The 57671-nt window shown below is 72.7% G+C and carries 44 protein-coding genes and 2 tRNA genes (2 of these 46 only partly in view); 14 read left to right on the forward strand and 32 right to left on the reverse strand.

Annotation, left to right across the window (positions count from 1 at the left end):
- Positions 1 to 574: the 3' portion of an MFS transporter gene (locus tag ACGFR9_RS12150; protein WP_393206096.1), read on the forward strand. The gene continues 755 nt to the left of window position 1, outside the view; the window shows 574 of its 1329 coding nt (coding positions 756-1329); its start codon lies beyond the left edge, outside the window; it ends in the stop codon at positions 572 to 574.
- Between the two features lie 458 nt (positions 575 to 1032).
- Here ACGFR9_RS12150 and ACGFR9_RS12155 read toward each other — a convergent pair whose 3' ends face one another.
- From ACGFR9_RS12155 to hrcA, 9 genes are all read right to left on the reverse strand, one after another.
- Positions 1033 to 2025, reverse strand: a complete 993-nt coding sequence (locus ACGFR9_RS12155) for an adenosine deaminase (RefSeq protein ID WP_393206099.1) — start codon at positions 2023 to 2025, stop codon at positions 1033 to 1035.
- Between the two features lie 20 nt (positions 2026 to 2045).
- Positions 2046 to 2951, reverse strand: coding sequence for a ribonuclease Z (locus ACGFR9_RS12160; RefSeq protein WP_393206102.1), 906 nt, complete (start codon positions 2949 to 2951; stop codon positions 2046 to 2048).
- Positions 2952 to 2957: 6 nt separating this feature from the next.
- Positions 2958 to 3311, reverse strand: a complete 354-nt coding sequence (locus ACGFR9_RS12165; RefSeq protein WP_393206105.1) for a histidine triad nucleotide-binding protein — start codon at positions 3309 to 3311, stop codon at positions 2958 to 2960.
- 241 nt (positions 3312 to 3552) lie between these two features.
- Positions 3553 to 6768, reverse strand: a complete 3216-nt coding sequence (locus ACGFR9_RS12170) for a S41 family peptidase (RefSeq protein ID WP_393206108.1) — start codon at positions 6766 to 6768, stop codon at positions 3553 to 3555.
- Positions 6769 to 6814: 46 nt separating this feature from the next.
- The gene (locus tag ACGFR9_RS12175; RefSeq protein ID WP_393206111.1) at positions 6815 to 7327 is read right to left on the reverse strand and encodes a hypothetical protein; all 513 of its coding nucleotides are present in this window, start codon (positions 7325 to 7327) and stop codon (positions 6815 to 6817) included.
- 134 nt (positions 7328 to 7461) lie between these two features.
- Positions 7462 to 8202, reverse strand: coding sequence for a 16S rRNA (uracil(1498)-N(3))-methyltransferase (locus ACGFR9_RS12180; RefSeq protein WP_393206114.1), 741 nt, complete (start codon positions 8200 to 8202; stop codon positions 7462 to 7464).
- On the reverse strand, positions 8199 to 9245 hold the full coding sequence (locus ACGFR9_RS12185) for a nitronate monooxygenase (protein WP_393206117.1): 1047 nt from the start codon (positions 9243 to 9245) through the stop codon (positions 8199 to 8201). Before ACGFR9_RS12185 ends, ACGFR9_RS12180 begins: the two co-directional genes overlap by 4 nt.
- Positions 9246 to 9609: 364 nt before the next feature.
- Complete coding sequence (gene dnaJ, locus ACGFR9_RS12190) at positions 9610 to 10749, reverse strand: molecular chaperone DnaJ (protein ID WP_030217895.1); 1140 nt, start codon at positions 10747 to 10749, stop codon at positions 9610 to 9612.
- Positions 10749 to 11765 carry a heat-inducible transcriptional repressor HrcA gene (hrcA, locus tag ACGFR9_RS12195; protein ID WP_393206120.1) on the reverse strand — a complete coding sequence of 339 codons (1017 nt, stop codon included), beginning with the start codon at positions 11763 to 11765 and terminating at the stop codon, positions 10749 to 10751. The genes dnaJ and hrcA overlap by 1 nt, the downstream gene beginning before the upstream one ends.
- 171 nt (positions 11766 to 11936) lie before the next feature.
- Between hrcA and ACGFR9_RS12200 the strand changes: the two genes are divergently transcribed.
- Positions 11937 to 12671, forward strand: coding sequence for an MBL fold metallo-hydrolase (locus ACGFR9_RS12200; protein WP_393206123.1), 735 nt, complete (start codon positions 11937 to 11939; stop codon positions 12669 to 12671).
- 34 nt (positions 12672 to 12705) lie between these two features.
- On the forward strand, positions 12706 to 13521 hold the full coding sequence (locus tag ACGFR9_RS12205; protein ID WP_393206126.1) for a DUF3097 domain-containing protein: 816 nt from the start codon (positions 12706 to 12708) through the stop codon (positions 13519 to 13521).
- On the opposite strand, the gene ACGFR9_RS12210 is transcribed toward ACGFR9_RS12205, so the two are convergent.
- From ACGFR9_RS12210 to rpsT, 4 genes are all read right to left on the reverse strand, one after another.
- Complete coding sequence (locus ACGFR9_RS12210; RefSeq protein WP_393206129.1) at positions 13499 to 14077, reverse strand: Uma2 family endonuclease; 579 nt, start codon at positions 14075 to 14077, stop codon at positions 13499 to 13501. The genes ACGFR9_RS12205 and ACGFR9_RS12210 overlap by 23 nt on opposite strands.
- A 100-nt stretch (positions 14078 to 14177) precedes the next feature.
- Entirely contained in the window at positions 14178 to 15410 is a 1233-nt protein-coding gene (gene hemW / locus ACGFR9_RS12215) for a radical SAM family heme chaperone HemW (protein WP_393206132.1), read from the reverse strand.
- Positions 15411 to 15437: 27 nt separating this feature from the next.
- Positions 15438 to 17474: a SpoIIE family protein phosphatase gene (locus ACGFR9_RS12220; RefSeq protein ID WP_393206135.1), complete on the reverse strand. Its 2037-nt coding sequence runs from the start codon at positions 17472 to 17474 to the stop codon at positions 15438 to 15440.
- A 710-nt stretch (positions 17475 to 18184) separates the two neighbouring features.
- Positions 18185 to 18451, reverse strand: a complete 267-nt coding sequence (gene rpsT / locus ACGFR9_RS12225; RefSeq protein ID WP_030217867.1) for a 30S ribosomal protein S20 — start codon at positions 18449 to 18451, stop codon at positions 18185 to 18187.
- Between the two features lie 243 nt (positions 18452 to 18694).
- Between rpsT and lepA the strand changes: the two genes are divergently transcribed.
- From lepA to ACGFR9_RS12240, 3 genes are all read left to right on the forward strand, one after another.
- Entirely contained in the window at positions 18695 to 20563 is a 1869-nt protein-coding gene (gene lepA, locus ACGFR9_RS12230; protein WP_393206139.1) for a translation elongation factor 4, read from the forward strand.
- A gap of 247 nt (positions 20564 to 20810) precedes the next feature.
- The gene (locus tag ACGFR9_RS12235; protein ID WP_393206142.1) at positions 20811 to 22685 is read left to right on the forward strand and encodes an AMP-dependent synthetase/ligase; all 1875 of its coding nucleotides are present in this window, start codon (positions 20811 to 20813) and stop codon (positions 22683 to 22685) included.
- Positions 22686 to 23000: 315 nt separating this feature from the next.
- Positions 23001 to 23396 carry a hypothetical protein gene (locus tag ACGFR9_RS12240; protein ID WP_393206145.1) on the forward strand — a complete coding sequence of 132 codons (396 nt, stop codon included), beginning with the start codon at positions 23001 to 23003 and terminating at the stop codon, positions 23394 to 23396.
- A gap of 93 nt (positions 23397 to 23489) precedes the next feature.
- Here ACGFR9_RS12240 and holA read toward each other — a convergent pair whose 3' ends face one another.
- From holA to ACGFR9_RS12255, 3 genes are read right to left on the reverse strand one after another with little or no spacing between them, the layout of a single operon-like run.
- Entirely contained in the window at positions 23490 to 24467 is a 978-nt protein-coding gene (gene holA / locus ACGFR9_RS12245; RefSeq protein WP_393206148.1) for a DNA polymerase III subunit delta, read from the reverse strand.
- A gap of 52 nt (positions 24468 to 24519) precedes the next feature.
- Positions 24520 to 24765, reverse strand: a complete 246-nt coding sequence (locus tag ACGFR9_RS12250; protein WP_393206151.1) for a hypothetical protein — start codon at positions 24763 to 24765, stop codon at positions 24520 to 24522.
- 23 nt (positions 24766 to 24788) lie between these two features.
- The gene (locus ACGFR9_RS12255; RefSeq protein WP_393206154.1) at positions 24789 to 25628 is read right to left on the reverse strand and encodes an arylamine N-acetyltransferase; all 840 of its coding nucleotides are present in this window, start codon (positions 25626 to 25628) and stop codon (positions 24789 to 24791) included.
- 323 nt (positions 25629 to 25951) lie between these two features.
- On the opposite strand from ACGFR9_RS12255, the gene ACGFR9_RS12260 reads away from it, so the two are divergent.
- The 5 genes from ACGFR9_RS12260 to ACGFR9_RS12280 are packed head-to-tail and all read left to right on the forward strand — an operon-like array spanning position 25952 to position 33354.
- Entirely contained in the window at positions 25952 to 27901 is a 1950-nt protein-coding gene (locus ACGFR9_RS12260; RefSeq protein WP_393206157.1) for a PQQ-binding-like beta-propeller repeat protein, read from the forward strand.
- Positions 27902 to 27959: 58 nt separating this feature from the next.
- Positions 27960 to 30233 carry a PQQ-binding-like beta-propeller repeat protein gene (locus ACGFR9_RS12265; protein ID WP_393206160.1) on the forward strand — a complete coding sequence of 758 codons (2274 nt, stop codon included), beginning with the start codon at positions 27960 to 27962 and terminating at the stop codon, positions 30231 to 30233.
- 48 nt (positions 30234 to 30281) lie between these two features.
- On the forward strand, positions 30282 to 31100 hold the full coding sequence (locus tag ACGFR9_RS12270) for a VWA domain-containing protein (protein WP_393206163.1): 819 nt from the start codon (positions 30282 to 30284) through the stop codon (positions 31098 to 31100).
- Positions 31097 to 31885, forward strand: a complete 789-nt coding sequence (locus ACGFR9_RS12275; RefSeq protein ID WP_393206165.1) for a hypothetical protein — start codon at positions 31097 to 31099, stop codon at positions 31883 to 31885. The genes ACGFR9_RS12270 and ACGFR9_RS12275 overlap by 4 nt, the downstream gene beginning before the upstream one ends.
- Complete coding sequence (locus ACGFR9_RS12280) at positions 31879 to 33354, forward strand: hypothetical protein (RefSeq protein ID WP_393206167.1); 1476 nt, start codon at positions 31879 to 31881, stop codon at positions 33352 to 33354. The genes ACGFR9_RS12275 and ACGFR9_RS12280 overlap by 7 nt, the downstream gene beginning before the upstream one ends.
- Before the next feature lie 13 nt (positions 33355 to 33367).
- On the opposite strand, the gene ACGFR9_RS12285 is transcribed toward ACGFR9_RS12280, so the two are convergent.
- From ACGFR9_RS12285 to ACGFR9_RS12310, 6 genes are all read right to left on the reverse strand, one after another.
- The gene (locus ACGFR9_RS12285; protein ID WP_393206170.1) at positions 33368 to 37639 is read right to left on the reverse strand and encodes a hypothetical protein; all 4272 of its coding nucleotides are present in this window, start codon (positions 37637 to 37639) and stop codon (positions 33368 to 33370) included.
- Complete coding sequence (locus ACGFR9_RS12290) at positions 37632 to 38741, reverse strand: effector-associated domain EAD1-containing protein (protein WP_393206173.1); 1110 nt, start codon at positions 38739 to 38741, stop codon at positions 37632 to 37634. The genes ACGFR9_RS12285 and ACGFR9_RS12290 overlap by 8 nt, the downstream gene beginning before the upstream one ends.
- Positions 38742 to 38745: 4 nt before the next feature.
- Positions 38746 to 39783 (reverse strand): trypsin-like peptidase domain-containing protein, encoded by a 1038-nt coding sequence (locus ACGFR9_RS12295; RefSeq protein ID WP_393206176.1) that lies wholly within the window; start codon positions 39781 to 39783, stop codon positions 38746 to 38748.
- Positions 39784 to 39832: 49 nt separating this feature from the next.
- Complete coding sequence (locus ACGFR9_RS12300; protein ID WP_393206179.1) at positions 39833 to 41146, reverse strand: alpha/beta hydrolase; 1314 nt, start codon at positions 41144 to 41146, stop codon at positions 39833 to 39835.
- Positions 41147 to 41296: 150 nt separating this feature from the next.
- Complete coding sequence (locus tag ACGFR9_RS12305) at positions 41297 to 43906, reverse strand: ComEC/Rec2 family competence protein (protein WP_393206182.1); 2610 nt, start codon at positions 43904 to 43906, stop codon at positions 41297 to 41299.
- Entirely contained in the window at positions 43903 to 44742 is an 840-nt protein-coding gene (locus ACGFR9_RS12310) for a helix-hairpin-helix domain-containing protein (protein WP_393206185.1), read from the reverse strand. Before ACGFR9_RS12310 ends, ACGFR9_RS12305 begins: the two co-directional genes overlap by 4 nt.
- A gap of 615 nt (positions 44743 to 45357) precedes the next feature.
- On the opposite strand from ACGFR9_RS12310, the gene ACGFR9_RS12315 reads away from it, so the two are divergent.
- Positions 45358 to 45516 (forward strand): hypothetical protein, encoded by a 159-nt coding sequence (locus ACGFR9_RS12315; RefSeq protein ID WP_393206188.1) that lies wholly within the window; start codon positions 45358 to 45360, stop codon positions 45514 to 45516.
- A 125-nt stretch (positions 45517 to 45641) separates the two neighbouring features.
- Here the strand turns inward: ACGFR9_RS12315 and ACGFR9_RS12320 are convergent, their stop codons facing one another.
- The 3 genes from ACGFR9_RS12320 to leuS all read right to left on the reverse strand — a co-directional run bounded on the left by ACGFR9_RS12320 (position 45642) and on the right by leuS (position 50451).
- Entirely contained in the window at positions 45642 to 46487 is an 846-nt protein-coding gene (locus ACGFR9_RS12320) for a DegV family protein (protein WP_393206191.1), read from the reverse strand.
- Positions 46488 to 46570: 83 nt separating this feature from the next.
- A complete protein-coding gene (locus ACGFR9_RS12325) occupies positions 46571 to 47305 on the reverse strand; it encodes a hypothetical protein (RefSeq protein ID WP_393206194.1) in 735 nt (244 codons plus the stop codon).
- 272 nt (positions 47306 to 47577) lie between these two features.
- Positions 47578 to 50451, reverse strand: coding sequence for a leucine--tRNA ligase (gene leuS / locus ACGFR9_RS12330; protein ID WP_393206197.1), 2874 nt, complete (start codon positions 50449 to 50451; stop codon positions 47578 to 47580).
- Positions 50452 to 50935: 484 nt separating this feature from the next.
- Between leuS and ACGFR9_RS12335 the strand changes: the two genes are divergently transcribed.
- Complete coding sequence (locus tag ACGFR9_RS12335) at positions 50936 to 52180, forward strand: cytochrome b/b6 domain-containing protein (protein ID WP_393206200.1); 1245 nt, start codon at positions 50936 to 50938, stop codon at positions 52178 to 52180.
- Complete coding sequence (locus ACGFR9_RS12340; protein WP_030217823.1) at positions 52177 to 53787, forward strand: NADH-quinone oxidoreductase subunit NuoF family protein; 1611 nt, start codon at positions 52177 to 52179, stop codon at positions 53785 to 53787. The genes ACGFR9_RS12335 and ACGFR9_RS12340 overlap by 4 nt, the downstream gene beginning before the upstream one ends.
- A 107-nt stretch (positions 53788 to 53894) precedes the next feature.
- Here ACGFR9_RS12340 and ACGFR9_RS12345 read toward each other — a convergent pair.
- The 7 genes from ACGFR9_RS12345 to ACGFR9_RS12375 form a co-directional block, all read right to left on the reverse strand.
- Positions 53895 to 53967, reverse strand: a tRNA-Ala gene (locus ACGFR9_RS12345).
- Between the two features lie 133 nt (positions 53968 to 54100).
- Positions 54101 to 54334 (reverse strand): hypothetical protein, encoded by a 234-nt coding sequence (locus ACGFR9_RS12350; protein ID WP_006136074.1) that lies wholly within the window; start codon positions 54332 to 54334, stop codon positions 54101 to 54103.
- Between the two features lie 3 nt (positions 54335 to 54337).
- A complete protein-coding gene (locus tag ACGFR9_RS12355) occupies positions 54338 to 54511 on the reverse strand; it encodes a hypothetical protein (protein ID WP_106982038.1) in 174 nt (57 codons plus the stop codon).
- 202 nt (positions 54512 to 54713) lie between these two features.
- A tRNA-Ala gene (locus ACGFR9_RS12360) sits at positions 54714 to 54786 on the reverse strand.
- A 131-nt stretch (positions 54787 to 54917) separates the two neighbouring features.
- Complete coding sequence (locus tag ACGFR9_RS12365; RefSeq protein ID WP_393206205.1) at positions 54918 to 55586, reverse strand: histidine phosphatase family protein; 669 nt, start codon at positions 55584 to 55586, stop codon at positions 54918 to 54920.
- Positions 55583 to 56026, reverse strand: a complete 444-nt coding sequence (gene rsfS, locus ACGFR9_RS12370) for a ribosome silencing factor (RefSeq protein ID WP_311648102.1) — start codon at positions 56024 to 56026, stop codon at positions 55583 to 55585. Before rsfS ends, ACGFR9_RS12365 begins: the two co-directional genes overlap by 4 nt.
- A 95-nt stretch (positions 56027 to 56121) precedes the next feature.
- Positions 56122 to 57671 carry the 3' portion of a LytR C-terminal domain-containing protein gene (locus ACGFR9_RS12375; RefSeq protein ID WP_393206209.1) on the reverse strand. Its footprint extends 181 nt past the window's final position, so only the last 1550 of its 1731 coding nucleotides appear in the window; its start codon lies off the right edge, out of view — the gene reads right to left on this strand; the stop codon is at positions 56122 to 56124.

The raw sequence follows: 57671 nt of genomic DNA on the forward strand, positions 1-57671 counted from the left end.
GGGGGCGCTGGGGGCGCGGATGGGGAGGGCGCTGCCGATCGGCGGCGGTACGGTCCTCATCGCGGGCTGTATCGCGCTGAGCGCGTCCGCTACCGGCCTCGGGAGTTTCGCCGCCGGTGAGATCGCCTGGAACACCTTCTATCCGGTGGTGCTGTCGTATCTGATCGGGCTGGCCGCCTCGCTGGATCCGCGCGGGCGGTGGGCGGTGCTGGTGGGGTCGGCGTCGTCGCTGGGGACGGCGGCGGGGCCGCTGACCGGGAGTGCGCTGTCGGCGCAGGCGGGGTTTCCGGTGATGGGGGCGGTGCTGGGGGCCGGGCTGCTGCTGGTCGCTCTGCCGATGACGGCGGTGGCGCTGCACACGGGCGGGCGGCCGCTGCTGCCGGGTGCCGTCCGGCGCCGTGGTGGCCACCCCGCGGCCGTCGTCGCGGCGGCGACCGCGACTCCCGCGGGGCTCGTCCCCGAGGTCGGTGCCCCGGAACAACCGGTGATCGAGATCCCCCTCGACGGCACGCCGTCCGCTGCGCGAGGCGCCTACGACACAGCAGCGGCAACCCGAGCGCCCGGCTCGCCCTGACGCTACCCGCTACGGCGGGCCCACTCCGCCGAAGCCGCGGGCGGCTGAGCCGCGTAGCTGCGGCTGGCCCTGCCGCGTAGCTGTGGGCAGTCGTGCCGCGTAGCTGCGGGCAGTCGTGCCGCTGGGGCGATGGGGGTCCCCCCGCTCGAGCGAAGCCGAGAGTGGGGGAGGGTGGGCGCAGCGGCACCCCCTCCAGCGGGGCCAGCGCTCACCCACCCCCGCCCAGCAACCACCCGGGGTGACGGCTGAGCAGGGGGGCGTCGCGCGGCCCGGCGCAGGCGGGGTGCCGTCGCGCCCACCCGTGCCGCCCTGCGGCACGCCTGCCCGCGGATCGGCGGCAGGCGCGCGGGAACGCGAGGGCGCGCCTGGCCGCGGAGGGACGCGCAGTGCGGCAGGCGCGGCGCAGTGCTGCACGCGGCGCGGGGCAGGCGCGCAAGGACGGCAAGTCGCGGGGGGGGTCAGGCGGGGGTGTGGGCGTCTACCTCCGCGAGGTAGCGCGCGCGGCGGGGTTCGTCGTCTGAGAGGAACGCGGCCAGGAAGGAGTTGCGGGCCAGGGTGCGCAGGTGGGCCGGGGTGAGGCCGAGGGACTCGCGTACCGCGTCGAAGTTGTCGCCCGCGTAGCCCCCGAAGTACGCCGGGTCGTCGGAGTTGACCGTGCACATCAGCCCCGCGTCCAGCATCGCCGGCAGCGGATGGTCCGCCAGCACGTCCACCGTCCGCAACCGCACATTCGACAACGGGCACAACGTCAGGGGCACACGCTCCCGCACCAGCCGCTCCACCAGTCCCGGATCCTCCACGCACCGCAGCCCGTGGTCGATCCGCTCGACACCGAGCACGTCCAGCGCCTCTCGGATGTACTCCGGCGGCCCCTCCTCCCCCGCGTGCGCCACCCGCCGCAGTCCCAGCGCGGCAGCGGCCTCGTACACCTCCCGGAACTTGACCGGCGGATGCCCGACCTCGGCCGAGTCCAGCCCGACCCCGGTGATCCGGTCCAGATACGGCTTCGCCGCGTCCAGCGTCGCCAGGGCCGACTCCGCGGACTCGTCCCGCAGGAAGCACATGATCAGCCGGGTGGAGACACCGTGCGTCTCCTCGCTGCGGCCCAGCGCCCGCCACAGTCCCTCGACGACCGTGCCCATGCCGACCCCGCGCGCCATGTGCGCCTGCGGGTCGAAGAAGATCTCCGCGTGCCGCACCCCCTGTACGGCGGCACGGGCGAGGTAGGCGTCGGCGAGATCCTCGAAGTCCCGCTCGGTCCGCAGCACGGCCATGAGTTCGTAGTACAGGTTCAGGAAGGACTGCAGATCCTCGAAGCGGTATGCCTCACGCAGCGCGCCGGTGTCGGCGTACGGCAGCTCGACACCGTTGCGCGCGGCGAGGGCGAAGGCCAGCTCGGGCTCCAGGGTGCCTTCGATATGAAGGTGCAGTTCGGCTTTCGGTATGGGCATCAGACCATCGTACGACCGTCTCACCGACGCTTCGGAAGTCCCACCCGTTGCAGATCACGGGCCACGGTCAGCTCGCCCTCGTACCCCGCAGCCCGCGCCTGCCGCTCGAACTCCCCCGGGTCGGCGTAGCGCTGGCTGAAGTGGGTGAGGACGAGATGCCGTACGCCCCCGTCGCGTGCCACCCGGGCGGCCTGCCCGGCCGTCAGATGGCCGAAGTCGACGGCGAGTCGCTCGTCCTCGTCGAGGAACGTGGACTCGATGACGAGCATGTCGCAGCCCTCGGCGAGCGCGTACACCCCGTCGCACAGCCGGGTGTCCATGACGAACGCGAACCGCTGCCCGCGCCGCGTCTCGCTGACCTCCTCCAGCGTGACCCCGTCCAGTACGCCCTCGCGCTGGATACGGCCGACGTCCGGGCCCTTGACGCCGTGCGCGGCCAGCCGCTCGGGCAGCATGCGCCGGCCGTCGGGTTCGACCAGCCGGTAGCCGTACGCCTCGACGGGATGGGAGAGCCTGCGCGCCTCCAGGGTGTAGCCGGGGGTGCGGTCCAGGGGGCCGTCGGCGTCGACGGGGGCCTCGGTGAGGGCGACGGTCTCGCGGTAGGCGGTGGCGTAGCGCAGCCGGTCGAAGAATCGCTGACCGGAGCGCGGGTAGTGGGCGGTGATCTCGTGCGGCACCTTGTCGAGGTTGACGCGCTGGATCACCCCGGCGAGGCCGAGGGAGTGGTCGCCGTGGAAGTGGGTGACGCAGATCCGGTTCAGGTCATGGGCGGCGACCCCGGCGCGCAGCATCTGCCGCTGGGTGCCCTCCCCGGGGTCGAACAGGATGCCCTCGCCGTCCCAGCGCAGCAGATAGCCGTTGTGGTTGCGGTGCCGGGTGGGGACCTGGCTGGCGGTGCCGAGCACCACCAGTTCTCGTACGGACAAGGCGGGCTATCCGGGGGGCCATTCGAGACCGCGGCCGCCCAGCACATGGGCGTGCGCGTGCCAGACGGTCTGGCCGGCGCCGCCGCCGGTGTTGAAGACGGTGCGGTAGCTCTCCAGCTGCTCCTCGTCGGCGACGGCCCGCGTCTCGCGCAGCACGTCCGCGGCGAGCTCGGGGGCTTCGGCGGCGAGGGCGGCGGCGTTCCTGTAATGCGCCTTCGGAATCACCAGCACATGGGTGGGCGCCTGCGGATTGATGTCCCGGAACGCGACGGTGGTCTCGGTCTCCCGCACGATCGTCGCGGGAATGCTCCCGCCCACGATCTTGCAGAACAGACAGTCGTCCTGAGGCTCCCCAGCCATACACCCTCCTCAAGCAACCTGATCAAGATACGAGGCCATCGTATCCACCCCCGCGTACCTACGGGACAGTCGTGCCAGGACGGGGCCGGTCGCGCAGCCCGGCGCTCACGGGGTGCCGCTGCGCCCACCCGTGCCGCCCCAGCGGCACGACTGCCCGTGGGCGCGACGCGGCCCGGCGAGCGCCGGGCCGCGTCACACCCTCCGGCTCACGACACCGCCGGCCCCCGGCCGGCACCCCGGCTCACACGACCTCCGGAGGAACCTTCGCCGGCGCGGACTCCAGCCCCTCCAACGCCAGCCGAACCGCCTCGTCCAGCTGGACGTCCCGCCCCGCCGCGTAGTCCTGCGGCCGCTGCACGACCTCCACGTCCGGATCCACCCCGTGGTTCTCCACGCCCCACCCGTACCCCTCCAACCAGAAGGCGTACTTGGGCTGGGTCACCAGCGTCCCGTCCACCAGCCGGTACCGGCTGTCGATGCCGATCACGCCGCCCCAGGTCCGCGTACCGACCACCGGCCCGATCCCCAGCGCCCGGATCGCCGCGTTCACGATGTCCCCGTCGGACCCGGAGAACTCGTTGGCCACGGCCACGACCGGCCCCCGCGGCGCGTCCCGCGGATAGCTCTCCGCCCGCATCCCGCGCGGCAGATCCCACCCCACGATCCGCCGGGCCAGCTTCTCCACCACGAGCTGCGAGGTGTGCCCGCCCCGGTTCTCCCGCACGTCCACGATCAGCCCCTCCCGCAGCACCTCCACCCGCAGGTCACGATGGATCTGCGCCCACCCGGGCGCCTGCATGTCGGGAACGTGGATGTACCCCAGCCGCCCGCCGGACTTCTCCAGCACGTACGCCCGCCGGTCGGCGACCCACGCGTGGTACCGCAGCGGCTCCTCGTCGGCGACGGGTACCACCACGGCGTGCCGCGGCTCACCGCCGCCCGAAGGCGACACCGTCAGCTCCACCGGCTTGCCCGCCGTCCCCACCAGCAACGGCGCGGGCCCGGTCACCGGGTCGACCGGCGCTCCGCCGACGGCGACGATCGCGTCCCCGACCCGTACGGCGACACCGGGCGCGGCGAGCGGCGAGCGGGCGTCCGGGTCGGACGTCTCGGCGGGCAGGATCCGGTCGACCCGCCAACTGCCGTCCTCGTGACGGGAGATGTCCGCGCCGAGGAGTCCCTGGCGGGCCCCGTCGCCGTAGCCGCCGCGCGGGATGACATAGGCGTGCGAGGTGCCCAGTTCGCCGTGCACCTCCCACAGCAGGTCGACGAGGTCGTCGTGGGTGGCGAGCCGGTCGAGCACGGGCCGGTAGCGGTCGAGGACCCCGTCCCAGTCGACGCCGCTCATGTCGGGACGCCAGAAGTTGTCCCGCATGATGCGGCCGTTCTCGTCGAACATCTGCCGCCACTCGGCGGCCGGGTCGACGAACTGACGGACCCGGTCCAGGTCGACGGTGATGTTGGTGTCACTGTCGTCGTCGCCGGAGGCGCGCCGGTCGCTGGGTACGACCTTCAGCCGCCCGTCGGTCCACAGCAGCACCCGCTTGCCGTCGCCGCTGACCTCGAAGTGGTCGGCGTCCACGGCGAGATGCTCGATCCGCTGCTGGGCGAGGTCGTAGCGCTCCAGGTCGGTCTTGGGGTCCGGGTCGTCGGGGGTGGCGCGGGAGGCGCCGAGCACACCGCGCACCGGGTGCCGCAGCCACAGCACCCCGTCCTTGGCGGCGCGCAGATCGGTGTAGCGGGCGGCCTCCACCGGGAACGGCACGATGCGGTCGGCGAGACCGTCGAGGTCGATCCTGGTGGTCGGGGTGCCCTCGCTGTCGGGGGTCTCGTCCCGGTCCGGGGTCTCGAAGGGCCGGCCGTGCCGCTGCGGGCCGAACGGGGACGGGGTGGTCGCCGCGAGGGTGATCAGATACGGCCGTACGCCCTCGACGAAGGCCAGGTCGAAGACGTGCGCGTCGTAGACCGGGTCGAAGGAGCGGGTCGACAGGAAGGCGAGATGCCTGCCGTCGAGGGTGAAGGCGGGCGCGTAGTCCCGGAACCTCAGCGGGGTCGCCTCGGTGACCGACAGGTCGGTGGTGTTGGCGAGCTTGAGCTGGCTGAGCGGGCGCGGGCCGGGGTGGGACCAGGCGAGCCAGCCGGAGTCCGGCGAGAAGACCAGCCCGGACACGTCGCCGTTGTCACTGCGGTCGACCTCGCGGACCTCGCCGGTCCGGCGCTCGACGAGCAGCACCCGGCCGTCGTGGGAGGCGACCGCGGCGCGGCTGCCGTCGGGGGCCATGGCGAGCCCCACGACCCGGCCCAGCTGCCCTGCGGCGATCCGGCGCGGGGTGGCGCCCGGGGCGAGTCCGGTGGCGGGGGCGAACTCCAGGGCGTCGTCGCCCTCGGCGTCCGTCACCCACACCACCCATTCCTCGCCGTCCGCGCGGAAGGCGCGGGGCCGCCGGGCCCGTACGCCCGGCGTCGCGGCGAGCGCGCGGGCGGGACCGGCACGATGGGTGACCCAGTGGACGGTGCCGCGCACACAGACGGCACTGCCGCGCGCGGTGTGGTCGGGGGAGGCGGAGCCGAACCAGCGGGCCGCGTTCACCGGGAACGGCTGCAGGTCGACGCGCTGCCCGCCGAGCCGGACGTCGAGGCGGCGCGGTTCGGCGCCGTCGAGGTCCTCGAGAAGCCACAGTTCACCGGCGCTGGAGTACACGACACGGGTGCCGTCCGTGGCGGCGTGCCGGGCGTAGAAGCCGTCGAGGGGAGTGTGCCTGCGCAGGTCGACGCCGTCGGCGAGGGAGGAGTACAGGGCTCCGGTGCCCTCGTGGTCGGAGAGGAACGCGACCCTCTCCCCCACCCACAGCGGGCACTCGAGGTTCCCGTCGAGGTCCTCGTGCAGCCGTACGAACTCGCCGTCGCCCTCGCGGTCGATCCACAACTTGCCCGCCGTACCGCCCCGGTAGCGCTTCCACCAGGCCGCCTCGCGGCTCATCGGCGCGGACAGCAGCACGGTGTGCGGTCCCTGGGCGACATCACCGACCGGCCCGTACGGCAGCGTGGTGGCGGGGCCGCCGTCGAGGGGGACGGCGTGGGCCCAGGTACGGCGGAAGCTGGCCCGGCCGTGGGAGGTGGTCACCAGGACCCGTCCGTCCGCCGTCCAGCCGCGCGTGCGGGTCGTACCGCTGCCCCAGTGGGTCAGGCGCCGGGCGGGGCCGCCTTCGACGGGCGCGATGTGCACCTCGGGGGCGCCGTCGCGGGTGGACGTCCAGGCGACGGTGGTGCCGTCGGGGGAGATACGGGGCCGGGTCACCGGCACGTTGTCGGCGCTCACCCGCCAGGCCCGGCCGCCGTCGAGCGGGGCGAGCCACACGTCGTCCTCGGCGGTGAAGGCGACCAACTCGCCGCGCAGATGCGGGAATCGGAGATAAGCGGTGGATGCGGTGGATGCGACCGATGCGGGCTGTGTCACCCGATCACCCTATGCAGGCGCGGGCGTTCCTGGACAGAGGTTGCGATCACTTGCCCTCGACGGGGCGACACGAGGGGTACTGCTCGCACCACACGGTCGTCGTCACGGTCACGGTGACGGTGGGCTGCGGGCCGCGCTGCGTCGGCTGGCCCACACGCGGCGGGCTCTTGGAGTCGCAGTCGCCCAGGCCATCGACCCGGAACACCTGTTTTCCGCCGACCTTCGCGGTCAGATTTCCGCGTACGCAGGCGCCGTTGACGGCGTGGGTGATCCTTCCGGAGACGGTGATCTCCTTGCCGTCCTTGGTCTCGCCCTGGCAGTCGACGGAGGCGACGGCGTTCTTGCTCGCGGTGTTCCCGTCTCCGAAGTCGCCGGTGCAGCTGAGCCAGCGGACCTCGGTCTTCTGCTTGTTGAGTTCCTTGGTCACGGTCTCGTCGGTGGTGAACGCGACGGCGGCGGAGCTGAGGCCGCCGTCCTCGCACGCGGTGACGCCGGCCAGGGCGGCCACGGCGAAGCCGATGGCCGGCGCGTGCCGGCGGATCCTTTTCATCGCCCCCATGGATGGCAGCGTGCCACTGTGGGGGGCGGCGCGGTAGGGCGCATACGGCCAGATGGTTTGTTCGCCCCCGCCGCCCCTTCCCGTCCCGAACCTGGGGTGGGGGCAGCGCCCCCGGGGGACGGGAGACCCTCCGCTCAACCCCACCGCCCCGTACGCCCCAGCAGCAGCGCCCCCGCAGCCGTACCCGCCGTCGACGTCCGCAGCACACTCCGCCCCAGCCGGAACGCCCGGGCCCCCGCCTCCGAGAACAACGCCAACTCCTCCGGCGAGACGCCCCCTTCGGGCCCGACCACCAACACGATGTCCCCGGACACGGGAAGTTCGACGGACGCCAACGCCTCCGTACCGCTCTCATGCAGCACAGCCGCGAACTCCGCTTCGGCGAGGATCGACGCAACCCCCCGACTCGTCACCGCGTCCGCCACCCGGGGAAACCGCACCCGCCGCGACTGCTTCCCCGCCTCCCGGGCCGTCGCCCGCCACTTCCCGAGCGACTTCGCCCCCCGCTCGCCCTTCCACTGCGTGACGCACCGCGACGCCGCCCACGGCACGATGACGTCGACCCCGACCTCGGTCATCGTCTCCACGGCCACCTCACCCCGGTCCCCCTTGGGCAACGCCTGGACGACGGTCAGCCGGGGCGTCTCCGCCGGCTCCTCCACGACCTCGCCGAGCCGCACGACCAGCCGGTCCTTGCCCTCGGCGGCGTCCACCTCGCCCTCGGCCCAGCGTCCCGCGCCGTCCGTGAGGACCACGACCTCACCGGCCCGCAGCCGCTTCACGGAGACGGCGTGCCGTCCCTCGGGCCCGTCGAGGACGTAGCGGCCGGAGCCGTCCGTGGCGAAGTCGTCGACGACGAACACCGGCGCGGTCATCGGGCGGCCTCCAGTTCGGCGGCCAGCAGCTCCACCAGCTGTCCGGCGGGCAGTTCGCGGGCCATACGGTGGCCCTGCCCCGCCCACAGCGCCATCCCCTGCGCGTCCCCGGCCCTGGCGGCGGCCTTGCGCAGGGGGGCGGTGAGATGGTGGACGTCGGGGTAGGCGGCGGGCGCGTACGGGCCGTGCTCGCGCAGAAAACGGTTGACCAGGGCGCGGGCCGGCCGGCCCGAGAAGGCGCGGGTCAGCTCGGTGCGGGCGTACAGGGGGTCGGTGAGGGCGCGCTTGTGCAGGGAGTGCGCGCCGGACTCGTGGGCGGCGAGGAAGGCCGTGCCGAGCTGGGCCGCGTCGGCGCCGGCCGTGAGGACGGCGGCGATCTGGCCGCCCCGCATGATGCCGCCGGCCGCGACGACCGGGATACCGACGGACTCCCGGACCTGGGCGACGAGGGAGAGCAGTCCGACGCCGGAACGGTCCGTGTCCGGGACGTCCCGGTGGGTGCCCTGGTGGCCGCCGGCCTCCACACCCTGCGCGATCACCGCGTCCGCGCCGGCCCGCTCCACGGCGCGGGCCTCCTCGGCGGTGGTGGCGGTGACCAGCGTGAACGTGCCGGCGCGGCGCAGGGCGTCCAGTGCCTCGCGGGACGGGACGCCGAAGTGGAACGACACCACCGGCACGGGGTTGTCCAGCAGTACGGCGAGTTTCGCGTCGTAGCCGTCGTCACGGCCGCTGTCGGGGTCGCCGAGCTCGGTCTCGTACCAGGATGCCTCGCCGGCCAGCTGATGGGCGTAGACACCGACGGCGGCCGGGTCGGGTGTCTCCGGCTGCGGCAGGAAGAGGTTGACGCCGAAGGGGCGGGAGGTCAGTCCCCGCAGCTGCTTGATCTCCTGGTACATCCCGTCCGCCGTCTTGTACCCGGCGGCCAGGAAACCGAGTCCGCCCGCCTCGGACACGGCGGCGGCGAGCTGCGGCACGGCGACACCGCCCGCCATGGGTGCCTGCACGACGGGGTGCGGGCAGATTTCGGTCAGTACGGAGGACATGACCGCATGTTGTCACGTCCCCCGCTCGACTCCGAACCTGCCCTTCCCCTTGGCATAAGCCACTTTCGCCCGGGGCACCGAAGCCGACGTCAGCGGCCGTTGAAAGCGTCCTTCAGCCGCGAGAAAAGCCCCTGCTGCCCCGGCTGACTGCGCCCGCCCGGGGGACAACCCCCGGACCCCCGGCAGACCCCCCGACGTCAACCGGACAGCACCGGCGGGCCGACGTCAGCGGCCGTTGAAAGCGTCCTTCAGCCGCGAGAAAAGCCCCTGCTGCCCCGGCTGACTGTGCTCGCCCGGGGGACAACCCCCGGACCCCCGGCAGCAGACCCCCCGACGTCAACCGGACAGCACCGGCGGGCCGACATCAGCGGCCGTTGAAAGCGTCCTTCAGCCGCGAGAAAAGCCCCTGCTGCCCCGGCTGGAACTGTCCCGTAGGCCGTTCCTCCCCACGCAGTTTGGAGAGTTCACGCAGCAGGCGTTCCTGTTCCGGGTCGAGCTTCGTCGGGGTCTGGACCTCCACGTGGACGATGAGGTCGCCCCGGCCGCCGCCGCGCAGGTGGGTGATGCCCCGGCCGTGCAGCGGGATCGACTGGCCGGACTGGGTGCCGGGCCGGATGTCGACCTCCTCCATGCCGTCCAGCGTCTCCAGCGGCACCTTGGTGCCGAGGGACGCCGCCGTCATCGGGATGGTGACCGTGCAGTGCAGGTCGTCGCCGCGCCGCTGGAAGGTGCTGTGCGGGAGTTCGTGGATCTCCACGTACAGGTCGCCGGCGGGACCGCCGCCGGGCCCGACCTCGCCCTCGCCGGCCAGCTGGATCCGGGTGCCGTTGTCCACACCGGCCGGGATCTTGACCGTGAGGGTGCGCCGGGAGCGGATGCGGCCGTCGCCCGCGCACTCGGGGCACGGGGTCGGGACGACGGTGCCGAAGCCCTGGCACTGCGGGCAGGGGCGGGACGTCATGACCTGGCCCAGGAAGGACCGCGTGACCTGCGAGACCTCACCACGGCCACGGCACATGTCACAGGTCTGCGCGGTGGTGCCCGGAGCGGCGCCCTCGCCGCTGCACGTGGTGCAGACGACGGCCGTGTCGACCTGGATGTCCTTCGTCGTGCCGAACGCCGCCTCGTCGAGCTCGACGTCGATCCGGATCATGGCGTCCTGGCCCCGGCGGGTGCGCGAGCGCGGCCCGCGCTGCGACGCCGTACCGAAGAACGCGTCCATGATGTCGGAGAAGTTGCCGAAGCCGCCCGCCCCGAAGCCGCCCGCGCCACCGCCGCCGCCCGCCTGGGAGAGGGGGTCGCCGCCCAGGTCGTAGACCTGTTTCTTCTGCGGGTCGGACAACACCTCGTAGGCGGCGTTGATCTCCTTGAACCGCTCCTGCGTCTTGGGATCAGGATTGACGTCCGGATGCAGCTCGCGGGCGAGCCGCCGGAAGGCCTTCTTGATCTCCTCCTGCGACGCGTCGCGGCGTACGCCGAGTACGGCGTAGTAGTCCGTGGCCACTACGACTCCGCCAGGATCTGTCCGACGTACCGTGCCACTGCGCGTACCGCTCCCATCGTTCCCGGGTAGTCCATGCGGGTCGGTCCGACCACGCCGAGCTTGGCAACAGCCTCGCCGCCCGAACCGTAGCCCACCGACACGACGGACGTGGAGTTGAGTCCCTCATAGGCGTTCTCGTGCCCGATGCGCACGGTCATGCCCGAATCCCCCGCCTCCCCAAGCAACTTGAGGAGCACGACCTGCTCCTCCAGCGCCTCGAGGACGGGCCGGATCGTGAGGGGGAAGTCATGTCCGAAGCGGGTGAGATTGGCGGTCCCGCCGATCATCAGCCGCTCCTCGTTCTCCTCGACGAGCGTCTCCAGCAGAGTGGAGAGCACCATCGAGACCGTACCGCGGTCGTCCGCCTCGAATGCTTCGGGGAGGTCCTCGACCAGGCTCGGCACATCGGTGAACCGGCGGCCCGCGACCCGGCTGTTGAGCCGCGCGCGCAGGTCCGCGAGCGACTGCTCGCCGAACGGCGCCGGGCAGTCGACCAGGCGCTGCTCCACCCGGCCGGTGTCCGTGATCAGCACCAGCATCAGCCGCGCCGGGGCCAGGGACAGCAGTTCCACGTGCCGCACCGTGGAGCGGGTCAGCGACGGGTACTGCACGACGGCGACCTGCCGGGTCAGCTGCGCGAGCAGCCGCACGGTCCTGGCGACCACGTCGTCGAGATCGACGGAGCCGTCGAGGAAGTTCTGGATGGCCCGCCGCTCGGGCCCGGTCATCGGCTTCACGCCGGCGAGCCGGTCGACGAACAGCCGGTACCCCTTGTCGGTGGGGATGCGCCCGGCACTGGTGTGCGGCTGGGCGATGAACCCCTCGTCCTCCAGGGCCGCCATGTCATTGCGCACGGTGGCCGGGGAGACGCCCAGGTTGTGCCGCTCGGTGAGGGCCTTGGAGCCGACGGGCTCCTCGGTGCCCACATAGTCCTGGACGATGGCGCGCAGCACCTGGAGCCTGCGTTCACTGAGCATCGCGCACACCTCCAGAAGCCTTCCCGCGCGGTACCTTCCCTGTCCGCCTGGCACTCTTCGCACGCGAGTGCCAGACTTCCCCGCCCAGTGTACGGCCGGGGGGTACACCCCGGGCAAGGCCGGTCCCCGCGCCGCCGCGCCGGGCGTCGTCGTCTCCGATAGCGTCCCGTCGTGACCGTGACTTGGGAAGAGTCGGGATGGGAGCAACTGGCGCCCGGGGTGGGGCGGTGCCGGCTGCCGGTGTGGGACTGCACGGCGGGGCTCGTCGTGGGCGCGGACGGGGTGCTGCTCGTGGACGCGGGGTCCGGACTGGGAGAGGGCGCGCGGTTGCGGGCCCAGGCGCTCGCGCTCACCGGCCGTCGTGTGACGCATCTCGCGCTCACCCACCCGCACTTCGATCATGTCCTCGGTTCGGCGGCCCTCACGGGCGCGGAGGTGTTCGGCGCGGTGGGCATGGAGACGGTGCTGACGGCGCGCGGGCGGGCGGAACTGCGCGCGGACGCGGTGCGCCACGGGCTGGACGCGCGGGTGGCGCAGGAGGCCGTGGACGCGCTGGTGCCGCCACGGCACCCGGTGTCCGGCGAGTGGACGCTCGACCTCGGGCCGGACGGCGGGCGGCAGGTGCTGCTGGCGAACGTGGGCCCCGGGCACACCGCCCATGACCTCGCGGTCCTCGTCCCCGGTTCCCCGGAGGTCGTGTTCTGCGGCGACCTGGTCGAGGAGTCGGGCGAACCGCAGGCCGGCCCCGACGCCGTGCCGTCGCACTGGCCGGCCGCGCTGGACCGGCTGCTCGAGCTGGGCGGTGAGGACGCGCGGTACGTGCCCGGGCACGGCGCGGTGGTGGACGCGGCGTTCGTACGGGCCCAGCGGGACGCGCTGGCGGCGCGTTTCGGCGTGTCGGACTGATCGCGGCGGGCGGGCTCCTCGTATCGTCGTCGGAATGCGCCAGTACTCCGCCGATCTGACCCCTCCGTGGAAGAAGCCGCAGCCGGTCCCCGAGGTCGCGGCCGAGCCCGGCCTGGTGGTGGAGGAACCCGGTACCGGCTTCTGCGGCGCGGTGATCCGCTGCGAGGCGGGCACGGTGACGCTGGAGGACCGCTTCGGCAAGCACCGGGTGTTCCCGCTGGAGCCGCGCGGTTTCCTGCTGGAGGGGCGGGTGGTGACGCTGGTGCGTCCGTCCGCCGCCGGTCCGGTACGTCCCGCCCGTACGGCGTCCGGCTCCGTCGCCGTTCCCGGCGCGCGGGCGCGGGTGGCCCGCGCGGGGCGCATCTACGTCGAGGGGCGGCACGACGCGGAGCTGGTCGAGAAGGTGTGGGGCGACGACCTGCGCATCGAGGGCGTGGTCGTGGAGTACCTGGAGGGTGTCGACGACCTGCCGTCGATCGTCGAGGACTTCGCCCCCGGCCCCGACGCGCGGCTGGGCGTCCTGGTGGACCATCTGGTGCCGGGCTCGAAGGAGTGGCGGATCGCGGAGGCGGTCACGAGCGAGCACGCGCTGGTGGTGGGGCATCCGTACATCGACGTCTGGGAGGCGGTGAAGCCGGCGTCCGTGGGGATCGCCGGGTGGCCGCGGGTGCCGCGGGGGCGGGACTGGAAGACGGGGGTGTGCGAGGCGCTGGGCTGGCGGGTGGCGAACACCGGCGAGGCGTGGCAGCGGATCCTCGGCTCGGTGCGCTCCTACAAGGACCTGGAGCCGCAGCTCCTCGGCCGGGTGGAGGAACTGATCGACTTCGTCACGGGCGATGATGTGGCTTGACGCCCTTGTAGGTACCGAACTCGGTGGTGTCCAGTTCGACGCCCAACTGTTCCAGTGGCAGCGGCGCCCCGAACCTGGTGACCCGCTGTACCTGATAGTCGGCGCCCTCGCCGCGCCCGGCCGGCTCCGAGTAGAGAACGCACTGCGCCATGATCGGGTCGATGATCAGGTATGCGGGTACTTCACCCGCAGCGTAGATCAGACGCTTGACACCGTAGTCCCGGTCCACGCTGGTCTTCGAGACCACTTCCACGACCAGCGTGACAATCTGGGACGGCAGAAGGCGCCCGGAGTCAGGACCGACACCCACCTTCATGACCACGAGATCGGGTACGGGCTCGCTGGCCTCGTCAACAATGTCGACGTCCTGGGTCTGGAGCCGCTCCCACTGCCGGTACGGAATCTGGTCCATGAGACACGTGACGATCCGGTTGTGCACCAGATCAGGGCTGGCCATCATCACGATTTCTCCCCGAAGCAACTCCACCTTGAGCCCCTCGGGTGGCTCGAACCCCGCGAAGAACTCCGCGACTCCACGTTCGTCCACAGCCGTCATCTCCGTGGCCCTCCACATCCGCCGCGCACTGTCGGCGGCAGCCTACGAAACAGGTTAGGGGCCGAACCCCCGTTCCGCAGTGATTCACTCCCCCGAGTGATCAGTCCACCAGGTCCCTGACCACGGCGTCCGCCAGCAGCCGGCCGCGCAGAGTGAGGGCCGCGTGGCCCTCCTCGTACGGGCCCCGCTCCAGCAGTCCGTCCGCCAGCGCCTGCCGAGCCGCCTCCAGTCCCGCCTCTTTCAGCAGTGACAGCGGCACGCCCTCCCGCAGCCGCAGCTCCAGCAGGATCCGCTCGACCCTCCGGTCCTCGTCCGACAGGACCTCGCGGCCGGCCCCGGGCGACCGTCCCGCCGCCAGTGCCCCCGCGTACGCCCCCGGATGCTTGACGTTCCACCAGCGCACGCCCCCCACGTGCGAGTGCGCGCCCGGCCCCGCGCCCCACCAGTCGGCGCCACGCCAGTACAGCTCGTTGTGCAGGCAGCGGCCCGCGTCCGAGGTGGCCCAGTTCGACACCTCGTACCAGTCGAACCCCGCCGCCGACAGCGTCTCCTCGGCGATCAGATACCGGTCCGCGTGGACGTCGTCGTCCGTCATCGGCACCTCGCCCCGCCGGATACGGCGGGCGAGCTGCGTGCCCTCCTCGACGATCAGCGCGTACGCGGACACATGGTCGGGGCCGGCGCCGATCGCCGCGTCCAGGGACGCCCGCCAGTCGTCGTCGGACTCCCCCGGGGTGCCGTAGATCAGGTCGAGGTTGACATGGCCGAAGCCGGCCGCGCGGGCCTCGGCGACGCAGGCCTCGGGGCGGCCGGGGGTGTGGGTGCGGTCGAGGACCTTCAGTACGTGCTGCCGGGCGCTCTGCATGCCGAAGGAGATCCGGTTGAAGCCGCCGGCGCGCAGGGTCGCGAGATAGGCGGGGTCGACCGACTCCGGATTCGCCTCCGTCGTCACCTCGGCGTCCGGCGCGAGGCCGAACTCCTCCCGGATCGCCGCCAGCATCCGTACGAGATCGTCCGCGGCCAGCAGCGTCGGCGTACCGCCTCCGACGAAGACCGTGCGGACCTCGCGCGGGTCGTCGCCCAGCACCTTGCGGGCCAGGCGGACCTCGTCGACGAGGGTGTCGGCGTAGTTGTCGCGGGAGGCCAGTACGCCGCCGCTGCCGCGCAGCTCGGTCGCGGTGTAGGTGTTGAAGTCGCAGTAGCCGCAGCGGGTCGCGCAGTACGGGACGTGCAGGTAGAAGCCGAGGGGGCGCTCGGCGGCCCCGGCGAGCGCGGAGGCGGGCAGCGCGCCGTCGGCGGGGACGGGCTCGCCGTCGGGGAGTGCGGAAGGCATGTGCTCCATTGTCCCGCACCGGCCGCGTCACTCCGCCTGGAGCACCAGGAGGGCGAGATCGTCGGCGGGCGGGCGGGCCCCGAACTCGTGCACGAGCCGGGTGATGCGTTCCGCTATCGGCTCCGCGTGCAGGCCCGCGCATCCGGACAGGGCGGTGGCGAGTCCGTCGCCGTCGTCGAACTGGCGGGAGCCGGAGCGCCGCTCGGTGACTCCGTCGGTGACGCACAGGAGGGTGTCGCCGGAGTACATGTCGAAGGTCTCGCTGGTGTAGGTGACGTCGTCGACGACGCCGATCAGGGTCTGCGGCTGGGCCACGGCGGTGACCGAGCCGTCGGGGGCGAGCAGGAGGGGGAGGGGGTGTCCGGCCGAGGCGAGGGTGCAGCGGAAACCGCCGGCGAAGGGGACGAGTTCGCCATAGAGGAGGGAGAGGAATCGGGTCTGGGGGCCGTCGCCGGGCGCGGTCGGGCGGGCGCCGGCGGCCACCAGGGCGCGGGCGGCGGCGTCGGCGGCCTCGGTGGCGTCGTCGAGGAGGAGCTGGTTGAGGCGGTCGAGGACGTCGGCGACCTGGTAGCCCTCGCGGGCGAGCAGCCGCAGCCAGGGGCGGACGAGGCCGATGACGACGGCGGCCTCGGGCCCCTTGCCCTGGACGTCGCCGACGGCGAAGCACCAGCGGCCCTGTCCGGCGGGGAAGAGATCGTAGAAGTCGCCGCTCGGTCCGCCCTTGTCGCAGGGTTCGTAGACGAGGGCGCTGCGCACACCGGGGATCTCGGCGACGGCACCGGGCAGCAGTCCGCGCTGCAGTACGGCGCTGATGGTGGCCTGCCGGGAGTACTGCCGCGCTGCCCCGATGGCGAGGGCGACGCGTCGGCCGAGGTCCTCGGCCAGGCCGGTGATCTCGTCGGGGAAGCGGTCGATACCGCCCCGGCCGATGACGAGGGTGCCCAGCGGGCGTCCGCCGGCGACGAGGCGGTAGGCGAGGGCGGTGCCGGACACCTCACCGGCGGGAACACCGTCCGGGTCGTCCCGCGGGGTGTCCGCTGCCGCGCCCGGCCACGGATAGGCGGCCGGTCCCGGGAGGAACGGGTCGCCGAGGGCGGGCGGGTTGTGCCGGAGCACCCGGCTCAGGGCCTCGATACAGCTTTCACCGGCGTGCCAGACGCGGGCGAGGCGTGGCCCGTCGGACCGTGGGGCGCCGTCGCTCCAGCCGCCGCGGCCGGTGGTCTCGTCCTCCAGCCACACCGCGCACCAGTCGGCCAGCCGCGGCACGATCAACTGCCCGGCGAGGGAGGTGACCAGGTCCTCGTCGAGTTGCCCGGCGAGCAGGTCGGACGCCTCGGCGAGGAAGGACAGGGCCCCGCGCCCCAGCCAGGTGCCGTCGCGTCCGTCGCGGCGGGCGAGCCAGTCGTCCCCGTACGACCCGGCCAGCCAGGTGTCCCGGCCCGGGGCCCCCTCGCGGTGCCCCTGCGCGCTCCGGTCGGCCGGCGGGTCCAGGGGGTCGGGCGCGAGGATCTCCGCGACCCGCAGGTCGGGTGCCGGCGCGTACTCGTCGCCGTACGGGTCGGTCCGCTCGCCGGCCGCGTACTCCCCCGTGGGCAGCCGCGCCCACACGGTCTTCGCGCCCGGACGGTAGGTGATCCCCCAGGAGTCGGAGAGCGCGGCGACCAGGCGCAGGCCCCGTCCGTACTCGGCGGCGTCCCGCGCGCAGGCGGTCTCCGGTTCGCCGCCGCGCGGTGCGCGGGAGGGGTGCCGGTCGGTGACCTCGATGACGAGGGCACCGGTCTCCTGCTCCAGCCGGCAGGTCAGGCGCACTTCGGTGCCGGCGTGCACGACGGCGTTGGTGACCAGTTCGCTGGCGATGAGGGTGGCGTCGTCGCCGGTCCGGCCGGTGAGGTGCGCGGCGCCGGGCAGCGCGAGTTCCGCCCACTCGGTGAGCGCCTTGCGCAGCAGCGCCCGCGCGGAACCGGGCGCGAGGGGGCTTCCGGTCAGGGTCGTCTCCACCCGCGCGCACCCCCGCGCGTCGGGGGCGCACGGGGCGGTCTCCCGCTGGGTCGGAATGGCCCGCATGGGCGGCTCCCCGGGCAGTTCGTACGAAGAGAACTCGATCGCTGCCGACAGGGTGACAGACGGGACCCGCCCATAAGCACTGGGTTACCGAAGTTGACCATTGAGAGTGAAAACGGCTTGGGGAATCAGACACACACCTGCCCGAAAACCGATCACATGCGGGCAACACCGAAGTCGGCGCCCTCAGCGGTCCGGGCTCTCCATGGACGACCTCGACCAGTTCGCGGCGGCCCGCCCCGCGCAGTGCGCACCGGATCTCGCGGGGACACGCACGGGATCGTCGGCGGGGCAATGGGCTGCGGCCCATTCCGGCGAGTCCGAGGGGCCGGCCCCACGAGCGAGCCGAGGGGGCCGCTCGATGAGGTCACCGAGCGGGGGAAGGTCCGCTCGCCGGTGCTGCTGTGCGGGCGGGCGGCCTCGTAGCTCTGCGGGAGCAGGGGCCTCCCGCTTGCCGCGCGGCGCTCTCCCCGGGCCTTCGGTGGTACGCGCCGGGCGCCGCGCGGCCCGCTCGCGGGGCCGGGCCCAGCGGGGAAAGGCCGAAGGCCCCGCCCACCACCCGGGGAAGGGTGGAGGGTGAGGCCTTCGGATGAAGCGTGTGAGCCCGTACCCGCGTGGCGAACGCAGGCCGCGTACGAGCTCGGGATGCCGGCCGGGGGCGGATGAGAGAGGGCCCGCCCGGGGTCCAGCCGACGGTCAGATCAAAGGATGGTTCAGCCCTTGACGGCCGCGACCTTCGTAGCCAGCGCCGACTTCTTGTTGGCGGCCTGGTTCTTGTGGATGACGCCCTTGGAGACGGCCTTGTCGAGCTGACGCGCGGCGACGCGCTGGTACTCGGTGGCCTTCTCGACGTCACCCGCGGCGGCGGCCTCACGGGCCTTGCGGATCGCGGTCTTCAGAGAGGACTTGACGGCCTTGTTGCGCAGCCGCGCCTTCTCGTTGGTCTTGTTCCGCTTGATCTGGGACTTGATGTTCGCCACGAATGAGCCTCTACAGGTTCTGGCACGGGCCCGCACGGGGCACGCACCGGTGATTTTCAGAAGGTGTGCCTCGCACCGAGAGGGCATGAGACACAGCCCCCCACACTACCAGCGGCCCATTCAGCGGCCCAAACCCGTCCCCGGTCGCCGCCCGTGGGACGATGGAAGCTACGTATCGATCCGACCCGAGACCGCAGACGCACAAGCACACGTATGCGGACGCCTCAAGAATCAGGACCCTGCGTGCCCGCGACCCCCAGCCATGTGCCCGAGCCGAGCCGTACCGACCCCGCGCTGATCCGCAATTTCTGCATCATCGCGCACATCGACCACGGCAAGTCCACGCTCGCCGACCGGATGCTCCAGCTGACCGGTGTGGTCGAGCAGCGGCAGATGCGCGCTCAGTACCTCGACCGCATGGACATCGAGCGCGAGCGAGGCATCACGATCAAGTCCCAGGCGGTGAGGCTGCCCTGGGCGCCCACCGGCGACAAGGGCAACCCGCACATCCTCAACATGATCGACACCCCCGGGCACGTCGACTTCACCTACGAGGTCTCCCGCTCCCTCGCCGCCTGCGAGGGCACGGTCCTCCTCGTCGACGCCGCCCAGGGCATCGAGGCCCAGACCCTCGCCAACCTCTACCTGGCGATGGAGAACGACCTCACGATCATCCCCGTACTCAACAAGATCGACCTGCCGGCCGCACAGCCGGAGAAGTTCGCCGAGGAGCTGGCGAACCTGGTCGGCTGCGACCCCGACGACGTGCTCAAGGTCTCCGCGAAGACCGGTCTCGGCGTCGAGGCGCTGCTGGACCGCGTGGTCGCCGAGGTCCCGGCCCCGGTCGGCGTCAAGGACGCCCCCGCCCGCGCGATGATCTTCGACTCGGTCTACGACTCGTACCGCGGTGTCGTGACGTACGTCCGTGTCATCGACGGCCAGCTCAACAAGCGCGAGCGCATCCGCATGATGTCCACCGGCGCCACCCACGAGCTGCTGGAGATCGGCACCAACTCCCCGGAGATGCTGGCCGCCGACGGTCTCGGCGTCGGCGAGGTGGGCTACCTGATCACCGGTGTGAAGGACGTCCGCCAGTCCAAGGTCGGTGACACCGTCACCAGCATGCACAAGGGCGCCGAGGAGGCGCTCGGCGGTTACAAGGACCCCAGGCCCATGGTCTTCTCCGGTCTGTATCCGCTGGACGGCTCGGACTACCCCCTGCTGCGCGACGCGCTGGACAAGCTCCTGCTCAACGACGCCGCCCTGGTCTACGAGCCGGAGACCTCCGCGGCCCTCGGTTTCGGCTTCCGTGTCGGCTTCCTGGGCCTGCTGCACCTCGACGTGATCCGCGAGCGGTTGGAGCGCGAGTTCGGCCTCGACCTGATCGCCACCGCGCCCAACGTGGTCTACCGCGTGATCATGGAGGACGGCACCGAGCACGTCGTCACCAACCCGAGCGAGTTCCCCGAGGGCAAGATCGACGAGGTGTACGAGCCGGTCGTGCGCGCCACGATCCTCGCGCCGACCGAGTTCATCGGCGCGATCATGGAGCTGTGCCAGACCCGGCGCGGCACCCTGCTCGGCATGGACTACCTCTCCGAGGACCGCGTGGAGATCCGTTACACGCTCCCCCTCGCCGAGATCGTCTTCGACTTCTTCGACCAGCTGAAGTCCAAGACCCGCGGCTACGCCTCCCTCGACTACGAGCCCACCGGCGAGCAGACCTCCAGCCTGGTCAAGGTCGACATCCTGCTGCACGGCGACAAGGTGGACGCGTTCTCCGCGATCACCCACAAGGACGCGGCGTACGCGTACGGGGTGCGGCTCGTCGCCAAGCTGCGCGAGCTCATCCCGCGCCAGGCGTTCGAGGTGCCGATCCAGGCGGCCATCGGCTCCCGGGTGATCGCCCGCGAGACCATCCGCGCCATCCGCAAGGACGTCCTCGCCAAGTGCTACGGCGGTGACATCTCCCGTAAGCGGAAGCTGCTGGAGAAGCAGAAGGAGGGCAAGAAGCGGATGAAGATGGTGGGTTCCGTGGAGGTCCCGCAGGAGGCCTTCATCGCGGTGCTCTCCAGCGACGACGCCGCGGGATCGGGCAAGGGCAAGAAGTAACCGGAGGTTACCGCGGGTCACCGCGCGAATCGGACGGAACGGGGGCCCGTCGCACGAAAGTGCGACGGGCCCCCGCGCGTCCGCCGGGTGGCTCTCTGTACGAAGTAACAGGCCGCAGGCCCTTACGCCCGCGCCGGACGGCCTTTACTCTGATCCCTGCTCGATAGTTACTCGCCAGTTAAACAACGGCGCGAGGAAACCCAGCCGCACTGATCCAGCCGCACCGTCGCGGTCCCCGGAGGATGTCGTGAGCGACACACAGACACTGATCGAGAACCGTCCGCCGAGCGTGGCGACCCTCTTCCTGGAGCGCGTGACGGCCACCCCGGACAAGGAGGCCTACCGCTACCCCGTACCGGCCGCCTCCGGCGAGGGCCCCGACGACTGGAAGTCCCTCACCTGGGCGGGTGCCGCCGAACGGGTGCACGCCATCGCGGCCGGCCTGATCGAGCTGGGCGTCGAGGCCGAGCAGCGGGTCGCGCTCGCCTCCTCCACCCGGGTCGAGTGGATCCTCGCCGACCTCGGCATCCTCTGCGCCGGCGCCGCCACCACCACGGTCTACCCGCAGACCAACGCCGACGAGTCCGCCTACATCCTGTCCGACTCCCAGAGCCGGGTGCTCATCGCGGAGAACGCCGAACAGGTCGCCAAGGCCGTCGAGAAGCGCGCCGAGCTGCCCGAACTCACCCGTGTCGTGGCCGTCGACCCGGCCGGCGTCGAGACCGACGACTTCGTGATCACCCTCACCGACCTGGAGAAGCTCGGCGCCGCCCGGCTCCAGAAGGAACCGGAGCTGATCAAGGAGCGGGTCGCCGCGATCACCAAGGACCAGCTCGCCACCCTCATCTACACCTCCGGCACCACCGGCCGCCCCAAGGGCGTCCGCCTGCCGCACGACTGCTGGTCGTACATGGCGAAGGCGACCGTCGCGACCGGGCTGGTCAGCGGCGACGATGTGCAGTATCTGTGGCTGCCGCTCGCGCACGTCTTCGGCAAGGTGCTCACCTCCGGGCAGATCGAGGTCGGCCACGTCACCGCCGTCGACGGCCGCGTCGACAAGATCATCGAGAACCTTCCGGTGGTCAGGCCGACCTACATGGCGGGCGTGCCCCGCATCTTCGAGAAGGTCTACAACGGCGTCGCCGCCAAGGCGAAGGCCGGGGGCGGCGCCAAGTACAAGATCTTCCAGTGGGCCGCGGGCGTCGCCCGCGAGTACGCCAAGGTCACCCAGGACAACTTCCGCCGCACCGGCACCGCGAGCGCGCCCTTCGCCCTCACGGCGAAGCACAACCTGGCCGACAAGCTCGTCTACGCCAAGATCCGCGAGGCGTTCGGCGGCAACCTCCGCGCCTGTGTCTCCGGCTCCGCCGCCCTCGCTCCCGAGATCGGCTACTTCTTCTCCGGCGCCGGCATCCACATCCTGGAGGGTTACGGCCTCACCGAGTCCTCCGCCGCCTCCTTCGTCAATCCCGGCGAGGCCTACCGCACCGGCACCGTCGGCAAGCCGCTGCCCGGCACCGAGGTCCGTGTCGCCGCCGACGGCGAGATCCTGCTGCGCGGCCCCGGCATCATGCAGGGCTACCACAACCTGCCCGAGAAGACCGCCGAGGTCCTGGAGGAGGACGGCTGGTTCCACACCGGCGACATCGGCGAACTCTCCGCCGACGGCTACCTGCGCATCACCGACCGCAAGAAGGACCTCATCAAGACCTCCGGCGGCAAGTACATCGCCCCCGCCGAGGTCGAGGGCCAGTTCAAGGCCGTCTGCCCGTACGTCTCCAACATCCTCGTCCACGGCGCCGACCGGAACTACTGCACCGCCCTCATCGCCCTGGACGAGGCCGCCCTCGCGCCCTGGGCCGCCGAGAACGGCCTGGAGGGCAGGCCGTACGCGGAGATCGTCGCCGCGCCCGCCACGGTCGCGATGGTCGACGGCTACGTCAGGCAGCTCAACGAGGGCCTGCAGCGCTGGCAGACCATCAAGAAGTTCCGCCTCCTCCCGCGCGACCTCGACATCGAACACGGCGAGATCACCCCGAGCCTGAAGCTGAAGCGGCCGGTGGTGGAGCGGGAGTACAAGAACCTCATCGAGGAGATGTACGAGGGCGCACGCGAGGCGTGAGGGTCACTCCGTGACGGTGGGGCGGGGGGGGGGGGGGGGGGGCGGCGGCGCCCCCCCCCCCCCCCCCCCCCCCCCCCCCCCACCCCTCGTTCAGCCCGCTGCGGCGAAGGCCACGAAAGCGGCCACGCACGGGCGCGTGCCGGGAGGGGACTTCCTGCTCACGTAGACGCTCACCAGGTCGGCGGGACTGCGTACTGCCAACCGGCGGCAGGATGTTGCCACTTCGCGGGTCCTTGGGCCCCGACCGCCGTTGTTACGGTGCGACGACGTCCGCTTCCCGGACCGTCGGTCCGGCGCTCTCCCGAGGGGTAACAGATGGCATCTCCGAAGAAGGTCCCGTCCAGGTGGAAGACACGCCTCGCCTCCGTCGCGGCGGCCGCGGCCGGCGTGCTCGCCATGACCGGTGCTCCGCCCGCCGCCGCGGACGACCTGGGCAGTACCTGCCCCTACCCGCATGTGTGCTTCTACAACTCACTGGACTACTACGGGAACTACTTCCAGAGGTACCAGGACGTCACGAGCACCTACCAGAGCGTCCCCGTCAGGAACGGCTACCTGACGGTCGTCAACACCCGCAACGACGACGTCGCCTACGTCCGCTACATCTTCAACGGCAGTACTCAGGTGCGCTGCATGCCTCCCAGCTCCTCGTTCACCGTCACCGACGGACGCGCCACCGGCATCAGGATCAGCACCTCCCCGACCTGCTGACGTCTGCTGACGCGGCCGGGCTCCCCCGCGGTGCCCGGCCCCGGGCACCGCGCGTGACCCACAGGGCCGCCGGGGAGCCGACGGCAGCGGTGTCTACGCCCGGCCCCGTGAACGGGCCGCGCGGGCGATCGTGACGACCGCCTTCTCCAGGGCGTACTCCGGGTCGTCGCCGCCGCCCTTGACGCCCGCGTCCGCCGCGGCGACCGCGCGCAGGGCGACGGACACGCCGTCCGGTGTCCAGCCGCGCATCTGCTGGCGCACCTGGTTGATCTTCCAGGGCGGCATGCCGAGGTCGGCGGGGCGGGCGTTCGGGGACGACTGGAGCTTGCCGATCGCGCGGACGCCCTGGGCCAGCGCGCTGGTGATCAGCACCGGCGCCACGCCCGTCGACAGCGACCAGCGCAGGGCCTCCAGGGCCTCGACCGCCCGGCCCTCGACCGCGCGGTCGGCGACCGCGAAGCTCGACGCCTCCGCCCGCCCCGTGTAGTACCGGCCGACGACGGCCTCGTCGATGGTGCCCTCGATGTCCGCGGTCAGCTGGGACACCGCCGAGGCCAGCTCGCGCAGATCGCTGCCGAGGGAGTCGACCAGCGCCTGGCACGCTTCCGCGGTGGCCGAGCGCCCCGCGGTCCGGAACTCGCCCCGGACGAACGCCAGCCGGTCCGCCGGCTTGGTCATCTTCGGGCACGCCACCTCCCGCGCCCCCGCCTTGCGCGCCGCGTCCAGCAGCCCCTTGCCCTTGGCGCCGCCCGCGTGCAGCAGCACCAGCGTGATCTCCTCGGCGGGTGCGCCGAGGTACGCCTTCACGTCCTTGACGGTGTCGGCCGAGAGGTCCTGCGCATCGCGTACGACGACGACCTTGCGCTCCGCGAAGAGCGACGGGCTGGTCAGCTCGGCGAGGGTGCCGGGCTGGAGCCGGTCGGGTGTCAGGTCGCGTACGTCCGTGTCGGCGTCGGCGGCGCGGGCTGCGGCCACCACGTCCCGCACAACGCGGTCGAGCAGCAGGTCCTCCTGGCCCACGGCGAGCGTCACCGGGGCGAGAAGGTCGTCGGATGCGGTCTTCCTGGCCATCGCGACAAGCATCGCACGGGGCACCGACAACGCCGTCCGGCAGCCGGCGGGGCTACGGCTCCTCGCGCCAGCCGTCCCACGCGGCCACGAACTCGTCGAGCTCCCCCGGGTCCAGCCGCCGTGCCTCGTCGCGCAGGACGACGAGCCACTGGGCGTCCTCCGCGTCGTCCTCGCCCGCCAGGGCGTCCCGCACCAGCCGCGGTTCCTCCCGCACGCCGAACCGCTCCCCGAGGGCCTCGGCGACCTCCTCGGCGGCATCACGGTCGGGCAGCACCAGCACATGTCGCACATCACTCACACGGGCCATTGTCCGGTACCGGGTCAGCCGCTCTCCCCGCTGCCGCGCACCGCCGGCACCTCGTCCAGGGTGATGCCGAACCGCTCCCGGTAGAGCGCCAGCACCTCCTCGTCCGTCCCCGCCTCGCGTACCCGCCGGGTGCCGTCGGGGGCGGTGACGGTGAGGCGGCGGCCGGCGAGCGTGATCCTGCCGCCGTCGTCGGTGATCCGCGAGCACACCAGGGAGCGGGTGAAGTGGGAGGCCGGTGAGGTGCTGTGCCACCAGGCGCCGGCCGTGAAGTCGGCGAGCGCCCTCGGCCGGACCTCCAGCCGGTACACCGGCCGCCCGTTCCGGCTCACGTCCAGGTCCGCCGCCCGCACCCGGTCGTGCCCGCCGCGCACCCCGGCCGCGTCGGGGCCCGCCTCGGCGATCCGGAACACACCGCCGGGGTCCTCCTGGCCGCCCCGCTCCCCGAAGGCCAGGGGGAGGTGGAAGTGGGCGCCGAAGCCGACGTCGGCCAGCCGGTCGCCGCCGTCCACCGTCCGTACCCGCAGGGCGAGATGGTCGTACGGGATGCCGGGCCGGCCCCCGTCGCCGTACACCCGGGCGGCGAGCAGCTGGACGTCGTAGCCGAGGGCGGCGAGCAAGGCGCCGAAGGCGCCGTTGAGTTCGTAGCAGAAGCCGCCGCGGCGGGCCTCGACCACCTTGTCCAGCAGCCGCTTCTCCTCCAGCACGATCTCCTCGCCGAGGTGGAGGGAGAGGTTCTCGAACGGCACGGTCTCCAGATGCCGCAGATGCAGTTCGCGCAGCGCGTCCACGGTGGGCCAGGCGGGCTGCTCGGCGCCCAGGCGGCGCAGGTAGTCGTCGATCCGCGTTGCGTCCATGCCCCCAGTCTGGCGCGGGACGGCGTTCCGCGAGGGGCGCATGTCGGCCACACCTGTCACGACATGATCCCGAATGATCATAGTGCGGCATTCCCGCGATCAATTTCCATAAAGATAAATTCGATTCAAAAAAGAAATCAATCATCTCGCGTCATATTCAACGACACACCCGTACCGCCATACACAAATAGGCCTGTAGTGAAGTATCTTCGGTTCACTCGAAGCGTCTCCGATCACTTCGGGAGTGCACGACCGCCTCTGTCGGGGAGGCGCCGCGAAAATCGAAAGGCATGTCCTTTTCAGCAAGGGGGAGTGAAGGGGACTTGAAGAATCTGAGCTCGGGCGACCCCAGGCAACTGGGCCCGTTCACCCTGCTGGGGGTGCTGGGATGCGGCGGAATGGCCACCGTCTATCTGGCGACCGAAGAACAACCGCACACCGGTTCGACGCTGGCCGTCGTGAAAGCGCTGCAGACCGATCCGCCTCCGTCCTCGTACGTAAGAAATCTGTTCGTGCGGGAAATGGAAGCGATCGGCAGCATGGACGCCAAGGGGACGTTCCGGCTCCTGAAATGCGATCCGGACAGTGAGCCGCCCTGGTTCGCGACCGAGTACATCCCCGGAATGGACCTGCGGAATCTGGTCGCCCTGCACGGCCCGCTCGACACGGAGGCGGTACTGCGGCTGGCCGCCGAGATCGCTCTCACCCTGGTGGACCTGCAGTCGAACAGGATCGTGCACCGCGATCTCAAGCCGTCGAACATCATCGTCCTCAGCGCGGCCGACGGCTCCCTGCGGCTCATCGACTTCGGGGTCTCCCGCAGGCTGGACCGGACCCTCACCGAGCCGGCCATGCGAGTCGGCACGGAGGCGTTCATGGCGCCCGAGCAGATATCCGGCCGCGCCGGCTATCCCAGCGACATCTTCGCCCTCGGCCTGACCCTCGTGTACGCCGCCACCGGCGCCGAGATGCGGCGTCTCGACCTGGACGAGGCGGCGGCGAAGCGGCCCATGCGGTTCCCCGCCACATCCTTCGCCCACCTGGCCGACCCGCTGCCCGCGCTCGTGGAGGCGTGCACACGACAGGACTCCGGTGCCCGTGTCACCGCGCAGGACCTCCTCACGCTGCTCGCGGCCCAGGGGGTGCGGCCGCGCCGGGGGAGCCGCAGCGCGACGTGGCTGTCGGACACGGCCCGCACCGGTGTCCTCGAGCACGTCAGACACACCGAACGGCTGGCACTCGAACAGCAGAACGCGCCCCTGCCGCGCACCCGGCTGCTCCCCGTCCGGGGCACGCCCGAACCCGTATGGACCCACCAGCTCGGCGGACGTGCCTACTTCACCTCCCCGGTCGACGTCGCCGAGGGCATCGCCGTCTGCTCCCTGGACGGCGCCGTATGGCTGCTGGACGCGGACGACGGGCACATCCTGTGGAAGCGCGACCTCGGCGCCCGTATCGAACACACCCCCGCGACCGGCCACGGCATGCTCTTCGTGCCCTGCTCGGACCGCACCCTGCTCGCCCTGGACACCGCCGACGGGTCCTTCCGGTGGACCTACACCGCCGGCGACAGCTGTGTCTTCACCCCGGTCGTCGCGGGCGACACCGTGCTGGTGGGCGCCCGTGACGGATCCGTGCACGGGGTGCGCGCCCGTACCGGCACCCGCCGCTGGATCGGCGCCTGCGGCAAGGGGCCGGTCTTCGACCGCCCCACGGTGGCCGCGGACCGGGCGTACGTCTCCGGCTGGCAGGGCACGCTCCAGGCCCTGAGCGTGTACGACGGTTCGCCCGCCGTCCGGCTGCCGCAGGCGCGGGACCTCGTGGGCGCCCCCGCCTGGCACGGGGACACGCTCTTCCTCTCCAGCCGGACCGGCACCCTGTACGCGATCGACACCCGCACCGGACTCGAACGGTGGCGCAGATCCGGCCGGGCCGCCGCCTGCACCGGTCCCGTCACCGGCCGGGAGCTGCTCTACGTGGGGACGGTGGGCGGCACCGTGTGGGCGTACGACATGGCGTCCGGCGCACCCCGCTGGCGCCTCGCCGCACAGGGCCGCCTGCGCTGCCCCCCGGTCCACCACGACGGCACCCTGTACATCGGCTGCGACTCCACGCTGACCGCCGCCGACGCCCTGACCGGGGAGGTGCGCTGGGCGCGCCGGACCGACGGGACCATGCACGCCCCGCCCCTCGTCGCGCGCGGCCACGCGTACATCGGCACCTGGAACCGCACGGTGCAGGCCTGGGCCCTCCCCACACCACCGGCGCCATGACCGGGCCCCGACACGACCGCGGCGCAACACCGCGGGCCATACAGGTGAGAAGGCGCGCATGACGGAGAAGGCGATCGGGGAGTTCAGCCGCCTGCGCCCCGTGGGCGAGGGGACGCTCGGCTACACCTACCGGGGGGTCGCGCCGGACGGCTCGTTCTGGGCCGTCAAGGAACTGCACCCCGACTGGGGGCCGCCCCGGGAGACCTGGCAGCGGGTGGAGGAGGTCCTCTGGCGCTTCCGCCGGCTGCGCGAGGCACCGAACCGGACCGTGCACCGGCACACGGTGGACACCGTCGGCGGCTACGACCACGGCACCGACCGCGCCTGGGTGGCCACCCGGTGGCTGGGCGCCGACCCCGTGGCGCAGGGCAGCCACGCGCCCGCCGTCTCCCTCGCCCATGCCCTGGCGTCCGGCCCGTCGCTGCCGCCCGGAGCGGCCCTGTATCTGATGTGGCAGCTGTCCAACCTGGCGCAGCAGTTGGACACGCTCGGGCTCACGCTGTCCGGCCTCAAGCCGTCCAACCTGTTCCTCACCGCCGACGGCGTGGTGGTGGTGGACCTGCATCTGGCGCTGCGGCTGCGGAGTCTGCTGCGGGGGCCCGGCACCCCGCGTCCCCCGTTCCTGTGGGCCGACGTGGAATGGCTGGCGCCGGAACTCCGCCGGGCGGACGCCGTCCCGCGGCTCGCCTGCAGCATCTACGCGCTGGGCGCGGTCACCGCCTTCGCCTGCACCGGCGTACCCCCCTTTCCCACCATCGACGTCATCGACGCCCTGACGCATCGCAAGGACAACCGGAGGGCCGTCGAGGACGCCCTCGCCAACTGGGCGGCGTACCACGGCAGCGCGGGCACCCGGCTGCGCCGCGCGGCGACCCGCTCGCTGCGGCAGCGGCCCCGGTGGCGGCCGGGGGCCAAGCGGCTGGGGCGGCTCATCGTGCCCCCGCTGTGGGGCACCCACCGCCGCCCCGTGTACCGCGACGCCTGGAGCGAGTACGTACGGAGCGCGCTGCTGCGCCGGCTGGCCGAGGAGGTTCCCGGGCCTGACACGGGGGCGCGGAGCGCACAGCGCGAGCAGGAGGAGCAGCGTCCCGCCGTGTCCGCGCCGCACGCGGTGCGCTCACGGCCGCCCGTGGTCTCCGCCGGGAGCACGGTTCCGGGCACGCGGCAGCCGGCGACCGTACAGGGAACGCCGACGCCCACTCCTGCTCCCGCGCCCACGCCCACGCCCACTGCCGTGCCCACGCCCACGCCCACTCCCGTGCCCGTCGCCGTGTCCGGGCCGGAGCACTCGCGCGCCTCCGCCGCCCCGACCCCGCCGCCCGTCCCGGCCGACCACGGCACCCGGGTCCTGTCCCCCGTGCGGACGGATCCGTTGTGGACATGGGAACCGGACGGCCCCTTCTCGTCCGCGCCGCTGGTCATGGACTCCCAGCTGGTCGTGACCTGTGAGGGCTCCGCGCACATCCTCGACGCGGCCACCGGGAGCCTCGCCCTCACGCTGTCCCTGCCCGGTACGGCCGAGTCCACGCCGGTCTTCTGGGCCGGCCGGCTGTGGTGGGCGCTGCGGGACGGCGAGCTCAGCGGACACGAACTGGGCGTCCGGGGCCGGGAGATCCGGCTGCGGCTGGACGGCGATCCCGGCCGGCACTCCCCGGTGGTCGCGGGCGACCGGCTGCTGATCGGAACCACGCACGGCCTGTTCGCGTACGAGCCCCCCGGCCGGGACGGCACGAGCACCGGTCTGCGCCTGATCTGGCTGGACGAACCCGTGGTCTCCCCGCTCGCCACCGACGGGATCCGGCTCTGGGTCCCCACCGAGGCCAGGGGACTGATCGCGGTACGGCTCACCGGCCAGGAGAGCCGGGGCCCCCACCCCGCCTGGGACTCGGCCGGCTGCGCACCGGCTCTCACGACGGAGGGCGCGTACATCGGGGACGCGCGGGGCACCGTCCACGAGCTGACCGCCGAGGGGACCTCGCGCCGCCGGTGGCAGGTCTCCGCACGCCCGGTCACCGCCCCTCCGGCCGTGCACGGCGATCTCCTGCTGGTCACCGACCACGCCGGCACCGTCGTCGCCCTGTCACTGGCCCACGGCGACGAGGTGTGGCGCACGTCCACCGACGGCGACGGGCGCAGCGCCCCGACCGTGACCGACGACGTGGTGTACGTCCGCGGCGCCCGCACCGTCCGCCGGCTGGAGGTGCGCACCGGCAGGGAGCTGACGCCCCTGACCCCGGACGGACCCGCGCCGACGGATGTGACCGCCGCGTCCGGCCTCCTTCACGTCAGCTTCGCCGACGGGCGTCTGAGCACCTGGTGCCCCCTGAAGTGACGCCCTCGACCCGACCTCCGCCATCCCGCACAGAAGGGCACAACCGCCGTGTACGACGCAGAAATCAGCAGGGCCAACCCGGCCTGCATCGTGTTCCTGATCGACCAGTCCAGCTCCATGCGCGCGGCGATGCCCAGCACGACCCAGTCCAAGCAGATGGCCGTGGCCGACGCCATCAACAGCATGCTGCGCGAGCTGATCATCCGCTGCGGCCGGGGCGTCGACGAGATCTGGGACTTCTTCCATGTCTCGGTCATCGGCTACGGCGCCGGGGTCGGCCCCGTCCTCGGCGGTCCCCTGGCCGGCCGAGACCTGGTGCCGACGAGCGCCCTCGCCCAGGGCAGGATCCGCACCGAACGGCTCACCCAGAACGACGTCCTCCCCGACGGCACGCCCATCACCCATGTGGTGGAGCTCCCGGTGTGGCTGGAGTCGGCCGGCTCCGGGGGAACGCCGATGTGCCAGGCGCTGCGGTACACGCACACGGTCCTGGACCGCTGGGTCACCGAGCATCCCGGCAGCTTCCCGCCCATCGTCCTCAATCTGACGGACGGCGAGTCGACGGACGGCGACCCGGCCGGTCCCGCCCAGCAGTTGCGGTCCGTCGGCACCGAGGACGGCCCCACGCTCCTGTTCAACCTGCACATCTCGTCCGACGTCGCCACGCCGACGCACTACCCCAGCACCGACGCCGGGCTCCCGCCGATGGGCGCCAAGCTGTTCTCCATGTCGGACGTCCTGCCCCCGGACATGCGCGACACCGCCATGGACCTCGGTATGCGGGTGGAACAGGGCGCGCGGGGCTTCGTCTTCAACGCCAGCATGCGCTCGGTGATGCTCTTCCTGAACGTCGGCACCCCGGCGTGAGTGTCGACCGGTGCCTGCTGCAAGCGCCCAAGGCGCGGATGGACGCGTCCAGGACCGAGGACGCCGCCCGTACGGTCCTGCCCTCGGCGGGCCACAGCGGGGAGGCCCGGCTGATCGTGGCGGACGGCAGCAGCGGTTCGGCGGGCAGCGGCTGGTGGGCGAACCGGCTGGCGCGCGATCTGTGCGCCGCGCCCGGCCGGGCCTTCTGTGACGCCCCGGCGTTCGACGACGTCGCCACGGCCGCGGCGATGCGCTGGCCCGGCCGGCAGCGGGCCCTCCTCGCGGGCGTCCCCAAGTCCAGCGTGACGGCCTGGGTCGCGCACGACCGGATCGAGAAGGGGCCCTCCACGACGGTGCTGGGGGTGCGGCTGCTGCCCCACCCGGCGCACGACGGCGGGCCGGACCTCCCGGGTGGCGGGACGTGGCAGGCGGTGTCGGTCGGCGACTCGTGCATGTTCCAGGTGCGGGCCGGTCAGGTGGTGGAGTCGGTCGCCGTGCGCACCCTGGTCCCCCGGGTGGTCCGGGCGGGCGGGAACAAGGAGAACCCGGGGCCGGAACTCCGGGCGGGTCACTGGCACCCGGGCGATGTGTTCTACCTGATGACGGACGCCCTGGCCCGCTGGTGCTTCCGGCACACGGACGAGGGGGGCCGGCCCTGGGCCGCACTGGACGCGCAGTGTGCCGCGCCGGACGGATTCCCCGACTGGGTGCACGACCAGCGGAGCATGGGGGTGCTCGAGGACGACGACATCACGCTGCTCAGAGCAGGGTGCGGACCGTGCTGACACCGGGCCAGCGGCCCGCCCTCGGCGACTACCAGGCCGCGGTGTCCCGGCTGGAGCAGTGCAGCGAGGACCCGCTGCTGAGACGGTGCCGGCCGAGGCTGGGCGCGGACGGCCAGCCGGGGGCGGACGGCGGCACCTTCGGAGCCGTATACCGGCTGGACGACCCGCGGGACGGGGACAGTTGGGCGCTGAAGTGCTTTCTGCGCGACGAACCCCATCGCGAGCGCCGGTACCGCGAGATCGCGAAGTCCCTGGAGGGCGCCCAGGGAACCTGGGCGGCCGACGTCCGCTACCTGGAGCGCGGGCTGTGGGTGCGGGGGCAGTGGTGGCCCGTGGTCCTCATGGAGTGGGTGCCCGGTCTGCGCCTCACCGACTGGATCGACCGGCTGCTCGCCCGGCGGAAGGACACGGCCCCCGCCGAACTGCGGCGCCTGGCCCACCGGTTCGCCGGTGCCGTCTACCAGATGCACCGGTCCGTCATCAGCCACGGGGACCTGCAGAGCGGCAACGTGCTGGTGACGGCCGGCACGGAGGTGCGTTTCGTCGACTACGACGCCATGACCGCGCCCGGCTGGCCCGCTCCTCCGCGGCGCGAGGACGGGCATCCCGACTTCCGGCTCCCCCGCGAGGTCGAACGGGGACCGGACGGTGTGACCGAACTGCTCCACACGGCGGCCGCCGTCGGTACCGCCGGGGCCCTGTTCACGGCCAGTACCTCGACGGGGATCCCGCTCCAGGAGACCGACGCGCTCACGGCGATGCACCGGGACCGCTTCCCCTCGCACGTCATCCACGCCTCGCTGGTGATGCTCAGCCACGACGTCTCCCTCTGGGAACAGCTGCACCGGCCGGGCTCCGATCATCTGCTGCTGTCCCGCAGGGACTTCCGCGACCCGGTCCGGTCACGGGCCTGGCGCGAACTGCTGCGTCACGCGGCCCCCGGGGTCCGCGAGACGGCCACGGAACTGCTGGCGCTGCTCGACTGCCGCGTCGACCTCCAGCCCGACCTCGAGCCCCGTCCGGAGGTGAGGTCGGGCGCGGACATCCTGGGGGGCATGGCGCGGCGCCTGCCGAGCGAGCCGGCACCGTCCAGCCGTCGGCCCTTCCTGGACATGAACGCGTTCGAGGTGCCGGGCGGCCGGTCCGTGCCCTTCCCCCCTACGCCGACGGAACGGGCCGACGTACGGCCGCCGGCGGGGCGCGATGAACCGGTCGGTGCACGGCCGCCGGCGGGACGGGGTGATCCGGCCGCCGTACGGCCGCACACGGCGGGGCGCGGTGAGCCGGCCGCGGCCGGACGACGACCGGTCCCTGACTTCGTACCGTCCCCGCCCGGTCCGGCACCCGTGCCACCCGTGCGGGACGCCGTGCGCCCCGCGCCTTCGAGAACGGCCGGGCTGGTTCTCGTGGGCGCGTCGGGCGTCCTCGTGCTGGCCCTTCTGATCATCGCGGTCGTCCTCCTCGTATGACCGCGCGGGCGGCTCAGTCCTCCGTCGTCGGGCAGTCGACCGCGACCGCCACGACCAGGGCCGTCGCGGACAGCCCGCCCGCCTGGGCGACGATCCGGTAGAACCCGGGAGCCCTCACGGCGACCCGTGCGTACGTCGTGCCGGGTTCACCCGCCACCGGCGTCAGTTCCAGGCGCTCCACGACCTCGTCCGTCTCGGCGTGCAGCAGCCGGCACACGACGGCACCGGCATGCGCTCCGGTGACCGTCAGGCGCCAGTTCTGCCCGGGGACGACCTCGGGCGGCGCGCTGATCCCGAACGGCGGTGCGGCCACCGCGGTCCCGGTGGTGCCGAGGCCCCATCGCGGGGCGGCGGGGCGCCCGGCTCCGCGGGTGAGCACCTCCTGGACCAGGTTGATCACGGTCGCGCCGGCCGGGAGCGAACTGTGCTGTCCCACCACGGGCAGCCGGGTGACGGCCCAGCCGGGCGACGCGCTGTCCAGCGGCACCAGACCGTCCCCGTCCTCGTCCGCCGGCGCGGTCCACGCCTGCGGGCCGTCGACCGGGCCACCGTACTCGTCCGGCCGGGGGAGGTTCGGGGAGAGCCGTACCTCGCCGTCGGAGACGGTCATGATCCGCGGGGTGGGCTGGGACGTGCCCGCGATGGTGTGCAGCTGCGTCGGCCCCCAGGCGGCCGCCGCGCGTCTGCGGCGCCCTTCCTCGGCTTGCAGGGCGAGCGACTCGTCCCCGCCGATCGTCCCGATGTCCTCGGCCGTGAGCCGGCGCAGGTCTCCGTCGGGGGTGACGACACAGCGTGTGTCGGGCAGCAGGTCGTAGAAGCCCGGCATGGTGCGGGCGGCCTCGCCGAGCTGCCGCAGCCATGAACCGCGCCGGAGTCTGCTGTCCGGACCGAGGAATCCGGCGGCTCCCGGGATGCCGTGGAAGGGGGTGCCGATCGTGATGAGGTCCCGGGTCGCGTCCGCCAGTTCCGGGGACGCCGCCAGCGCGGCCTGGGCGACCAGCCCGCCCATCGAGTGGGCGACCAGCACGAGTTTCGGACGGTCGGCCGACCTCTGGTAGGCGGACGCCCGGCCCGCGGGGTGCTCCCTCCACTCCCCCAGATGCCGCAGCGCGGCCTCGGTGAGACGGCGGGCGGAACTCTCCACCGACAGCCGCCAGTCGTACGGGAACTCCAGTACGGCCTCGTCGTGCAGCACCACGGAACGGACCCCCTTGACGAGGGCGCCGTAGGGCGACAGGCCGCCCAGCAGCGGAAGCCAGGCAAGGCCCTGGAGCAGGGTGGCGGGGCGCATCCGCCCGGGCGCCCCCCGGCGCTCCTCCTCCGTCACCGCCAGCTGCCCCAGATCGCGCATCATGCCCGTGAGGAGGCGCTTGGCGTTGATCCCCCAGACGACCTTGCCGGTGCTCTCGTCCACCAGGGCGCTTCCCGCGAACCCGGGGAGGACGACGACGGCGTCCCCGGTGTAGGGGCGGTCCACCTCGTGCTGGTAGGAGTCGACCAGGGTCCGGTTGAGGTCACCGATGGCGAAGGCCCCACCCATCATGTTCCCGATGGCGGTGCCCCGGCCGACGCTGCTCACACTGACGCTGCCCATGTCCACGGTTCCCCGTGACGCCGTCGGAGCGGCACGCTCCGGAGGTCCGGCGGCCACGGCCCGCCCGCCGTCCGCGACGACGTCCACGGGCCTGGGGTGCGGCGTGGCCACGACCTCGCCGGTCAGGGAGCCGATCCGGGCGGCGTCGGATCCCTCGGTGCCGCCCACCCCGAGCGACCTGGCCGTGTAGGACACCAGCCACGGCATCTCGTCGCCGATCTCGGCGGCCAGTTCGCGGACCAGCAGGGGGTGCCGCCGGAACACTCCCGGGCCGACGGCGGCCACCAGGGCCAGGGTGTCGGCGCGCAGGGAGACCGCCTCCGGCGTGTCGGCGGTGTGCCCACGCCGGTGGCTCCGCAGCTGTGCCGCGGCCACGGACAGCGGCCGGACCCCCATGCCCTGCCCTCCCTCGGCCGTGCGCCGGGCCCGGGCGAGCAGGCCCAGGGCCTCCTCGTAGCGGCCGAGGCCCTCACAGGCGCGGGCCCCCAGAAGGGACAGATCCACGAAGACGACGGGCTCCGCCGCCAGTTCCAGTCCGCGCCCGACGAGTGCGTACGCGTCGGCGGGACGGCGCAGGGCGAGGAAAGCGCGCATGCTGAGCAGGGTCAGGCCGATGTCGTCGGGGACCAGCCGGGGCCGTTCGGCGAGCACCTCGGCCACCCCGTCGGCGACGCCCGCCGCCAGGAGGGCCTTGCCGACCCGGAGTGCCTGACGGCGCCAGGTCTCGTCGTCCGCCCTGGCGCGCAGCTCGGCCGTCGCCGGGTTGCCGAGCTTCTCCGTGAGATAGACCCGGGAGCGCGGGGGCAGTTCCTCCATCGCGCTCTCCAGCAGGGGGCCCGCCTCGTCGATCCAGCGGGAGTCCAGCTTGCGGGTCGGCTGGGCGAGCGACAGCCGGTGGTAGAGCTCCTCCACCCGGTTGGCCACCCGGTCGTCCCCGGTGTCGGGACGGGCGTAGTGGCGTACGGCCCTGCGGTGGATACGGGTCATGACGGACCGCTGGTCGTGGCGGAGCATGGGCAGCATCACCCGGCGGACGTCGCCGCGGTGCACCACGGCGTTCCGGCCGGGCACGTCCTCGACCAGGGTGGCCTCGGCGCGGAACTCGTCGAACAGCGTCCTCGCGCGTACGTCGTCGACCTCGCCGAGCCCGCACGGTTCGGCCAGCACCTCGCGGATGATGTCCGGGCTGAGGACGCGGACGGCGAGTCCGGGGCTCGCGATGCGGCGCAGGTCCGGGTCGGCGAGGTGGTCCAGGAGGCGGCCGTAGAGGACGCCCTGTTTCGTCTCGGCGCCCAGTCTCAGCATGAGGCGGCCGCGCAGGCGCGGGTCGTCGAGGGCGTGGGGGCCCGCCCGGCGTACGAGCGCCGCGGCGAGCTTGAGGTTGAGCGGACTGGTGCCGGCGGTCCGCAGGATGTCCTCGATCTCGCCGCCGCTGTGCGCCGGCGGGACGCCCCCGGTGGCGTTCGTCAGTTCGTGGCGCAGGAACGTCCGGGCGGTCTCGGGGTCGAATCCCTCCAGTTGCAGGGATTCGAAGGGGGCGTCGCCGGTGACGGGGGCGCGTCCCGCGGCCACGACACGCAGGCCGGGGTGGGCGCGGTGCAGCAGGAAGAGGAAGTCGAGCAGGCGTTGTACGGCCACGGGTCCGCTGCGCTGCACCTGTTCGAAGGCGTCCAGGGCGAGCAGCCAGCGTCGGGTGGCGCCGCCGGTGACCGAGGTGACGAGGGCCGCCAGGGCGTCGACCAGGGTGAGTTCGTCGCGCTGGTGGGCGGCGCGCGGGCCCAGATGGGCGTCCTCGGTGCGGGTCAGCCGGTCGGCGGTGAGGGTGCTCTCCAGCTCCCGCTCCAGCTCCCGCGTGTGCTCGGCGAGCGTGGGGTGGAGCAGGCCCAGCTGGCGCACGGCCTCGGCCACCAGGGTCAGCGGCCGTTCGGCGACGAGGTCGTGCCGGTCGAAGGTGAGATACAGGCAGGGGGTCGGGGGTGCGTGTCCGTCGTCGAGGCGGTCCAGGACGAAACGGGCGAGGAGCGTCGACTTGCCCACTCCGCCGGGCCCGTGCACGAACGCCCAGTGGTTCGCGGTGTCACGGCCGCCGTCCGGGGGCTCGTCGAGGAGGGCGCCGAGCCAGGCCAGTTCACCGGCGCGACCGGTGAACCCGGAGTCGACGAGGGCGTGCAGCGGCTGGAGCAGGCGGGCCCGTCCGAGCGCCTGCTCGATGGTGCCGGCGTCCGGCAGGGCGACTCCGTCGAGGGCCAGTCGCGCGCGGGCCCGCGGCGCGTCCTCGAACCAGCCGACCACGGTCAGCGCGGTGTACAGCGCTTCGTAGCTCTGCCCGGCCGGTGACGGTGGACGGCCGTGCAGGAGCAGCCGTTCGGCCCAGGCGCGTGCCGGGTCGTCCTCCGTACCCGGCGCGGCCCTCGCGGCGGCCAGCAGTCTCTCCCGGGTCCGCAGGGCGTCCAGGGTCCGGGCCCGGGGGCCGGCCGACAGGCACCACCGGCGGCCGTGGGAGGTGGTGATACGGGAGCACTCCTCCAGGAGGAAGTCCTGTAACCCGGCGTCGGCGGTGCCGGCCGCGTCGTCCGGCACGGACATGAGGTCGTGCGCGGAGAACGAGCCCAGGAGCGCCGTGCGTTCGCGGAGGTGACGGCGGCCGGGGTCGTCCGGGTCCTCCTGGGGGTCCGACGGGTGCTCAGTCACGCCGGTCACCGCCTCCGGCGTACTGGTCGCGGGCCCAGGAGGCGGCGGCGAGCTGCAGTGCGTCGGTCATCGGCAGGGGTTCGTCGGCGGCGACCCGTCCGCCGCCGGACCGGCTGCTCAGTTCGTCGGCGAGCCGGTCGGCGAGGTCGGGGTCGGTGGGCCGGCCGGTCTCCTTGGCGACGGCGCGCACATAGTCGTGCAGGTCCTTGCCGGTGATGGGGCCGAACTCCTCGTACGCGACATAGGGCTGGAGCTCGGAGGGCAGCCAGCCGTCGTAGGCGAGCAGGACGATACGGAGCCGGTCCGCCATCTCCTCCTCGACGACGGCGGTGACCAGCCGGGTCAGGGCCCTGAGGGCGGGTTCGGTGAAGCGCACCCGCTGCGAGTCGTCGATCACCAGCCAGTGGCCGCTCTGGTCCCGGCTCTCACGCTGCTCCCCGTTCATCAGGTGCTCGATCTGGTGCACCAGACTCCGCGCCTGGCTGTCCTCCGAGGTGTGGTGGTCGATGGAGATGTCCCAGCCGAACAGTTCCCGCAGCGCGTGCCCGATATCCCCCACCTGTGCCGGGGAGTAGTAGTCGCTCATCCGGATACGGCGGCGGTTGACGCGGTGGCTGTCCAGTACGTGGGCGATCAGATACCAGCTGTGCGTCCTGCCGGAGCGGCGCCGGCCCTGCACGGCCAGCACCCGTTTGCCGTCGCCCTGGACCATGTCGTGCAGGGTCCGGCGGAAGGCCAGCCGGTTGAAGAAGGCCCTCCTGCGGTTGTTGACCAGGTAGGCGGAGCAGGGGTCGGCCTCCCGGGGGGAGATCTCCTCCGTCAGCAGGTACTGGAAGACGGGATGGGCGTCGGTGTTGGGGTTCTCGGCGGCCCTCTCCACGAGGGTCCGCAGCCGTCCGGCGTGGGCCGCCTTCTCCAGGGCGTCCGGCCATACGTCGGCCATGCTGGTGTCCCAGCGGACGTCGGCCTCCTGGAGGCCGGCGGCGAGGATGAGCTGGCGTGCGGTGTGCTTGGTGGCGTAGACGGTGCTCAGTGCTTTGAGGAGGTTTCTGGCGCGTTCGTCGTCGAGGTTGAACGCGTGTTCGTCGATCAGGGCGGCCATCGGATCACACCAGCCGCTTCCGCTTGAGGCCCTCGACGACCCGGTCGATCCGCACGCCCTCGTTGCGGTATTCGACCGGCCGCTGGTCACCGGCGTCGATCCGCCGCCAGCGGCGGTGCAGGGCGACCAGGCCCCAGCGTTCGTCGAAGACCGGGGAGCCGGACGAACCCTGCTCCGTGTCGGTCCAGTACTGGAGCACGGTGTCGTCGACATGCCGTACCACGTTGTGCCGGGCGGCGAGTTTCTTCACCCCGCCGTGCGGGTGCTGGATGATGCAGACCCTGTCGTCCACGGACACCGAGACGCTGTCCGGGAGGGCCACCCGCATCGCGTCGTCGGGGAGCCCGGCCCTGCCGCGGACGACGGCCCAGTCCGGGCCGGGTTCGCCGACGGCCGACGCCGGTTCGCAGGTCACGACCCGGTGCTCCCGCGTTCGTCCGTGCAGGTCGGCCTCGTAGCCGAACCAGGCCTCCACCGCGACGGGTCCCTCACCCCGGTCGTCGAAGAGCACGTGGTGGTTGGTCAGCAGCAGATCGTCCGCGATGCGGAACGCGGTCCCGTGGTACTGGGCGCCGTCCGCCGCGGTGACCCGCAGCCGGCACACGGCGGTCGCCAGTTCGGTGCCCCGGCGCAGAAAGACGACGTCCTGCAGCGTGCCGGCGCGGAAGATCCGGCGCTCCTGTTCGTCCGGGTCCGCGAAGTGCGCGAAGTCCGGCGCCTTCGCCGGCCGGTCCGGGGCCGCCACCACGGGGTGCGCGGCGAGGAGTTCCCGCACCCGGTCGCCGACGGCCCGGTCGGGCCCGGAGGTGACGGCCTCCAGCAGGGCCCGTAACCGCTTCTGATTGCTCGCCGTCTCCATCAGGTCGAACCAGACGGTCATCATGGGGCGTTCCCAGTCGACATAGCCGGTCGCCACTTCGGCCCGCTTGGCCAGCTGTTCGGCCGGGGCGGAGCGGGAGTACGCACTGGCCAGCAGGTCGCGCAGTTCCAGAGCGCCCGGCGCGCTCCATTCGAAGGGCACTCTGTCCACGAAGTGGGTCATGGTCCGTCACTCGTTGTCTGTGGTGGGTGGTGGCCGTGGCGGGCCCGGGTCATCCTTTCGGCCCGAACGACCAGTGGACGCCGTCCGGATGCGGTGTGCCGACGAGTCCGTAGCGCTGTTCCGGCCGGTGGCCGTGCCGGAACAGGGCGTGGAGGTCGGCCAGCACCGTGGTGTGGTTGCCCACGTACGAGTGACCGAGGAGGTCGGTGCCGAGCGCGCTGACGTCGATGGTGTCCAGTCCGGGTACGACGATCACCGGGCCGCCGCCCTGCCCGGCGCGCGGGAAGTCCGAGAGCCTGCGGGCCGCGGCGAGGGCGCGGTCCCGGTCCGAGACGTAGAGCGTGCAGGTACGGGCCTGGCCCAGGGCGGCGGGCAGGAGGTCCCGGAACACGTCGCTGTCGACGTCCGGGGCGGCGAACACGACGTGTCCCAGCCGCCCGGCGCCCTCGGTCAGTTTGCTGGTGTCCAGTCCGGCCAGCCCGGCGGTGAGCAGCCGGTTGCCCATGCTGTGGGCGATGATGTGCACCTCCTGGACGCCGGTCCGGGTGAGCAGGTCGCGCAGGAAGGTCCGGAAGTACGGCACGGCCCGGATCGCGGCGTCCCCGTCCGCGGGGTAGTCCAGCACCCCGCCCTTCGACGCCCAGCTGTAGAGCAGGACCACGCCGGTGAAGTTGAGGTCGTAGGCGATCTGGGCGGTCTGCCGGGCGGCGTCGGCGAAGCCGACGTTGTAGCCGTGCACGAACACCAGCGCCTGCCGGTGCGTCCCCTGGTCGAGCCGGGTGCGCACCCGCCGCGCGAAGCCGTCGGCGTCCGCCGGCTCGACGGCGCCGAGCAGCACGTCCCGGGCGGGGTCGGGCCGGAACTGCAGGCGCCACCAGCGGGGTTTGCCCATCGCACCGGCCGGGCGGTCGTCGGGCACGCTCACCGTGGCCTGCCCGAGGGAGAGCGGGCCGCGGGCGGAGCCGTACCCCGACCGGTCGCTCTCCTTCGCGCGGTCGGTGGCGTACAGGACGGGTACCAGCAGCGCGCGCTGGAAAGCGGTCCAGTACGCGGGAGCCGGCGCCGGGCCGAAGCGTTCCCGGCCGTCGGACAGCCGGTCGAGCTCCTCGCCGAGCCAGCTCCCCAGGGGCGGACGGGCCCGGAACGCGTCCTCCACGGAGCGGGCCGCGGTGTCGATGGCGTCGAAGCTCTCCGGCGTCACCCCGGACGCCCGTACCTCCGCCTTTCCGCACGCCTGCTCATAGGCGCGCAGCGCCTCCAGCACCTCGCCCTCGAGGTCGCTCAGTTCCTGCCCGGAAACCTGGCCCAGGACTCTCGGCCAGATGCCCGCCACCGCCTGGTCCAGCGGCCCCCACTCTTCCAATACCCCTCCCCCGGAGCACCGGCGTCCGGCCCCTTCGGTCCGGGCCGCCACAGAGCGCAGTTTACGGGTAGCGGTGCGTCACGCATGCCGGTTCGCCTCAGAGTGAACTCTTCCGATCGACGACCCGCCCGAGCGCGTGCACCGCCCGTCTCACTGTCGCGCCACTCGTATCTCCCTCCTTCCGGCGGCTCTGTTCCCTTCCTCTCCGGCGAGCACGGCGATCGCGCCCTCGCGGTCGGTCCGCAGCACCGTCGCTCCTCCGGCTCGCAGGGCGGCGACCGTGCCCGGTGCGGGGTGCCCGTAGGTGTTGCCCTCGCCGGTGCTGATGAGCGCCAGCCTCGGCGCCGCCCGGCGTATGAGGTCCGGGTCCTGGTATGCCGAGCCGTGATGGGCGACTTTCAGGACGTCCACACCGGTCAGCCGGCGGGCCGTCGGGGATCTCGCCAGGGCCCGCTGGGACGGGGGTTCCAGGTCCCCGAGGAGCAGCAGGCGCAGGCCGGCGGTGCGGACGAGCATGGCGACGCTGGCGTCGTTCGGGCCTTCCGGGGGCGGGGAGGCGGGGGTGGTGGGGGTGGTCGGGACGGCCGGAGTGGGTGGAGCCGCCGGGCCGGCGGGGGCGGGTGGAGCGGTCGGGGGTGGCCAGATCACCTCCCAGGACAGGGTGCCGGTGCGTCGCGCCTCTCCCGCGGCCGCGTGGGTCAGCGGGATCTGCCGGGCGGCGGCGAGTCTGCGGACGGACGCGGCCTGGCCCGCGGGTTCCTCGAAGGCCGTCGTCTCGATGGCGCCGACCGCGCGGCCGCGCAGGACACCGGGCAGGCCCGCCACATGGTCGGCGTGGAAGTGGGTCAGGACGACGAGGGGGACGCGGGTGATCCCGAGATCGCGCAGGCAGTCGTCCACGAGGGCCGGGTCGGGACCCGCGTCCACGACCACTCCGGCGTCCCCGCCCGCCGCCAGGACCATGGCGTCGCCCTGGCCGACATCGCACATCACCAGCCGCCAGCCCGGTGGCGGCCAGCCCGTGAGCGCCCGGGTCAGGGGCCGTGGCTGTACCACCAGGAGCACCAGCAGCAGTGCGCACGCGGCGCACCACCAGGGGTGCCTCAGCAGACGCCGCCCCACGAACAGCCCGGCCAGGGTGACGGCTCCGAGGGCCGCCGCGCCGGACCAGCCGCCGGGCCAGTCCACTCCCGCGCCGGGCAGCGCCGCCCCGGTTCGGGCGACCTGCGCCAGCCACTCGGCCGGCCAGCTCGCGCACCAGGCCAGTGCCTTCGCGGCGGGCATCGCCACCGGCGCCGTGGCCAGGGCCAGGAAGCCGAGGACGGTGGCCGGGGCGAGCGCGAACTCCGCGAGGAGGTTGCACGGGATGGCCACCAGGCTCACCCGCGCCGCCAGCACGGCGACGACCGGCGCGCACAGCGCCTGTGCGGCGCCCGCGGCGGCCAGCGCCTCCGCGAGGCGGGGCGAAAGGCCCCGCCTTCGCAGTCCCGTGCTCCAGCGGGGTCCGAGGGTGAGCAGCGCGCCGGTGGCCAGGACGGAGAGCAGGAAGCCGTAACTGCGGGCCAGCCAGGGGTCGTAGAGCACCAGGAGCAGGACGGCCGTGGCGAGGGCGGGGATCAGTGATCTGCGACGGCCGGTGGCGAGCGCGAGCAGGGCGACGGAGCCGCAGGCGGCGGCCCGCAGCACGCTGGGGTCCGGCCGGCACACCACGACGAAGGCGAGGGAGAGGACCGCGCCCAGCAGCGCCGTGCCCCGCAGGGAGATGCCGAGGCGGGGTGCGAGTCCGCGCCGTTCGGCCCGCTGGGCCAGGCCGGGCGGGCCGAGGAGCAGGGCGAGGAGGATGGTGAAGTTGGCTCCGGAGACGGCGAGTGTGTGGGTGAGGTCGGTCTCCCTGAACGCCTCGTCCAGTTCCGGGGTGACCCTCGCGGTGTCGCCGACGACCAGCCCGGGCAGCAGTGCCCGCGCGTCCGCCGGCAGTCCGTCGGTGGCCTCCCGCAGTCCGGCCCGCAGCCGTCCCGCCAGCCGCTGCGGGCCCGACGGCCGGCCCACGACGTCCGGGCCGCCCCGGCCCTTCACCCGCAGCACGGCGGCGAACCGGTCACCGCCCGCCATCGCCGGGGCGAGCCGTGCCTCGACGCGGAGGCGGGTGGAGGGGAGGAGGGCGAGCCAGGGGGAGTTCTCCTTCGCGGCCGGTGCGGCTTCCCTGGACCCGGACGGGCGCGGGTCGACGATCAGCAGCACGGGTGCGCGGGTCGTCCGCGCCGTGCCGTCGGCCCGCTCCACACGCCGTGCGTCGGCCTCGATCAGTACGGACGTCGGGGCCATGTGGTTGCCGCTGACCCGGGGCCGGGTGAGCCGGGGGTCCGAGGTGATCTCCACCTCGGCGGTCACCCGGGCGTACTCCCGCGCGAGGGCGGGCACGGGGCCCCGGCGGAGATCCGCGCCGTGCAGTCCCGCCGATCCGGCGGCCGCGGCGACGCAGAGCAGCACGGCGGCGACGGCGTGCGCGGTGGCCCGTCGCCGGCCGGCCGGCCCGCCGCGTGCGGCGAGGATGCCGCCGGCCGTCAGCAGGGCGGCGATCACCGTGCCGGCCGCTCTGCCGGGCGGGGCGTGCAGCATCACCGCCGCCGTGGCCCAGGCCGCCAGGGCGGGCGGCACCAGCCTCAGGTCCGTCGGTGCCTCCTGCCGGGGGTGCGCGGCTCCGAGCCGCTTCCCGGAGACGGCGTGAACGCGCAGGCGCGCGGTGGGGGCGCTGTTCACAGCCGTACGAGGGCGCGCAGGTCCGCGAAACGGCGGTCGCCGATGCCGTTCACCTCGCGGAGTTCGTCCACCGAGCGGAAACCGCTGTTCCGGGTGCGGTACTCGACGATGTGCCGGGCGAGCACGGGGCCGACTCCGGGCAGGGCGTCGAGCTGGTCCGGGGTGGCGGTATTGAGGGACACCGGGGTGGCCGGTCCGGCTCCCGCCGCCGTACCCGTCGTACCCGGCGGTCCCGCGCCGCCCCCGGAGGCGGCTGCGGCGGGTGCCTGGCCGCCCACGACCACCTGCTCGCCGTCGACGAGGAAGCGGGCACGGTTCAGGGCGTCGGTCTTGGTGCCGGGCCGTACGCCGCCGGCCGCCCGGAGCGCGTCCTCGACGCGTGAACCGGCGGGCAGCTGATGGATGCCCGGCTCCCGCACCTTGCCGCTGACGTCGACCACGATCTCGGGCGCGGCGGAGGGAGCCCCGGCGGATTTCGCCGCCGTGTCCCCGTGCGGCACCGCCGCCCGTACGACCTCCGGTGCCCGCACGGGCTCGGTCCGGCCGGACCAGAAGTGCTGCACCGCGAACCCCACGGCCAGCACCAGCAGTGCCGACAACGCGACCACGCTGCGCCGCTCCAGCCCACACCGCGCCTGCACCCACACCGGCAACCGCTCCCGCAGGGCAGGCCCCACCCGCCCCCGGCCGGGGAAAGTCCCCGCGGCCTCGCCCACCACCACGCTCACGTCGGCCGGCCGCTGCCGACCCGAGGCCCCCTCGAACACCCCCGCTCCCGCAAGACCGTCCTCGCCCACCACCACGCCCGCGTCGGCCGGCCGCTGCCCAGCACCCACCGCACGATCCCGACCAGCCCGGCACTCCCCGGCAACCGCCCGCCCCAGCCCCGCCGGCCGGTCCGCATCCGCCCGCCGGCCCCTGTCAGGTGCCCGGCCCACACCGGCCGACCTTCCCGCGTGGGCCACCCGGCCCCCGTCCGCCGTCCGGCCCGCACCGCTGCCCGACCACCGCCCCAGAGCCACCGTCCGGCCCGCATCCAGTACCTGGCCCACACCGACCGGCCGCCGCACCTCCGCTGACCGGTCCACGTCCGCCGCCCGATCCACGTCTGCCGCCCGGCCCGCGTCCGAGGCCCGGCCCCCGGCCCTCGGCCGGTCGACCAGCCTCGCGCCTGTCACGGCCACCGGACCCATCGCCGTAGCCGGGTGCTGCCCAGCCGTCGCGCGGGCTGGGGCGCTCATGGGGTCGGAAACGGGCGTTCGGTCCGCGGGGGCCGATCGGTGCATGCCGGGTGGCCGGCCACCGGCCGCCGGATGCACCCCGCCGGGCGGGGCGTCCGGCACCACCCCACGGCCGGCTCCGCTCCCCTGCCCCCCGGGCGCCGTACCGACAGCGTCCGGCCGGGCGAGCGGGCGGAGGGCCGGCCGTGCCCAGCTCGGAGGGCGTCTGCCGTGGCCGGTGTCCTCCCGGTCGTCGTCGAACAGGGAGTGGGCCCGGCGCCGGAGTTCGTGCGCCGCCTCGCGGTGCCGGGCGCGGGGGCGGCGGTGGCGGGCGCGGCCGTCGGAGGCGGGTGGGCGGCCGGGGCCACTGGTCGCCGCCGCCGTGCGTGAGAGTGATCGAAGTGCCATGCCAGGAGGATCCGGCACATCGCCCCACTCGCGATGATCTTGGTTGATTACAGTGGATCAGCGGGTGATTGTGGACAACTCCGTCACCCCCGCGAGTGCCCCACGCCTCACCGGGCCGAGACCACGACCCCCAGCAGTCCGGGCCCCGTATGCGCCCCGATCACCGCGCCCACCTCACTGACGTGCAGGTCCGCCAGTCCCGGCAGCCGGGTCCGCAGCCGGTCCGCGAGGGCCGACGCCCGCTCCTGCGCGGCGAGATGGTGGACCGCGATGTCGACCTCCGCGCCGCCCGCCCGCTCGGCCGCGATCTCCTCCAGGCGGGCGATCGCCCTCGACGCCGTACGCACCTTCTCCAGCGGTTCGATACGCCCGCCCGCCAGCTGCAGCAGCGGCTTGACCGCGAGAGCCGAGCCCAGCAGCGCCTGCGCGGCGCCGATCCGGCCGCCCCGGCGCAGATAGTCGAGCGTGTCGACGTAGAAGTAGGCGGCCGTCCCCGCCGCCCGTTTCTCCGCGGCCGTGACCGCCTCGTCCGCCGTGCCGCCCGCCTCCGCGGTCTCCGCCGCCGCCAGCGCGCAGAAACCGAGGGCCATCGCGATCATGCCGGTGTCCACCACCCGTACCGGTACCGGTGCCTGCCGGGCGGCGACGACCGCCGCGTCGTACGTCCCGGAGAGCTCGGCGGACAGATGCAGCGAGACGATGCCGGTCGCGCCGGACTCGGCGACCCTGCGGTAGGTCTCGGCGAACACCTCGGGGCCGGGCCGGGAGGTCGTGACCGGGCGCCGCTTCTGCAGGGCCTGGGCGAGGGAACGGGTGGAGATCTCGGTGCCCTCTTCGAGCGCGCGGTCGCCGAGGACCACGGTCAGGGGTACCGCCGTGATCTGGTGCCGCTCCATCGTCCGGGCCGGCAGGTAGGCCGTTGAATCGGTGACGATCGCGACATGGCGGGACATGAGCTGGAGGTTACCTGCCGTAGTGCCCGTGCGGCAGCCCGGCCCCGCGGGCCGGGGCGGACGGTGGCCGGATCAGGACCGGCTCATGTCGTGCTCTCGGGGCGGGGCTTCTTCTGCCAGGGGTAGGTGGGGCGCGGCGCAGGCGGGGTGATGGCGGGCCGCGACGGCTCCGGGTCCGTCGCCGAGGCGGTCTCCCGCCAGGTCTGGCCGGTCGTCGGAGTGTCCGCGGCGGGCGCTTCGGGCCAGGGCGGGGGTGCCTGGTCGGGTGCTTCCGTGGTGGTCCAGTGGCGCAGGGCCCCGGCCTCCATGTCGATCTGCTCGCTCAGGGTGTCCAGGTCGTCGGAGGCGAAGCGCCGGGCGCGGTCGCGGGCCGCCCAGCGCAGGGAGTCCGCGGACGCGGCGATGCGCTCGGTACGCTCGCGCAGGTCGGGCAGCCGGGCGGCGAGGGTGGCCCGGTCCGGCTCGGACTCCAGCCGCCTGAGCTCCCCGTCCAGCTCATGGCCGTGCGCGCTGAGCCGCTGGAAGAGGCCGAGGGACTCCTTGAGGGACTCGTCCTCGGCGACGGCGGCCTCCAGGGCGTCCTGGGTGGCTCGCATGGAGGTGCGCAGCTTCAGCCGCAGCTGGGCGATCTCACCGGCGGGGCCGGGCTGGGCGAAGGCCTTGGCCCGCAGGGTGTGCTCCTCGACCGTGCGGCGGGCCTGGGTGAGGTGGCGGTCCGCGCTGCGCTTGGCGGCGCCGACGATCTTCACCGTGGCGTAGACGCCGGCCACCACGAAGAGGACGAAGAGCAGGGCGACCACTGCCAACACCGTCTCCACGAAGTCCTCCTCGGGGCCCGCTCATCTGTTCCGGCGCACAACGCGCCGCTCTTCAACGGTAAACGCAACGGGCAGGCCCGGAGTTCCTGGAGAACCCCGAACCTGCCCGTAGGGGACCACCCGGACCCCGGACGCTCACCTCACGCACTCACCGAACGCACGGGACCGAACGCACACACCGAACGCGCGGAGCCCGGCGAGGAGCGTGAGAGCACACCCGAGGCGGCCACGGACCGAGCGCACGAACCGAGCGCGCTCCCATCCCGCTCGCCTCACGCCGGAACGATGTTCACCAGCTTCGGCGCCCGGACGATCACCTTGCGGATCCCCGCGCCGTCCAGTGCCGCGACGACCCGCTCGTCGGCCAGCGCGGCCTTCTCCAGCTCGTCCTCGGCGATGCCCGGGGACACCTCCAGCCGCGCCTTGACCTTGCCCTTGATCTGCACGACGCAGGTGACGGTCTCGTCGACCACGTACGCCGGGTCGGCGACCGGGAAGTCCCGGTGCACCACGGAGTCCGTGTGTCCCAGCCTGCGCCACAGCTCCTCGGCGATGTGCGGGGCCAGCGGCGCGACCAGCAGCACCAGGGGCTCGGCGACGGAGCGCGGCAGCGCCCCTCCCCGCTTGGTCAGATGGTTGTTCAGCTCGGTGACCTTGGCGATGGCGGTGTTGAAGCGCATGCCCTCCAGGTCACCGCGCACGCCGTCGATCGCCTTGTGCAGGGCGCGCAGCGTCTCCTCGTCGACCTCGTCGGCGTCGACGACGGTCGGCTCGCCGCTCGCCTCGTCGACGACGTTGCGCCACAGCCGCTGCAGCAGCCGGAACTGGCCGACCACCGCGCGGGTGTCCCACGGCCGGGAGACGTCCAGCGGGCCCATGGCCATCTCGTACAGTCGCAGCGTGTCCGCCCCGTACTCGGCGCAGATCTCGTCCGGGGTGACGGCGTTCTTCAGGGACTTGCCCATCTTGCCCAGCAGCCGGGAGACCCGCTCGCCCTGGTACCAGTAGGCGCCGTCGCGCTCCTCCACCTCGGCGGCCGGTACGGCGATGCCGCGGCTGTCGCGGTAGACGTAGGCCTGGATCATGCCCTGGTTGAACAGCTTGTGGAACGGCTCCGCCGACGACACGTGCCCCAGGTCGTACAGCACCTTGGACCAGAAACGGGCGTACAGCAGGTGCAGTACGGCGTGTTCGGCGCCGCCGACGTACAGGTCGACGCCGCCGTGCGGCATACCCTCGCGCGGGCCCATCCAGTACTGCTCGATGGCCGGGTCGACCAGTTTCTCGCTGTTGTGCGGGTCCAGGTAGCGCAGTTCGTACCAGCAGGAACCGGCCCAGTTGGGCATGGTGTTGGTCTCGCGGCGGTACCGGCGCGGACCGCGGCCGTCGCCCAGGTCCAGGGTGACGTGGACCCAGTCGGCGTTGCGGGACAGCGGCGTCTCGGGCTGGGTGTCGGCGTCGTCCGGGTCGAAGGTGCGCGGGCTGTAGTCCTCGACCTCGGGCAGCTCCAGCGGCAGCATCGACTCGGGCAGCGGGTGGGCGATGCCGTCCTCGTCGTAGACGATCGGGAAGGGCTCGCCCCAGTAGCGCTGCCGGCTGAACAGCCAGTCGCGCAGCCGGAAGTTGACGGTGCCGGCGCCGCGGCCCCCGCGCTCCAGCCACTCGGTGATACGGGCCTTGGCCTCGACGACGGGCAGGCCGTCCAGGGTGACCTCGTCGTTGGAGGAGTTGATGATCTTCGCGTCGTACGACGCGAAGGCGTCCTCCCACGTGGAGGTGTCCGTGCCGCGGCCGTCGGTCGGCTCGACGATGCAGCGGACCGGCAGTTCGAAGGCGCGCGCGAACTCGAAGTCGCGCTGGTCGCCCGCCGGTACGGCCATGATCGCGCCGGTGCCGTAGCCCATCAGGACGTAGTCGGCGATGAAGACGGGGACCCGCTCGCCGTTGACCGGGTTGACGGCGTACGCGCCGATGAAGACGCCGGTCTTGTCCTTGGCCTCGGCCTGCCGCTCCACGTCGGACTTCGAGGCGGCCTGCGCGCGGTAGGCGGCGACGGCCTCGGCCGGGGTGGCGTGACCGCCGGTCCACGCCTCGTGGGTGCCCTCGGGCCACTGACCGCCGGTGAACTTCTCGACCAGCGGGTGCTCGGGCGCCAGCACCATGTAGGTGGCGCCGAACAGGGTGTCGGGGCGGGTGGTGAAGACGGTGATGTTCTCGCCGTCGATGGGGAAGTCGACGCGGGCGCCCTCGGAGCGGCCGATCCAGTTGCGCTGCTGCAGCTTGATGGCCTCGGGCCAGTCCAGGGCGTCCAGATCGTCCAGCAGACGGTCGGCGTAAGCGGTGATGCGCATGTTCCACTGGCGCAGCTTGGCCTTGAAGACGGGGAAGTTGCCGCGCTCCGAACGGCCGTCGGCGGTGACCTCCTCGTTGGCCAGCACGGTGCCCAGGCCGGGGCACCAGTTGACCGGCGCGTCGGAGGCGTAGGCCAGGCGGTACTCGCCCAGGACGTCGGCGCGCTCGGCCTCGGTCAGCTCGCTCCAGGGGCGGCCGCCGGGGACGGCGCGCTCACCGGACTCGAAGCGCTCGACCAGCTCGGCGATCGGACGGGCCCGCTTCGCCTCGTCGTCGTACCAGGAGTTGAAGATCTGCAGGAAGATCCACTGGGTCCACTTGTAGTACTCGGGGTCGATCGTGGCGAACGACCGGCGCTTGTCGTGGCCCAGGCCCAGCCGGCGCAGCTGGGACTTCATGTTCTCCATGTTGGCCTCGGTCGACACGCGCGGGTGCGTGCCGGTCTGCACCGCGTACTGCTCGGCGGGCAGGCCGAAGGCGTCGAAGCCCAGGGTGTGCAGGACGTTGTGCCCGGTCATGCGCTGGAAGCGGGCGAAGACGTCGGTGGCGATGTAACCCAGCGGGTGTCCGACGTGCAGTCCCGCACCCGAGGGGTACGGGAACATGTCCATGATGAACTTCTTGGGCCTGGCGGCCGTCTCCGGGTCACCCGACAGATCCCCGCTCGGGTTGGGCGCGGCGTAGGTGCCGTCGGCGTCCCAGAAGTCCTGCCAGCGTGCCTCGATCTCGGCGGCCAGTGCGGCCGTGTAGCGGTGCGGCGCGGCCTCCGCGGCTGCGGGGTTCGTCTCGCTCATGATCCTCAATGCTCCATCGATCGTCTCTGCCTGCTGCTGCGGACTTCCCGGAAATGAAAAATCCCCTCGCACAGGAGGGGACGCCGCGCCGATTCCGACCTGCCGGTCACCGGCGGTCGGGACTGATCAGCGCGGCCCGCTAAGCAGAAGGCGTACGGCACGCATGGCGCCAGGGTACCGCAGGCGCCGTTCCGGCCGCGACGCGCTTCTCCGACACGCTGACCCAAGGTCAAGATTTACTTCGCTTATTCACCCCTAAGGGACATCACTACGGCCAGATTGTCTTTTGATAACAGCGCAATAACTCAAACCGCGTACTCATCGGTATGACGACGCCTTAGAGTTCGGCAGCGGGACCGCTTGACCGAACCTTCGGAGTTGCCCCCATGAACCCTCGTCCAGACAGCAGCCCACCCCCCGTTCGGGGCCGGTCGGCTGCGGCTCCGGTGTGCCCGCTCCGCGTCGTGACGCAGGGAGGCAGGTCATGAGGCCGGACGACAGCACGGCGGACGACTGGCTCGCCGAGTTCCTCAGCTTCGGCGTGGGCGTCCTGTCGCTCGTCTGCCTGAGCTGCTCGGTGATCTGGGGACTCGTGGCCCAGGACCGGATCCTGCTCGGCCCCCGTCAGCGGATCCTCGCCCAGGCGGTGCACCGGACGACCGCGGTCGCCTCGGTCGTCTTCCTGCTGGTGCACATCGGCATCAAGCTGGGACAGGAGCACACCAGCTGGATCGCCGCGGTGATCCCCTTCGGCCTGCTGCTCACCGACGACGAGGCCGTCCAGGGGAGGTCCTTCCTCATCGGGCTCGGCACCCTCGCCGGAATGCTGATGATCTTCGTGGGCATCACCGGTGTGCTGCGCAACCGGTTCGCCTCCCCGGCGCCGGTCGCGGCCCGCTGGCGGGCCATGCACATGCTGGCCTACCCGGCCTGGTGTGCCGCGCTGGTGCACGGGCTCTACGCGGGTCGAGCGGCCAAGCCGATCTTCCTGATCCTCTACATGCTGTCGGTGATCGGCGTCATGGGCGCCCTGCTGATACGGGCCTCTCCTGCCCGGGTCAAGCGCAGAATCTCCGACCGCCTCACCGTCCTGCTCGGCTCCGACCAGCAGCGCGACCGCGAGGAGCGGCTGGAGGAGAGCAGGTCCCGGATGGCCGAGTCCGCCCTGCCCGGATACGGCGGGCGCGGCTCCGCGCGGGGCGGCGACCGCCCGCGCGGGGAGCGCCCCCGGTACGAGAGCGCCGAGCGCGCCCCCGCCCCGGAACCGGCGAACGGCTTCGCGGCCGCCTATCGCGCGGTGTCGACGCCCGGCCGGCCTCCCGCCGGCCAGCCGCCCCTCACCGACGCCACCGCCCGGATGGAACTGCCGCTGGACATGCAGCCCACGCAGGCCATCCCCCCGGTCGTGGACGGCCCCTCCAGCACCTCGGGCAACTGGCCGATCCCGTCCCCGCCACCGGTCGGCGAGGCCCCGCCGTCGGCGTACGACCCGCTCCAGGACACGGGATTCAACATCCCGACCTATGACAATTCGACCGGTTCCGGGTACGGCTCGAGTGATGTGTACGACACCGGTGAGACGAACGCCGCCTACGGCACGTACAACCCGGGTGACACGTACAACAGCGGTCCCGCCAATGCACCACAGCCCGGCACGTCGTCGTCCTACGACTTCGACGCGCCGGGTTCGGGCGAACCTTGGAACACGCCTTCCGGAGGCTTTAAGTGAACGAGGCCCTGCCCGACGTACCCGAAGTCCGCGTGGTCGGGCTTCCCCAGCTCACGTCGGGCTTCGACCTTGTCGACCGGCTCGATCTGCCCATGCACCTCAAGGTGCACGGGCCGCTGGAGCCCCTGGGCGGTGAGCAGCTCGCGCAGCTCGCCGAACGCATCAACCTCAGGGGACGAGGCGGCGCGGGGTTCCCCTTCCACAAGAAGCTGCGCTCGGTCGCCGAGACGGCGATCAAGCGCGGTGTCCGGCCGGTCGTCGTCGTCAACGGAAGCGAGGACGAACCGGCCTGCCGCAAGGACACGGTACTGATCAACCGTGCCCCTCATCTCATCCTGGACGGCGCGCTGCTGTGCGCCGAGGCCATGGGTGCCCGCACGCTCGTGGTGGGGGTGACCCGGGAGTCCACCCAGCGGTCCATGGAGGCCGCGCTCGCCGAACGCGGTCTGAACAACGGCCGCCGCTCCGCACTGCGCGCCCGCGTGCAGCGCAATCCGGTCCGTATGGTCACGGGCGCGGCGGCCTCCCTGATCCGCTCCATCGACGGCGGTCCGGCCGTCCCGCCGGGCCGCAAGACCAGCGCCTCGAAGAACGGCGTCGGCGGCGCGCCGACCCTGCTGTCCAACGCCGAGACCTTCGCCCAGCTCGCCATCGCCGCCCGTATGGGCCCGGAGCGCTACGGCAACACCGGCCTGTACGACGAACCGGGCACCGTGATGCTCACGGTGTCGGGTGCGGTGGCCCGCCCCATGGTCATCGAAGCGCCGACGGGTGTGCCGCTGCGCTACATCCTCCAGCTCGCCGGCGCCCCGCCGGTGCCACAGGGGGTGCTGACGGGCGGTTACCACGGCAAGTGGATCGACGCGGCGACCGTCAACGAGGCGATCGTCTCCCGCAACTCCCTGGACGCGGTGGGCGGTGCGCTCGGCGCGGGCGCGATCCTGCCGATCAGTCAGGACACCTGTCCGCTGGGCGAGTCGCTGCGGGTCGCCCAGTGGCTGGCGGAGGAGAGCGCCGGCCAGTGCGGCCCCTGCTACCTGGGGCTGCCGGCCGCCGCGCGCGGCCTGGAGGACATCCTCAACGGCGGCGGCCCCGCCGCCCTGGAGGCGGTCAAGCAGGTCGCGAAGAACGTGAAGCGGCGCGGGGCGTGTTCGCACCCGGACGGCTCCGCGATGTTCCTGGAGTCGACCGTCAAGGCGTTCACCGACGACCTCGCCGCCCATGTCCTCGGAAACGGCTGCGGACGGCCCGTGGCGGGCGTTCTGCCGCTCTTCGAGGGAGGCAGGGCCCCTACGGGCATCCCGGGCGGCGGAGGCGAGGAGAACGGCCCCAGCCGCCAGAAGATCTACGTCGACTGGACGCTGTGCCGGGGCCACGGCCTGTGCGCGGACATCCTCCCGGAGGTGTTCCAGCTCGGCGCGGACGGCTTCCCGACGGTGGCTCAGGCGCAGGTGCCGCGGTTCGCGGAGGCGAAGGCGCTGCGGGCGGTGCGCCGCTGCCCGGCGCTGGCGCTGCGCATCGAGGACGAGTCGCCGCAGGCGAAGGCACCGTCGCGCAATCTGCCGGTGCTCTCCCAGGGGCGCGGCCGGCGCGCCCTGGGCCGCTAGCACCCGGGTCCCGGGCCGCCACGGCGGTCCGGGACGGGTCCGGACCGGGTCCGGGAACAAGCAGTGAGGGCGGAGCATCCTTTTGGATGCTCCGCCCTCTACTTCTGTGGAGCTAAGGAGAATTGAACTCCTGACCTCCTGCATGCCATGCAGGCGCTCTACCAACTGAGCTATAGCCCCGTGCCCTGCTCCGCCCGGTTTCCCCGGCGGCTTCGCCAACTTTACACGGTCGACCCGGCCCAACACCAAATCGGTTTCGCCCCACTCGCCTGTGTCCCGAAATGCCCGTTCCCGAGGGGCAGGCCCCGCGGGACTAGGCGGTCACGAACGAATAGAAGCGTTTGAGTGTGCAGTGCTCTTCCAGCAGCCGGCCGTAGATCGGCTCCCCCTCGAGTTCCCGGTACGTCTCGATGGGGTCGCCTTTTATGATCAGCGCCCGCGCGCATTCCTCGCACCAGTACTGGTAGTCGGGATTGATCGGCTCCATGTCCCGTACGATCGGCGTCCCGCTGCCGCACCAGTCGCACTTCCGCCTGTGTGCACCCATCGGTCAGCTCCAGCTGTGGCCGCAGGCCGTGCACACGTAGGAGATCCCTCCGTTGTCGCCGAGTACCTGAGCGATGTGCGCGGAACCGCAGGAAGGGCAGCCGAGCCGGGTCGAGGTCCGTGGCGTCGACACCGCTCCAAGGAGGTGGTCGACCCCCTCGAGGATGCTCGCAGGCATCACAACTCCCTCCCGTCGGGCCGCGCCCCCTTCCGGCCGTTTGATTCTGCCACGACCGGGCCGACACGGTCAGCGACGCCGTTGTACCGGTCGGGACACGGCTCGACGCCTCGCAGAGCTATACGCGTGCCGGGACCCTGCCGCTCAACGGCGGACAACGAAAGATCCCGCCTCCCTGGCGGGAGGCGGGATCTTCGTCATGTGGAGCTAAGGAGAATTGAACTCCTGACCTCCTGCATGCCATGCAGGCGCTCTACCAACTGAGCTATAGCCCCTGGTTGCCACGCTGGGCGGCTTCCTGGCGTTCTTCCCGCTCGGCGGGGCGAACAAGAAGAACTTTAGCCTGCGACCTGCCGGAAAGTGAAATCCGGGTCCCGGGGCTCCCCGGGGCCGGATCGCGGCTCCGTCAGTCGTCGTCGCCGAGCACGGGTTCCGGCAGGGTGCCGGCGTTGTGCTCGAGCAGCCGCCAGCCGCGGGCGCCCTCGCCGAGGACGGACCAGCAGCAGTTGGTGAGACCGCCCAGGCTCTCCCAGCTGCGCGGGTCGAGTCCGAGCAGCCGGCCGATGGTGGTGCGGATGGTGCCGCCGTGGCTGACCACGACGAGCGTGCCGTCCTCCGGGAGCTTCTCGACGTACCGCAGCACCACGGGGGCGGCGCGGTCGGCGACCTCGGTCTCCAGTTCACCGCCGCCCCTGCGGACCGGCTCACCGCGCTTCCACGCGGCGTACTCGTCGCCGTACCTGGCGATGATCTCGTCGTGCGTCAGGCCCTGCCAGACGCCCGCGTAGGTCTCCCGCAGCGCCTCCTCGTGGATGACGCCGAGGCCGGTGAGCGCGGCCAGCTCGGCGGCGGTGGCCGCGGCCCGCCGCAGGTCGGAGGCGACGATCGCGTCGGGCTTCAGCCCCGCGAGGAGACGCGCGGACCGGCGCGCCTGGGCGACGCCGGTCTCGGTGAGCTCCACGTCCGTGGAGCCCTGGAAGCGGCGCTCCACGTTCCAGGACGTCTGGCCGTGCCGCCACAGGATGACGCGGCGGCCCCGGCGCGCGGACCCGCTCACCTCACCCGTGGCGCTCACCACTCACCGCCGGTCTGCGCGGCCTCCTCGGCCTCCTGGAGCTTGGCGTGCTCGGCGGCCTTGCCTCGGGTGGCCTTGGCCTCCTCGGGCAGCTCCAGCTCGGGGCAGTCCTTCCACAGCCGCTCCAGGGCGTAGAAGACGCGCTCCTCGCTGTGCTGGACGTGGACGACGATGTCGACGTAGTCGAGCAGCACCCAGCGGGCCTCGCGGTCGCCCTCGCGGCGGACCGGCTTGGCGCCGAGCTCCTTGCTGAGCCGCTCCTCGATCTCGTCGACGATGGACTTGACCTGGCGGTCGTTGGGCGCGGACGCGAGCAGGAAGGCGTCGGTGATGGACAGCACGTCACTGACGTCGTAGGCGACGATGTCGTGCGCGAGCTTGTCGGCGGCCGCCTGGGCGGCGGCGGTGACGAGCTCGAGGGAACGGTCGGTTGCGGTCACTGCGAGGCTTTCGGTCGGCGGACACTTTGCTGTCAAGGGTCTCACGGACCACCGGGCGCACCCCACGCGACGACGGAGGGTGCGCCCGGAAGGAACTAGGAGCCGGGTTCGTAGTCCTGACCGAGGACCACGGAGACTCGGGCGTTCGCGGAGGTCCTGCCCTTGCTGACGGAGTCGGCGGGCAGCCCCAGGGTCTTGGCGACCTCGGTGGCGTTCTCCTTGTCGGCGGCGTCCGCGTAGACCACCTCGGAGGACGCCTCGGCGGCGCCGGCGGCGCCCGCGTCCCGGAAGGTGAAGCCGCCGTTGAGGAGCACCACGCGGGCCTTCTCGGTGTTGTCCTTCGTACCGGTGGCGTTGCGTACGGAGACGCTGACGGCGGCGTTCTTGTCGGGGCTCTTCGCGGTGCCGCCGAGGACGTCCTTGACGACGCCGTCACTGGCCTCGGCGGTGAGCGTGCCGTCCTCCTGGACGGGCAGCAGCGCGCTCTTGTGGTCGCCGCCCTTGGCGCGTTCGGAGAGCCGGGCGAGGAAGGCGCCCAGGTCCTTGTCGGTGAGCGGCGGCTCGAGGATCTGGCCGAGGGTCTGCACGGTGACGGTGGCGGCGTCCGGGTCGGAGGTCATCTTGCGCAGCACGCCGTGCATGACCTGCCCGAACCGCTCCAGCTGGGCGTTCTGGTCCTCGCCCGAGCCGCGGTGGGTGGCGTAGGCGACGGCCATCTTGCCGCTGAGGGTCTGGCCCTTCCCCTTCTTGACCAGGGATGCCTCGCCCTTCTTCTTGGCGTCCGGGTCGGGCACGTCGGTGTCGGTGTCGACCTCGATGTTGCCGACGAGGTCGACGAGGGTGAGCAGGAAGGGGGTGTCCAGCCGCCAGGTGCCCTCGATGTCGGTGCCGAGGACGGTGTCGAGCGCGGTCCTGGTGCCCTCGGAGCCGTCGTCCTCGACGGACTTGGCGAGCGTGGTGGTGGAGCCGTCGTCGCCGGTGAGGGCGAGGGAGTTGGGCAGCAGGACGGTGGTGCCCTGCTCGGTGGTGGTGTTGTCGACGAGCAGGGCGGTGGCGGTGCCGCCGTTGGTGGTGTCGTGCAGATGGACGACGACGACGTCCCGCTTCTGCGCGCCGGCGGCCGTCGTGGTGCCCGTGCCGGTGCCGGAGTCGGACACTCCCGGGAGCTTCCCCGCGTACCAGAGGTAGCCGACACCACCGGCCACGACCAGGGCGAACACCACGGCGAGGGCGATGATCCGGCTGCGGGCGCGGCGCTTGGCCTCCTCGCGGCGCTCGGTGCGGTTCTCCGTGAACTGCATCCAGTCGATGACGTCCTCGGAGTCGCCGTCGGGCTCCTCGACGAAGGCGAACTGCTCGGTGCGGTACTCCGGCGCGGACCCGTCGGGGTCCTGATCGTCGCCGGCCGGTCCGGGCTGCTGCGGGATGTGCGCGGTCTGTTCGGTGACCGGGGGCTGCTGCCCGGTCTGCCCGGTCTGCCCGTAGGGGTCGTACGGGGCGTCCTGGCCGCTCCGGCCGTCCTGCTGCGTGCCCTGCTGGGCCCCGTAGGGGTCGTAGGAGTCGTACGGCGGTGCCTGCGGCTGCTGCGGGGCGCCCGCCCCGGTGCCGTAGGGGTCGTACGCGGGCTGCTGGTGGCCGCCCGTCT

The sequence above is a fragment of the Streptomyces sp. NPDC048584 genome (genome assembly GCF_043199595.1).
GTDB classification, from domain to species: Bacteria; Actinomycetota; Actinomycetes; order Streptomycetales; family Streptomycetaceae; genus Streptomyces; species Streptomyces edwardsiae.

What these genes read in the sequence shown, in the direction of transcription:
- ACGFR9_RS12155 (WP_393206099.1), bottom strand. Translation starts at nt 2,025, where the DNA reads ATGCCCATACCGAAAGCCGAACTGCACCTTCATATCGAAGGCACCCTG.
- ACGFR9_RS12165 (WP_393206105.1), bottom strand. Translation starts at nt 3,311, where the DNA reads ATGGCTGGGGAGCCTCAGGACGACTGTCTGTTCTGCAAGATCGTGGGC.
- ACGFR9_RS12175 (WP_393206111.1), bottom strand. Translation starts at nt 7,327, where the DNA reads ATGGGGGCGATGAAAAGGATCCGCCGGCACGCGCCGGCCATCGGCTTC.
- ACGFR9_RS12180 (WP_393206114.1), bottom strand. Translation starts at nt 8,202, where the DNA reads ATGACCGCGCCGGTGTTCGTCGTCGACGACTTCGCCACGGACGGCTCC.
- ACGFR9_RS12185 (WP_393206117.1), bottom strand. Translation starts at nt 9,245, where the DNA reads ATGTCCTCCGTACTGACCGAAATCTGCCCGCACCCCGTCGTGCAGGCA.
- hrcA (WP_393206120.1), bottom strand. Translation starts at nt 11,765, where the DNA reads ATGCTCAGTGAACGCAGGCTCCAGGTGCTGCGCGCCATCGTCCAGGAC.
- ACGFR9_RS12205 (WP_393206126.1), top strand. Translation starts at nt 12,706, where the DNA reads ATGCGCCAGTACTCCGCCGATCTGACCCCTCCGTGGAAGAAGCCGCAG.
- ACGFR9_RS12210 (WP_393206129.1), bottom strand. Translation starts at nt 14,077, where the DNA reads ATGACGGCTGTGGACGAACGTGGAGTCGCGGAGTTCTTCGCGGGGTTC.
- hemW (WP_393206132.1), bottom strand. Translation starts at nt 15,410, where the DNA reads ATGCCTTCCGCACTCCCCGACGGCGAGCCCGTCCCCGCCGACGGCGCG.
- ACGFR9_RS12220 (WP_393206135.1), bottom strand. Translation starts at nt 17,474, where the DNA reads ATGCGGGCCATTCCGACCCAGCGGGAGACCGCCCCGTGCGCCCCCGAC.
- ACGFR9_RS12240 (WP_393206145.1), top strand. Translation starts at nt 23,001, where the DNA reads ATGGCATCTCCGAAGAAGGTCCCGTCCAGGTGGAAGACACGCCTCGCC.
- holA (WP_393206148.1), bottom strand. Translation starts at nt 24,467, where the DNA reads ATGGCCAGGAAGACCGCATCCGACGACCTTCTCGCCCCGGTGACGCTC.
- ACGFR9_RS12255 (WP_393206154.1), bottom strand. Translation starts at nt 25,628, where the DNA reads ATGGACGCAACGCGGATCGACGACTACCTGCGCCGCCTGGGCGCCGAG.
- ACGFR9_RS12265 (WP_393206160.1), top strand. Translation starts at nt 27,960, where the DNA reads ATGACGGAGAAGGCGATCGGGGAGTTCAGCCGCCTGCGCCCCGTGGGC.
- ACGFR9_RS12290 (WP_393206173.1), bottom strand. Translation starts at nt 38,741, where the DNA reads ATGGCCGCCCTGATCGACGAACACGCGTTCAACCTCGACGACGAACGC.
- ACGFR9_RS12295 (WP_393206176.1), bottom strand. Translation starts at nt 39,783, where the DNA reads ATGACCCACTTCGTGGACAGAGTGCCCTTCGAATGGAGCGCGCCGGGC.
- ACGFR9_RS12320 (WP_393206191.1), bottom strand. Translation starts at nt 46,487, where the DNA reads ATGTCCCGCCATGTCGCGATCGTCACCGATTCAACGGCCTACCTGCCG.
- leuS (WP_393206197.1), bottom strand. Translation starts at nt 50,451, where the DNA reads ATGAGCGAGACGAACCCCGCAGCCGCGGAGGCCGCGCCGCACCGCTAC.
- ACGFR9_RS12335 (WP_393206200.1), top strand. Translation starts at nt 50,936, where the DNA reads ATGAGGCCGGACGACAGCACGGCGGACGACTGGCTCGCCGAGTTCCTC.
- ACGFR9_RS12350 (WP_006136074.1), bottom strand. Translation starts at nt 54,334, where the DNA reads ATGGGTGCACACAGGCGGAAGTGCGACTGGTGCGGCAGCGGGACGCCG.
- ACGFR9_RS12355 (WP_106982038.1), bottom strand. Translation starts at nt 54,511, where the DNA reads ATGCCTGCGAGCATCCTCGAGGGGGTCGACCACCTCCTTGGAGCGGTG.